Source organism: Clostridioides sp. ZZV14-6009, from assembly GCF_020658095.1.
Lineage (GTDB): Bacteria > Bacillota > Clostridia > Peptostreptococcales > Peptostreptococcaceae > Clostridioides.
In genome coordinates, this window is the sequence record NZ_JAGWDG010000020.1 from 1 (window position 1) to 51,893 (window position 51,893).

At 29.6% G+C, this 51,893-nt stretch carries 39 protein-coding genes; 7 read left to right on the forward strand and 32 right to left on the reverse strand.

Annotated features, from left to right (window positions below):
- Positions 1–533: 533 nt before the first annotated feature.
- Positions 534–1,484 (reverse strand): SDR family NAD(P)-dependent oxidoreductase, encoded by a 951-nt coding sequence (locus KGF36_RS17560; protein ID WP_227830011.1) that lies wholly within the window; start codon positions 1,482–1,484, stop codon positions 534–536.
- A gap of 1 nt (position 1,485) precedes the next feature.
- Positions 1,486–2,136, reverse strand: coding sequence for a PadR family transcriptional regulator (locus KGF36_RS17565; RefSeq protein ID WP_227830012.1), 651 nt, complete (start codon positions 2,134–2,136; stop codon positions 1,486–1,488).
- A 353-nt stretch (positions 2,137–2,489) separates the two neighbouring features.
- Here KGF36_RS17565 and KGF36_RS17570 point away from each other — a divergent pair, with 353 nt between their 5' ends.
- Together KGF36_RS17570 and KGF36_RS17575 are read left to right on the forward strand one after the other, a co-directional pair.
- On the forward strand, positions 2,490–3,098 hold the full coding sequence (locus KGF36_RS17570; RefSeq protein ID WP_227830013.1) for a TetR/AcrR family transcriptional regulator: 609 nt from the start codon (positions 2,490–2,492) through the stop codon (positions 3,096–3,098).
- A 26-nt stretch (positions 3,099–3,124) separates the two neighbouring features.
- The gene (locus KGF36_RS17575) at positions 3,125–4,258 is read left to right on the forward strand and encodes a macrolide family glycosyltransferase (protein ID WP_227830014.1); all 1,134 of its coding nucleotides are present in this window, start codon (positions 3,125–3,127) and stop codon (positions 4,256–4,258) included.
- A 160-nt stretch (positions 4,259–4,418) separates the two neighbouring features.
- On the opposite strand, the gene KGF36_RS17580 is transcribed toward KGF36_RS17575, so the two are convergent.
- The 5 genes from KGF36_RS17580 to KGF36_RS17600 form a co-directional block, all read right to left on the reverse strand.
- A complete protein-coding gene (locus tag KGF36_RS17580; protein ID WP_227830015.1) occupies positions 4,419–5,798 on the reverse strand; it encodes an MATE family efflux transporter in 1,380 nt (459 codons plus the stop codon).
- Positions 5,799–6,014: 216 nt separating this feature from the next.
- Complete coding sequence (locus KGF36_RS17585) at positions 6,015–6,581, reverse strand: CDP-alcohol phosphatidyltransferase family protein (protein ID WP_227830016.1); 567 nt, start codon at positions 6,579–6,581, stop codon at positions 6,015–6,017.
- A 28-nt stretch (positions 6,582–6,609) separates the two neighbouring features.
- A complete protein-coding gene (locus tag KGF36_RS17590) occupies positions 6,610–7,401 on the reverse strand; it encodes an ABC-2 family transporter protein (RefSeq protein ID WP_227842460.1) in 792 nt (263 codons plus the stop codon).
- On the reverse strand, positions 7,401–8,255 hold the full coding sequence (locus tag KGF36_RS17595) for an ABC-2 family transporter protein (protein ID WP_227830018.1): 855 nt from the start codon (positions 8,253–8,255) through the stop codon (positions 7,401–7,403). Before KGF36_RS17595 ends, KGF36_RS17590 begins: the two co-directional genes overlap by 1 nt.
- Entirely contained in the window at positions 8,242–9,237 is a 996-nt protein-coding gene (locus KGF36_RS17600) for an ATP-binding cassette domain-containing protein (protein ID WP_227854913.1), read from the reverse strand. The genes KGF36_RS17595 and KGF36_RS17600 overlap by 14 nt, the downstream gene beginning before the upstream one ends.
- Before the next feature lie 711 nt (positions 9,238–9,948).
- On the opposite strand from KGF36_RS17600, the gene KGF36_RS17605 reads away from it, so the two are divergent.
- The gene (locus KGF36_RS17605) at positions 9,949–10,905 is read left to right on the forward strand and encodes a diguanylate cyclase domain-containing protein (protein ID WP_227854914.1); all 957 of its coding nucleotides are present in this window, start codon (positions 9,949–9,951) and stop codon (positions 10,903–10,905) included.
- A 387-nt stretch (positions 10,906–11,292) separates the two neighbouring features.
- Here KGF36_RS17605 and rsgA read toward each other — a convergent pair whose 3' ends face one another.
- The 15 genes from rsgA to KGF36_RS17680 all read right to left on the reverse strand — a co-directional run bounded on the left by rsgA (position 11,293) and on the right by KGF36_RS17680 (position 29,545).
- Entirely contained in the window at positions 11,293–12,375 is a 1,083-nt protein-coding gene (gene rsgA / locus KGF36_RS17610; protein ID WP_227842464.1) for a ribosome small subunit-dependent GTPase A, read from the reverse strand.
- Positions 12,372–12,773 (reverse strand): RNHCP domain-containing protein, encoded by a 402-nt coding sequence (locus KGF36_RS17615; RefSeq protein ID WP_227830022.1) that lies wholly within the window; start codon positions 12,771–12,773, stop codon positions 12,372–12,374. The genes rsgA and KGF36_RS17615 overlap by 4 nt, the downstream gene beginning before the upstream one ends.
- Before the next feature lie 619 nt (positions 12,774–13,392).
- Positions 13,393–14,337 carry an alpha/beta fold hydrolase gene (locus tag KGF36_RS17620; RefSeq protein ID WP_227830023.1) on the reverse strand — a complete coding sequence of 315 codons (945 nt, stop codon included), beginning with the start codon at positions 14,335–14,337 and terminating at the stop codon, positions 13,393–13,395.
- A 56-nt stretch (positions 14,338–14,393) separates the two neighbouring features.
- Positions 14,394–14,972, reverse strand: a complete 579-nt coding sequence (locus KGF36_RS17625; protein ID WP_227830024.1) for a TetR/AcrR family transcriptional regulator — start codon at positions 14,970–14,972, stop codon at positions 14,394–14,396.
- Positions 14,973–15,144: 172 nt separating this feature from the next.
- Entirely contained in the window at positions 15,145–16,503 is a 1,359-nt protein-coding gene (rlmD, locus tag KGF36_RS17630) for a 23S rRNA (uracil(1939)-C(5))-methyltransferase RlmD (protein WP_227830025.1), read from the reverse strand.
- Between the two features lie 174 nt (positions 16,504–16,677).
- Positions 16,678–18,438 carry a pyruvate kinase gene (gene pyk, locus KGF36_RS17635; protein ID WP_227830026.1) on the reverse strand — a complete coding sequence of 587 codons (1,761 nt, stop codon included), beginning with the start codon at positions 18,436–18,438 and terminating at the stop codon, positions 16,678–16,680.
- Between the two features lie 51 nt (positions 18,439–18,489).
- A complete protein-coding gene (pfkA, locus tag KGF36_RS17640) occupies positions 18,490–19,449 on the reverse strand; it encodes a 6-phosphofructokinase (protein ID WP_227830027.1) in 960 nt (319 codons plus the stop codon).
- A gap of 208 nt (positions 19,450–19,657) precedes the next feature.
- Positions 19,658–23,227, reverse strand: coding sequence for a DNA polymerase III subunit alpha (locus KGF36_RS17645; protein ID WP_227830028.1), 3,570 nt, complete (start codon positions 23,225–23,227; stop codon positions 19,658–19,660).
- 153 nt (positions 23,228–23,380) lie between these two features.
- On the reverse strand, positions 23,381–24,331 hold the full coding sequence (gene whiA, locus KGF36_RS17650) for a DNA-binding protein WhiA (RefSeq protein ID WP_227840770.1): 951 nt from the start codon (positions 24,329–24,331) through the stop codon (positions 23,381–23,383).
- A 16-nt stretch (positions 24,332–24,347) separates the two neighbouring features.
- Entirely contained in the window at positions 24,348–24,773 is a 426-nt protein-coding gene (locus KGF36_RS17655; protein ID WP_003416968.1) for an NUDIX hydrolase, read from the reverse strand.
- 68 nt (positions 24,774–24,841) lie between these two features.
- Entirely contained in the window at positions 24,842–25,948 is a 1,107-nt protein-coding gene (locus tag KGF36_RS17660) for a gluconeogenesis factor YvcK family protein (RefSeq protein WP_227830030.1), read from the reverse strand.
- Between the two features lie 11 nt (positions 25,949–25,959).
- Positions 25,960–26,817, reverse strand: coding sequence for an RNase adapter RapZ (rapZ, locus tag KGF36_RS17665; protein ID WP_227830031.1), 858 nt, complete (start codon positions 26,815–26,817; stop codon positions 25,960–25,962).
- Positions 26,818–26,869: 52 nt separating this feature from the next.
- A complete protein-coding gene (locus KGF36_RS17670; protein ID WP_227830032.1) occupies positions 26,870–27,583 on the reverse strand; it encodes a PHP domain-containing protein in 714 nt (237 codons plus the stop codon).
- 3 nt (positions 27,584–27,586) lie between these two features.
- On the reverse strand, positions 27,587–28,501 hold the full coding sequence (murB, locus tag KGF36_RS17675; RefSeq protein ID WP_227830033.1) for a UDP-N-acetylmuramate dehydrogenase: 915 nt from the start codon (positions 28,499–28,501) through the stop codon (positions 27,587–27,589).
- Between the two features lie 273 nt (positions 28,502–28,774).
- The gene (locus tag KGF36_RS17680; protein ID WP_227830034.1) at positions 28,775–29,545 is read right to left on the reverse strand and encodes a formate/nitrite transporter family protein; all 771 of its coding nucleotides are present in this window, start codon (positions 29,543–29,545) and stop codon (positions 28,775–28,777) included.
- A 318-nt stretch (positions 29,546–29,863) separates the two neighbouring features.
- Here KGF36_RS17680 and cls point away from each other — a divergent pair, with 318 nt between their 5' ends.
- The 4 genes from cls (at position 29,864) to KGF36_RS17700 (ending at position 35,865) form a co-directional block, all read left to right on the forward strand.
- Positions 29,864–31,345, forward strand: coding sequence for a cardiolipin synthase (cls, locus tag KGF36_RS17685; protein ID WP_227830035.1), 1,482 nt, complete (start codon positions 29,864–29,866; stop codon positions 31,343–31,345).
- Positions 31,346–31,660: 315 nt separating this feature from the next.
- Entirely contained in the window at positions 31,661–32,158 is a 498-nt protein-coding gene (locus tag KGF36_RS17690; RefSeq protein ID WP_227435580.1) for a complex I 24 kDa subunit family protein, read from the forward strand.
- A gap of 16 nt (positions 32,159–32,174) precedes the next feature.
- Positions 32,175–34,061: an NADH-quinone oxidoreductase subunit NuoF gene (locus tag KGF36_RS17695; RefSeq protein ID WP_227830036.1), complete on the forward strand. Its 1,887-nt coding sequence runs from the start codon at positions 32,175–32,177 to the stop codon at positions 34,059–34,061.
- Positions 34,062–34,083: 22 nt separating this feature from the next.
- Positions 34,084–35,865 carry an NADH-dependent [FeFe] hydrogenase, group A6 gene (locus tag KGF36_RS17700; RefSeq protein WP_227842530.1) on the forward strand — a complete coding sequence of 594 codons (1,782 nt, stop codon included), beginning with the start codon at positions 34,084–34,086 and terminating at the stop codon, positions 35,863–35,865.
- Between the two features lie 124 nt (positions 35,866–35,989).
- On the opposite strand, the gene KGF36_RS17705 is transcribed toward KGF36_RS17700, so the two are convergent.
- From KGF36_RS17705 to KGF36_RS17750, 10 genes are all read right to left on the reverse strand, one after another.
- A complete protein-coding gene (locus KGF36_RS17705; RefSeq protein ID WP_227854915.1) occupies positions 35,990–37,786 on the reverse strand; it encodes a MutS-related protein in 1,797 nt (598 codons plus the stop codon).
- Positions 37,787–37,931: 145 nt separating this feature from the next.
- Complete coding sequence (hprK, locus tag KGF36_RS17710; protein ID WP_227435572.1) at positions 37,932–38,861, reverse strand: HPr(Ser) kinase/phosphatase; 930 nt, start codon at positions 38,859–38,861, stop codon at positions 37,932–37,934.
- Entirely contained in the window at positions 38,861–40,678 is a 1,818-nt protein-coding gene (uvrC, locus tag KGF36_RS17715) for an excinuclease ABC subunit UvrC (protein ID WP_227830039.1), read from the reverse strand. The genes hprK and uvrC overlap by 1 nt, the downstream gene beginning before the upstream one ends.
- Positions 40,679–40,906: 228 nt before the next feature.
- Positions 40,907–43,732, reverse strand: a complete 2,826-nt coding sequence (gene uvrA, locus KGF36_RS17720) for an excinuclease ABC subunit UvrA (RefSeq protein ID WP_227830040.1) — start codon at positions 43,730–43,732, stop codon at positions 40,907–40,909.
- An 18-nt stretch (positions 43,733–43,750) separates the two neighbouring features.
- The gene (gene uvrB / locus KGF36_RS17725) at positions 43,751–45,721 is read right to left on the reverse strand and encodes an excinuclease ABC subunit UvrB (RefSeq protein WP_227830041.1); all 1,971 of its coding nucleotides are present in this window, start codon (positions 45,719–45,721) and stop codon (positions 43,751–43,753) included.
- A gap of 187 nt (positions 45,722–45,908) precedes the next feature.
- Positions 45,909–47,171 (reverse strand): ectonucleotide pyrophosphatase/phosphodiesterase, encoded by a 1,263-nt coding sequence (locus KGF36_RS17730; protein ID WP_227842533.1) that lies wholly within the window; start codon positions 47,169–47,171, stop codon positions 45,909–45,911.
- Positions 47,172–47,274: 103 nt separating this feature from the next.
- Positions 47,275–48,579 (reverse strand): extracellular solute-binding protein, encoded by a 1,305-nt coding sequence (locus tag KGF36_RS17735; protein ID WP_227842534.1) that lies wholly within the window; start codon positions 48,577–48,579, stop codon positions 47,275–47,277.
- A 30-nt stretch (positions 48,580–48,609) separates the two neighbouring features.
- Positions 48,610–49,470, reverse strand: coding sequence for a carbohydrate ABC transporter permease (locus KGF36_RS17740; RefSeq protein ID WP_227840595.1), 861 nt, complete (start codon positions 49,468–49,470; stop codon positions 48,610–48,612).
- Between the two features lie 42 nt (positions 49,471–49,512).
- The gene (locus KGF36_RS17745) at positions 49,513–50,382 is read right to left on the reverse strand and encodes a carbohydrate ABC transporter permease (protein ID WP_227840596.1); all 870 of its coding nucleotides are present in this window, start codon (positions 50,380–50,382) and stop codon (positions 49,513–49,515) included.
- Positions 50,366–51,436, reverse strand: coding sequence for an ATP-binding cassette domain-containing protein (locus tag KGF36_RS17750; RefSeq protein ID WP_227842535.1), 1,071 nt, complete (start codon positions 51,434–51,436; stop codon positions 50,366–50,368). The genes KGF36_RS17745 and KGF36_RS17750 overlap by 17 nt, the downstream gene beginning before the upstream one ends.
- Between the last annotated feature and the right edge of the window lie 457 nt (positions 51,437–51,893).

The window sequence follows — 51,893 nt, forward strand, 5'->3', positions numbered from 1 at the left end:
TTTATACACATAACTAAGTGATAGTGTAACAAAAATACTGAATGATTATTACTATCTAATTTCATTGTAATTACTTCATTTCAGTTTTTGCTACTGTTTTTATAATACAATACATTTTTTGAAAATCAAGTAAAATAAATAACCTATCGGTTAGGCTTACATCCTCCACCTCCTATGGCGAGGAAGAGGAATTTCGCCATTATAGGTTAAATTTATTATATCTTTTTCATCATCAACAAGTAATATTTTCTTATTAAAGTATGTTTCCATAGTAAAATCACTCCTAATAAAGAGTTATTATCTTTTATTTATCAATTCTTTAACTCTGTGTATTCTGCTTAAAGTATATTCAAATAATTAAATAAAATCAAGTATATATCAATTATAAATTAAATTATAGTTAATTGTAATTTTTCTCATATTAATTCAAACAATAAAATAAAAACTGAACAGAATTAGCAAAAATACTATATCCTTTTAGCAATATCAATAAGATTATGTTGTTGATATAATAACCTCATGAATTATATGTGTTATGCTAGCAAATTATATTTAGCATTTTCAACATATTGTTTACATATAGCCCACACTTTCTCTATTGTCTCTTTGTTATTGACATAAGGTGGATAAACCTCTGTGCTTGTAATGCTTTTTATAAATGATATTGAGTTATTAGCCATTTTAACAATCTTTCCTTGGTGATTTATTAGTTTTCCAGTAATACCTGTATAAACATTAGAAGTGCAAATCGAAAAGTAAGTCTCTCCAATAATTTCTGATTTTGGTATAATAATGTTTTGTAAAAATGCAAGTACTTTCCAATACGAATTAAATTTCTTAATTGTTTCTTTACTCATTTTTGTTGCTGGAACCATAATTGCATTTACACTTATATTATAAGGCTTGTATTCTTGTTTCATCATACTTGTAACCATAAGTAAAGCTATTTTGGAATCTCCATAAATTTTATAGGAATTATATTCTTTATCTTCTACAGTTTCACCACTTAAAACTCCAAAATTAATTTTTCTTCTTTCATCAAAAAAATGCTTTATATTTGTACTACATACATTTAGAATTTTAGGATTTTTTGATTTAGCAAGTACATCCAATAATAAATCGGTCATAAGAACTGGCCCAAATAGATTGGTAGCAAATGTTAATTCTATACCATCAATACTTTGTTGAAAGTTTTTTTCTCCATGTTTAAAATGTCCAGCATTATGGATTAAGATATCCAATACACCGTATTTTTTCTTATATGTCTCACAAAAACTACAAATGGATTGCCTCGATGAAATATCCAGTTGAAGCAAATCCACATTAATATTTTTAGTTTTGGCTATGATTTCCTGACACACGGGTTCACTAATCTGAATATTACGACATGCCATTATAACTCTATAACCCTCTGATGCAAACTTAAATGCTGCTGCCTTTCCTATTCCTGAATTAGCTCCTGTTATTATTACAGTTCCTTTCATGTTAGCTACCCCCTTTTTCTTGATTCTGACTATTGTTTAGGTACTCATTAATTAGCTTCTTATTTAAATTTTCAAACCATGCTATTTCAAAATTTGTCCTATCAATTCCAAACTGCAAGGTCAATAACTCAAAATCAATTATATCTTTAATATCTCTTTGAATGTTGGAATGTTCAGTATCTTGTAAAAAGTGATTAAACTGTTCTTGATTTTCTTCTATATAGGCAATGTACTGTAATTTTGCAACATCGATGTCTTGTCTTTTGATATTCTCCAACTGCTCTCTTTCCTTTTTGAGGTCAACAATATAAGATTCAATTAGTGACAATCTTTTTTGTGTTGGAACAAAGCCCATAAAAAATAATTTGCTTAACTCCATATCCTTTACTTTCCCTGCTACCATAGAGGTCTGTACCCATTCTAAAAAACATGCTTTTCCTTTATCTGTTAGTACATAAAATTTCTTATTGACACTATTTTCAACAAACTCTTCATACACTATCATCTTCTTTTCAAGTAGCTTTTTTATTGCTGCTTGAATACTTCCCATACTGTTGCTACACATAGAAGCAAAATTCATTTCTATAACACTTCTCAGTTCATAAATTGTCAACTTCTTAAGTATAAGTAATCCCAAAATAATTTTATCCATTTTATTTACTCTCCTTTTATATTACTAATAGTAACATTCCTAATAGATAAAATCAAGCACTAGAAAACTAAAGTAACAGCTTCAAAATCACAGTAATAATATTTTGGGAACTTTAGAAGATTAATTTTATATAGACTTTATGATATTGATAAGAAAACAACTATAGTTTTAAAGATAAGGTGTGGAATATTTTAGGATAACTGATTAAATACTTGTATCATTCTGACATATGTACAAGTCTTAACATTTCATATTATAAGAACAATCTTCTGTTTATAATTGACTTTAATTAAAAAGTATTATAAGATATAAACAGAACAATATTCTGTTTGTTTAAATAAGGAGGTAAGTTTATGGCAAGAAAACCTGTTTTAGAAGGAGGAAAAAGAGAGGAAATACTAGATGCTGCTATTCGATTATTTTTAAAATATGGGTATGAAAGCACTTCTGTTCGCATGATATTAAATGAAGTTAATGGAGAAGTTGGAATGTTTTATCATTATTTTAGTTCTAAACAAGAACTATTTGATAAGTCCTTAGAGCATTTTATGAAGAAACAAAGTGAAAACTTTGCACAACTACTAATTCAAAATGAAGACACTTTATCATTTTATGAAATAATTAATAGAATACTAGATTACTACGAACAGAGCATTTCACAATTTCACAAATTAGTTGATAATAAAGTCCATTGGACTATATTGTATGCCTTACATGGTATCACCATAAAGACTATGCTACCTACAATAAAATCTTTTATTGAATTAGTATATTTAAAAACAGAAAATGATAATGTGCTGGATTTGGATTTTTTAACACAATATACCTTGAATGGAATAAGTGGCTTGTTACATAGTGAACGTTTCCCAAAATTAAATAAAAGTGAACAACATACAATTATTTCTGAATTTTTAGGTAGAACGTTAAAAGTTCCACCTCTTATATTTACAATGAATACATGATAAAAACACTTTAAGGAGGTTAGATTATGAAAATTTTATTTATAAATTTACCTTTCTCTGGACATGTATACCCTACCCTTGGGTTAGTGGAAAAATTAGTGCATAGAGGTAATTCTGTAACATACTTACTAACTGAAGAATGGAAAGATAAAGTCTTAGAAATGGGAGCTGATTTCATTTGTTATGAAGATAGCAAAAAATTTTCTATTCAAATGAAAAATGCCTATCAAATATCTATAAAAGTAGCACATGAATTTGACTTAATTATTTATGAACATCTTTTCTTTTTAGGAAAGCATATAGCAGAAAGATTTAATAAACCTGTTATTAGAGTTATTACGTCACCAGCTACTAATGAAATTCTGATGAAAGAATTTATTAACTCTGGTGGAACATTAAGAGTATTTCGTTTCAAATGGGTGTGTCGTAGATGGACTAAAAAAGTATCAAACGGAGTTAAGTTAAAGACTGATTCCTGGTTAAAAGAAATTACTGAAAATCCTCCAGAACTTAATCTTGTATATACTACAAAAAGATTTCAACCATGTGCAGAAGATTTTTCAGAAAAGAAGTTTAAATTTCTTGGTACTTCTATTTACCATCGCAATAAAAAGAATGAGTTTCTATTGCCAGAATTGAAAAATAATTTAGTTTATATTTCTCTAGGTACAATTGTAAATAAAGCAATGTCATTTTATAAAAAATGTATCACTGCGTTTAAAGATGAAAATGTAACTGTCATTATGTCTGTTGGTAATTCGATAAATATATCAGAATTAGGTGAGATACCAAAGAATTTTTATATTTACTCCTTTGTCCCACAACTTGAAATATTAGAAAAAGCAAATGTTTTTATCACTCATGGTGGCTTAAATAGTGTTATGGAATCTCTTTATTTTGGAGTTCCTATGGTGGTTATTCCGTTTATGGCAGATCAACCAACTAATGCCCAGCAAGTTGAACGCTTAAATTTAGGAAAAAAGATTTCGCACAAACACATTACAAGTGATATTCTTAAAAAGTCTACTCTAACTGTTCTTAATGATTCGACCATAACTCAAAGTATATTGCTTATGCAAAAAGAAATTAGAAATGCAGGCGGTAATGAATTTGGTGCTGATTTGATTATTCAGTATATGGATAACAAAATGATAAAATAAAGTTAAAATTGTACTGCTGTTAAGAAAAGATTTGTAAATGAAGGAATGAATCCAAAAGAAAAAAACAATAAAAGCCCATAAATAAATGAAAAAGCATTACTTATGGGCTAAATGATATACAGTCAAAAAAGATATATGTTAATTATATTTATTATTGTATTTATATATAGTTATACTTATTATTATATCTATATATAAAACTAACTGTTAAAAATAAGGTTAAAAACTCAGCAATTGGCACTGCTAACCATATTCCATCTATATTCAATACATTTGGTAATGTCAACAAACCTATAGTTATAAAACCAAATGTACGTAAAAAAGATAGTATTGCAGATATCTTTCCATTTGATAATGCTGTAAACATAGATGATGTAAAAATATTGTATCCACAAAAAAGGAAACTAAAAGAAAATATATAGAATCCAGACCTTGTAATCTCATAAACGTTGCTTCCTTTTTGAGAAAAAACCTCTACAATAGTTGGTGAACATACCATAGAAAACACAAATACCAGTAATGAAGCCACTGAGATAAATAATATACAAATTTTAAAAATGTATTTTAACTGGATATTATTTCTACTTCCATAATTATAGCTTATTATTGGAGCAACTCCCATTGAAAAACCAATATAAAGTGAGGTTAAAAGAAACTGAGAATAAATAATTATTGTAATAGCTGCAACTCCATCCTCACCAATCAATCTCATCATCATAATATTAAATAAAAAAGTAGTAACTGCTGTTGATAATTGACCCACCATCTCAGAAGAACCATTAAAACAAATCTCAAATAATACTTTTTTATCTAATTTAGGTATGCAAAATCTAAGTACCCCTTTATTTTTCGAAAAGAAAACTATACCTGCAATAGTTGGGATTAAATATCCTATACCAGTTGCAAGTGCCGCTCCACCAATACCCATTTGTAGTGGTACAATAAACACATAATCTAGAATTATATTAGTGCATCCCGCTCCAAGCACTAACCATAATCCAAATTGAGGTTTACCAGCTGTTACAAATAGACTTTGAAATAATACCTGTAATATATTAGCAGAAGCAAAAATCAAGATAATAAAAAGATACGAACGACAATATTGAATCAAAATATCACTTGCTCCTAGCCATATAATAATATTGTCCATAAATATAAGACCTATACTGGTAATTAATATTCCAATTATAGCTCCAGATAATATAGTCAAAGTAAAAATTTTCTTTGCTCCATCCGTATCATCATTCCCCATCTTGCAAGCTACAATAGCACTTCCTCCAGTAGCAAGCATAGTTCCAAGTCCAACAATAATATTAATAATAGGACAGACAATATTAATTGCGGATAAAGCATTTGTATCTACAAATCTAGATACAAATATAGTATCTACAATCGTATATAGTCCCATAAAAATCATCATGAATATAGTAGGAAATGCAAATTTTAATAAAGAAAATAAATTAAATCTCTGCGCAAGTAAATTATCCTTCACATAAATATTATCTTCTTTTTGATTTTTAGAATATAATATATCACTCATTAACATCATTATTCTGTATATTAATTCTATTTAAAATAATACTTAAATTATTATGCATTTACGAACCTCCTCTCTGCATAAAAATTATATCTAATTATTTAAATAGAGTTTTAATATATCTTGCTATTATGACGCCATATACGATAAGGATAATTTCTTAATCTTTAATCTAATTATTTTGAGTCTTTGAGTCAATACTGATGTAAATTTTAGTTTCTATCGTCTAGTATCATATGAAACAGATTTATGAATAAGTACTTCTATAATACTACTAATATCTATTTTCAACTCTTTAGATAATATATGTATTATTACTTCTTCAATGGCTGAGATACTTGCTACAACACAAACTATACTTCCAAGTAAATTTATATTCATAATGTTATAAAATAAAGGTAAACAAAATAACATAAACCCAGATAATTTATTTCCATATGTATGTAATATAGCAAATGTATTGTATTTACGAATCACCACAATTATTGATGTAATTCGAATAAGGACAATTATTAATATCCATAATACTATATACTTTGAAATATTTATTACTGGAAGCATAATAATAAACATTGATATTACTAAACATATATCAGCTATACTATCAAGCCTTGAACCAAACTTACTTCTCATATTCATTTTTCTAGCTATATATCCATCAAGAAAATCACTTACTCCACACATAATATAGACTGTAAAAAATAAAGAAGAAAACATATCTATTTTGAGCAAAGCTATTGATAAAATAATTCTAAGTATAGTAATAATATTTGCTATATTTTTCATTCCTTGTCACCTCAAAACTGATAACTTATTAACTACTTGCACTTTTATAATGTTTCATTCCTAGTTTCCAAAATCTCCACATAAATACTGTAAAAACAAATACAATACCAATTGAGTAGATTAACCCTTTTATTTTTAATGTCCCAGACAAAATTTGAGTTGGGATTGTTGACATAATTCCATATGGCAAAATCAAATAAAATAGTAGTTTAAAAATACCTTCATAAATTACACCTGGAATTTTCATATTCATTGGTAGTAAATTACCTTCTAATCTCATTATAGCAGAGGATGATATAACAAAAAATGAAATTGTTCGAAATATAATACACACATCATAAAAAAGCAATGTCATCAATAAAACCATACATATATATGCTATTATCATAATAAAAGTTATTTCTGAATTTAATTCAGATATTCCATATACAACTATAAATACACTTGCCAAAATTAAAGGTGATGAACCAATATTAATATTCTCAAATGTCAATCTAAACAATGGGTCTATTGGCTTTGTAATATAATAATCTAATTCTCCTTCTTGAATTTTGCGTGGAATATCATAAATTCCAAAACAGAAAATGGTCATATTTATAGCATTTATTAATGAAAAAGTTCCTATAAATATTAGCATATCTCCACGCTGCCAACCTCCTATTGAATCTACATGAGAATAAATACCATTGAACATTAACAATTGTAATATAAATAATGAACTATCTACAAAAAATTCTCCAAAAAAATCAAATCTAAACACCATCATTTTTGATAATTTCATTTTTAGTAACATAAATATTATTTTAAAATTTTTTTTCATTATATCCCCACCCCATCAAATAGTATTCTCATCCTTTTATAGACAATTTTATTTAATATAAAAAAGAATAAGACCCATAATGCTATAATAATCAGTCCTTGCACTGCCTCATTACTATTTCTACCTATTAATAACATAGATGGTAAATAGGTTGTGTAATAAAATGGAAAGAACTTCATAATAGTTACTACAACTTCTGGTAAAAGTACAAGTGGTATCATTGTTCCTGTAACAAATTCAGTTATATTATCGATTATCATTCTAAAAAAACCAATCTCTAGAAATTTAAATGATAAAATTCCAATAAAGAAATGAAGCTGAATCATAAAAACAAGCCCTAAGAAAATCATCAAAATTGAAATTAAAATTTGTATTGGATTTGATGTAAAAGCAAAATCTATTTTAAATATAAAAATCCATACAAAAGCAGAAATTAGATTAAATACTAAGTAAAAAAAAGTCATTCCTAAATTTTTAGCAAAAAAATAATTTTGTGTATCAATCGGAATAATCATGTATTTTGAAAATGTACCCAACTTTACACGATTGCATATCTCCTCACTTGTACTTCTTGACATATCAATACCTGATAAAAATGAACTTATTATATAATAAGACAACATTGAATTAAATGTAAAGCCAGAAACTATGTCATTTTCACCAAAAATTGCCTTCCACAAAATATAAACAAATAAAATTTTTATAATAGTAAACATCATGTTAACTACTACATCAAACCTCCAAATAAGTTGTACTTTGAAATTAATTTTAGCTATTTCATAGTACTTTCTTATATTTTGTTTAAATTTATAAAACCATGATTGTCTTGAATATGCTTCATTATAGTTGTTCATAATACTCTTCACATCCTTCTTTGTATATTCGTTCTACAACATTCCCTATATCTTCTTCTTCAATTGTTACATCCTCAACATCATACTTATCAAAAATCCATTTAACAGTTTCATTCCCCTTTTCTTTTGGCACAATTACTGATGTTTTATGTTTTGTTTGCTCAATAATCTTACAGTCTTTTGGAAATAAAATTTTGGTTTCATCAGTAAAGCTAACTGTTATTTTCTTATATTTTTGAAAATGATTAAATAATTCATCTGTAGAGCCATCATATATTTTATGACTATTTTCTATGACAATACTTCGACTACAAAGGCTCTTAATATCTTCCATATAATGAGATGTAAGCATTATTGTAGTACCTTTTTTCTCATTTACTTCTTTCAGAAAATACCTAATTTGTTTTTGTGCCACTGCATCTAGACCTATTGTTGGTTCATCTAAAAATAAAATTTTAGGATTATGAAGAAGTGCTACAATAAGCTCCATTTTCATTCTTTCTCCTAAAGAAAGTGTTCTAACTTGAACATTTAGATAATCAGATACTTCAAACAACTCTATAAAGTAATCCAAATTCTTTTTATACTCTTTATCAGATATATCATATAGTTCTTTAAACAATAGAAATGTATCTGCTGGTGTCAATTCAAAAAATAGCTGACTTTTTTGCCCCATAACAACAGCATATTGTTTTTTAAAATTATTTTCTAACTTATTTGGATAATAACCCATGATAGAAACTTTTCCAGATGATGGCGCAATAATTCCAGTCATCATCTTAACAAGAGTTGTTTTTCCAGCTCCATTTTGACCTATTAATCCGACAAATTCTCCTTCCTCTATTTTTAAATCAAGGGATGATATAGCTGTTTTTTCTGTATATTTTCTATTAAATAAAGATTTTATGCTTCCCATAAGTCCTGGCTCTTTCTCAAATCTTCTATAAGATTTAGTCAGTTCATTAAGTTCAATAATACTCATTTTTATTGCCTCCATATCTTGTATTTTCTACAAAAAAAGTCCACAGGTATTTATATCTGCCTTTTTATGTGGTATACATATTTACCTACACAAAAACAGAAAACTCCTGTGGACTAGAAAATTTAATCTTTTCTATTTCAACATAATTATATTCAAAATAACACTATGTAAAATTAATAAAGGTGTAGCAGATTAAAGCCCACTACACCACAATTTAACAAAGTAATATATAATAATATTATTATTTGTTGTCATATGTTAGTTATCTATAAAGGCAGAGCAAGACACAACAATTAAATGTATCAAAAATACACTTAAAAATTCTGATTAAACAGAATACATATGCGTCTCCAACTATTTATTTGTTGGTTACCATTATATATAACTCCGACATTAAGACACTCCTTTACTAATATTATTGTTGATATTCTATCATAAAACTTTTCTATGTTCAAGTATAATTTAAGATACTCATATATTTATCTTATTTATTTACAATTGAAATTTAATTTCATTAATTAGTTTAAGCAAAATTTAAAAATACAGTATTTATATTAGAAATAACACTCCTATACTCCCTTCTTCCAAAGTACACTATTATACAAATCAGATGCAATTTTTTTAATTTTATATTATAATATTGTCACAAGCTTCCAAACAAATAGTATTAACTAAAAGAATTATAAACTAAAAATCTTAAGGGGTTACTCTATGGAAAATAATACAGTACAAGAACAATTATGTGATTTATCAAAAAAAATCTGGCACATTTATACTTTAAATCCAGACGATGATGGCGTACAATTTATCATTTCTTTATTAGATGATAATTTTACATTGTTTGGAACAGGAAAGCATGAATTTTATACATCATTAGAAAACTTCATTATAAATCTTGAAAAAGACCAACAAGAATCAGAAGAAATAAATTTTAAAATTATAGATGAATGGTACTCATGTACTAAAGTTACAAATGAAACTTTTATAGTATATGGAACGCTATGGGTAATAGAAGAAGAGTACTTAGAAAAAGACATATATATAGAAATGGATACTAGATTTACTATGGTATACAAAGTTATAGATGGTAAAATCACACTGCTCCATGTACACCATTCTATTCCAAACTTTGAGCAAGCAAAAGATGAATACTATCCTAAAACAATAACTGAAAAAGCAAAGGAAGCTCTAGCTATGGCTCATGAGTTTAAGTTAAAATCAGAAAAAGACCTTATGACTGGATTATATAATCGTCATTTTTTTGAAGTACATATAAAAGAAATGCTAGAAACTACTTCATGTGGGTATTTTTATATTTTTGATTTAGATAATTTTAAGCAAATAAATGATATATTTGGCCATGTTAGAGGAGATGAAATATTAATACAATTTGCTAATATTTTGACTAAAGTGTTTGCCAATGATGCTATTATTGGAAGGCTTGGTGGAGATGAATTTGCTGTATTTGAATATATCAATCAGTCTAAGGAAGATGTTGAAAATAAGGCAAAAAAAGTTGTAAAGTTATGTTCTGATAGCAATTCTTGCTCTATAGGTATATCAAAACTAGAAAGTAATTTAGATACTTTTCAATCTTTATATAAACAATCTGATTATGCTCTATATTATACAAAACGAAACAACAAAGGAAATTTTAGTTGGTTTTAAGATTAAAGAATTTCAGATGTATAAAATAACCTCCTAACTGGTATGTTATTGCTTTATTCTATCTTTATTTAAACTGATACATCTATATAATTATACATCTATAGTAAGAATCCTATTGGTGATTACAACCACAAACGCCTTTTGTTAGATAAGTAAATGCAACAACTGCTTTTTAAGCATTATTTGATGTATTTGTAAATGGATACTAAAAGAACATAAAAAGTATCTAGACACAGAGCCGATAACTGCTACTACTCACAAGTTCATCGGCTCTGTGTCTGTTCCTCTAGCTCTCAGATAACTAAAACTTCAATAAATAAGTAGCTTTTCAATCCATCAACGAATGAATAAATAGGTAAAAATGACTACACTCAGGTTTGAATTATCTTATTTATTTTTTAAATATTTTTGAATTGTTTTATTTATTTTTGCAATGTTTTTGAATTTCTTTTCCTTTTCTGCCAAATAGTTGCCCTTATCTTCTGCAAAGACTGCTTCGGTTTTCAGCCTACGATAAGATTCCCACCTTTTAGGCGAAAGTTTACCCTGCTCAATGGCTGACCAAATAGCACAGCCTGGTTCTGAGGTATGGGTACAGTTGCGGAAACGACATTTTCCGAAATAAACTTCCACATCTGTAAAGCTTTTATCCAGTCCATTTGAAACATCCCACATTCCTAACTCTCGCATACCTGGTGTGTCAATAACTATACCCCCACCTGAGATTAGAAACAACTCCCTTCTAGTCGTGGCATGTCGCCCCTTATCATCATCTATGCGAATTTCCTTTGTATTCAGTCGTTCCTCACCCAACAGACAATTAATTAATGAAGACTTTCCAACTCCTGAGGAGCCAAGCAGAGCAACAGTACATCCAGGTTTGATATACTTGAAAATCTGTTGCCATCCATATGGCTCTATAGATGAGGTAACGACTACATCCACACCAAAAGCTACAGAATCAATTACCTGTAGCTTGCGAAGCAAGTTGTCACACAGGTCCGCTTTAGTGAGTATCACTACTGGAATAGCCCCACTTTCCCATGCTAGAGACAGATACCTCTCCAATCGATGAAGATTGAAATCCTTGTTCAATGACATGCACAGAAAAACAATGTCAATGTTAGCTGCAACCACCTGCTCCTCATTTGTCTTTCCAGAAGCCTTACGCACGAACAGGTTTTTTCTGCGGAGCACATGATGAATAATAGCATTACCATTTTTGTCAGTGCAACGATCCAACATAACGAAATCGCCAACAGCTGGAAAGTCAGATGGTATGGTAGCCTCAAAACGTAGTTTTCCTGAAACTTCTGCAAAAAGTTCACCATTTGCACAGATAGCCTGATATATACTCTTTTCCTGTGACACAATTCGTGCAAGGTACAAATCAGGATATTCGACAATCTGAGCAATAAAACTGTCGTTCAGACCATATTCTCTCAAATCAATCTGCTCTGTGCTCTTCATTTTTCTTCCTCCTTCTCCATGATTTCAGTGATTTTTTCCAAAGGGAAAGGTGGCTGTGCTAATGGCTTTAATGCAATCGACATTAATTTCATTGGATTGTCATCTGCTGCCACTCGGTTAGAACTAAGATGACCACAGCGTGTACAACGATGAATGATTGCCCACTCACCATTTTTTCTTACCCATACTCCAATGGGTTCCATATCACCATCACAATCTGCGACACGGTCACCAGGAATAATATCCACATGAAGACTGTGTAGGCAATGAGGACAGTGATTTCTATGCTGTGTCCCAGAGCCTTCTGGAACTACAAGGCAACCACACTTTTTGCAAATAAAATTATCTAGACAAGTGTTATCCTGATAATAAGCTCGCTTTCTATTTGTATAATTCATTTTTAAATCCTCCATATCTTGTATTTTCCACAAAAAAAATCCACAGGTATTTATATCTGCCTTTTTATGTGGTATACATATTTACCTACACAAAAACAGAAAACTCCTGTGGACTAGAAAATTTAATCTTTTCTATTTCAACATAATTATATTCAAAATAACACTATGTAAAATTAATAACGGTGTAGCAGATTAAAGCCCACTACACCATAATTTAACAAAGTAATATATAATAATATTATTATTTGTTGTCATATGTTAGTTATCTATAAAGGCAGAGTAAGACACAACAATTAAATGTATCAAAAATACACTTAAAAATTCTGATTAAACAGAATACATATGTGTCTCCAACTATTTATTTGTTGGTTACCATTATATATAACTCTGACATAAAGCAAGACACTCCTTTACTAATATTATTGCTGATATTTTACCACAAAATATTTTTATATTCAAGTATAATTTAATGTACTCATATATTTAGGTTTGTCTAATTTCTTTATTCTATAGCATTTAGGGGCTTTTTCAAATCTAATATTCACTCAATATTAATTTTTTATATTAAGTGTTTTTATATTTTTTCTTATGATAATAGATAGAGAGAATAAATATAATTCTATAAATTTGTTATTTTATAACAGTGTTCCAAAAATATAATACAAGTACTACTCATTTTATTCAATCCATTTTCTTCTATTGGAAAATGCCCTGCACCTTCAAGCATAGTAATCCTTTTATCGCCTGTTAATCGGTCAAAAAACAGTTTACTTAATGATATATCTGTCCAACAATCATTTTCAGGATGAACTAATAATACTGGACAATCATTAAAATTTTCTGGCTCTATACTAACAGAAGGGTTCAGCATCCCATATAAAAAAGAGATTGTTACCTTACTTCCAGAAGATTTTTTATCCTTGATAAGAATTTTAGCTAAGTTTTTATTATTTGCAATTTTTTTTATATTGCCAACTAGTTTAATTGGTATCTTGAAATTGGGAAATAATTTATTTGCTATAGGTAAGCATTTTTTGCTTACTTTTCCTATGAGTGGTGAAATAGCTGTTTGTTCAATTATTATTGGAATACGTTGGTCTAAAAAGCAAGAAGCCATTAATGCATATATATTTTTACAATTACAGGCCACTTGATATGCTAAAAATCCGCCTGCACTTAGTCCAAATAATGATATTTTTTTACCTTTATCTTGAAAGTAGTTAACCAAAAAAGTTCCACAATCAACCCATGTATCATAAGTAATTTCCAAAACACTTAATATTTCTGTATTCCCATAAAGTGGCAAATCAGGGCAAATCACTTCATATCCTGCTTCTACTAAAGGTAGAGAAAGACTTGAAAGCAATCGCCCATTCCCACCAACCCCATGAAATACAATAACAGTACCCTTGTGATTATCAACTTTATAGTGGTCAATATGAATGTTTATTCCTTCCCATTTTATAAAATATTCGTTAGGTAAATTTTTTTCTCTTAACTGATTATTTAAAGGTAAATATGGTTGAACTAATTTCCATTCTGTTTGATTGTAATAATATTGCATATTTTACTATGCTCCTCTCATTTTAATTAATGATATTTTATTTTTAGACAATATTGTTATATTTGTCCAATTAATCCCGTACAAAGTATGCGAAATATTTTAGAAAACTGCAAGTATGCTTCATATGAGTCCTCATACTCAATGAGTATGTATTTCATACAATCTATTAACATATTAATTATCATTTTAGAATAATGAAAATCTTCTATGTTTAAATGCCATTGTAAATGCTTACATAAATCATTAATAATTCTTTCTTTGTAAACTACTAAATTAGTGCTTTCTAACTTAAGAAGAATAATCATATTTTTATTTAGAAAATATTTAAATCCACTTTTTTCTAAAAAGTTGTTTAAATCCTCTAGATATAGTAAAGCTGATTCCTTTGTTAACACTTTATTTTCTTCTAAGCAAATGTGCTTTGATAGATTTTCCTCAACTACATTGATAGTTGGAATTATTATAAATTTCAAAAGTGCTTCCTTATTAGGATAGTAATTATACATATTTCCAATAGATGTATGAGCTTTTTTTGCTATAGTTCTCATAGAAGAATTTTCATAACCTTTTTTTAAAAATTCATTTGTTGCAACTTCTGCAATTTTCTTTTTTATTTCTTCTTTTTTTATCTGCATCTTTAGTAATCCTCCTAGAAATATCATACTTGCAGAGAATAATAATTACAATGTATGTTCATTATTAAAAAACAGAACTTTAATTTTGTTCATTATTGAATTATGAAATAGAAAAAAGGCTCCCTAAAGAGCCTTTCCTGTTTTTATTGTTTAAATCTTAATATAAACGTTACTATTGCTTGATTATCTTAGCTACAGTTTCCACATGTGTAGAATGAGGGAACATATCTACAGGCTGTGCCTCAATACATTTAAATCCATGCATATTTAGATAATCTAAATCCCTTGCTAAAGTAGAAGGATTACAAGAAACATAAACAATTCTCTCAGGATTCATTGAAACAATTGTCTCTAAAACCTTTTCGTCACAACCCTTTCTAGGTGGGTCTACAACTACAACATTAGCAGCCTTACCCTCACTATACATCTTAGGGACAACCTCTTCTGCCTTACCCACATAAAATTCAGCATTATGTATATTGTTTAACCTAGCATTTACTTTAGCATCTTTTATAGCATCTTCTATAATTTCTATTCCATAAACTTTTTTAGCCTTTTGTGCTAAAAATAAAGATATTGTACCTATACCACAATAAATATCAAAAACAGTATCAGTATCCTTTAAATCTGCATATCCAAGAGCTTTATCATATAATACCTTAGTTTGCATAGGATTTACTTGGAAAAATGATAATGGAGAAATCTCAAATACTAAATCTCCTATATAATCATTTATTTTACCATCTCCATACACAACTATATTCTCTTTTCCAAGAATGGCATTCGTATTTTTTTCATTTATATTTACAACTAAAGTCTTAAATCCAGGTATATTTTCCTCTAATACTGAAGCTAATTCTTTAAGATATGGAAGTCTATTTCCATGAGCAACTAATACAACCATTACTTCTTTAGTCGTAAATCCAATTTTTGTCACCAAATGTCTAATTACTCCAGTCTGAGCCTTTTCATCATATATGCTTACCTTATAAGCTCTTATATATGTTTTTATTATCTTAACAATTTTATCATTTAGTTCATGTTGTATTACGCATTTTTCTGTCGATATTACATCGTGAGTCTTCTTTTTATAAAAACCAATAATAGGAACTCCATTGTTCTTTTGTATTGGAAATTGAGCTTTATTTCTATATCTATATGGCTTCTCCATGCCTATAGTATCATGAACTATCACATCATCCAACTTACCTATTCTTGTAAGTACTTGTTTAACTTCATTTGTTTTCATTTCAAGTTGTTTATTATAGTCTAAATCTTGTATTTGGCACCCTCCACAATCCTTAAGATTGTCACTACACACTCTTTTTACTCTAAATGGAGACTTCTCTATTATTTCAACAATGTCTCCTACTGCATAATTTTTCTTGACCTTATTAATTTTAACTTTAACTTTATCTTGTATTAATCCGCCCTCTACAAAAACTGTAATACCATTGTACTTTCCAACGCCTACTCCACCTTGTCCAATGTCTACTATATCTACAATATACATCTCGTTTTTTGAAAGCATAAATCACCCTCCAATCACCATATTAAATTTAAACCCTTACAAATTTTTTTCTTTAAATTTATATTAAAATCGTGCTATTAACTAAACTATATTTTTTACTAAGCTACAATATTTTATTTTACCAAAAAAAAAGGAGCTTATAAAGCCCCTTGACAAAATAAATTTATTATTTTCTTATAAAACTCTAGTTGAACCTCTATATATTACACCTCTTGATGCATCTACTGTTACAACTTCTCCATCTGTTACTAGATTAGTTATATCATTTGCAGACACAACAACTGGTATATCTAAATTTATTCCTACAATAGCTGTATGCGATGTCATTCCACCATTTTCAGTTACTACAGCTCCTGCTTTTTCTATATAATTGTTCATTTCAGCATCAGTAGTTGTAGAAACTAATATATCTCCTTTATTGAAGTCTACACAAGTATCTCCATTTTTTATTATACGAACTTTACCTTCTACTGTTTGATTACCTACACCTATCCCTTGAACAATTTCTTCACTTATTACATGAACTTTTATTAAGTTAGTAGTTCCGCTCACTCCTACTGGTACTCCAGCAGTTATAACTACTAGTTCTCCATTATCTATATAATCCGCTTGTCTAGCTGCTTCTATTGCCTTTTCTATAACTTCATCTGTATTTCCTGCAACAGAAGATTTAACTGGATAAACTCCCCATGTAAGAGCTAGTTTATTCATAGTTTTTTCATTATTTGTAGTAGCTATTATTGGAGATTTTGGTCTAAATTTAGACACCATTCTAGCAGTATAACCTGAAGAAGTAGATGTTATTATAGCTGATGCATTTAAATCTACAGCTGTTGTACAAGTAGCATGACTTATTGCATCTGTTACTGTAACATTATTAGTACCATTTTCCTTTAACAATCTATCATAATCCAAAGTTTCTTCTGTTCTTTTTGCTATTGTAGCCATCATCTTTACAGCTTCTACAGGATATTTCCCAGCAGCAGTTTCTCCAGATAACATTATTGCATCTGTTCCATCATATATAGCATTAGCTACGTCTGTAACTTCTGCTCTTGTTGGTCTTGGATTTCTTATCATAGAATCAAGCATTTGTGTAGCAGTTACAACTGGTTTTGCTAATTCATTACATTTTTTTATCATCATTTTCTGAACTATTGGCATTTCTTCAGTAGGTATTTCAACACCTAAATCACCTCTAGCTACCATTATACCATCAGAGACTTTTAATATTTCATCTAAGTTTTCTACACCTTCTTGATTTTCTATCTTAGATATAATTTGTATATCAGTTGCATTGTTATTCTCTAAGATTTCTCTTATTGCTAGTACATCCGATGCTTTTCTTACAAATGAAGCAGCTATATAGTCTATACCTTGACTTATTCCAAATTCTATGTCGCTTATATCTTTAGGAGTTATTGCTGGTAAATTTATTTTTACACCAGGCACATTTACTCCTTTATGATTTTTTACTATTCCAGAATTTTCAACGATACATATTATATCTTCACCTTTTATTTCTTTTACCCTTAAACCAACTAAACCATCATCTATTAGTATAGAATCTCCTACTTTAACATCTTCAGCAAGACCTTTATAACTTACTGTACATATTTCTTTAGTTCCTACAACATCTTTCATAGTTATAGTAAATTTTTGTCCTTCTTCTAAAGATACCTCTGGGTCTGCAAAATTACCTGTTCTAATTTCTGGACCTTTAGTATCTAATAATATAGCAACTGGTTTATTTAGTTTTTCTCTAACTTTTTTTGCCATATCTATTCTTTCCTTGTGTTCTTCATGTGAACCATGGGAAAAGTTAAATCTGCACACATTAAGACCATTTTGCATAAGTTGAGTTAAAACTTCTTCACTTTGTGACGCTGGCCCTAGCGTACAAACAATTTTTGTTTTCTTTACATTATTTAACATATTTGCTCCTCCTGAAATATTATTTCACAGATTTATTTTAAATACTAAAATTTATATAGATAATATTTTTGCCATTTCATAAGCTTCTTTATCAAAAACTTTCTTTTGAGATAAAGCTTCACTTATTTCTAAGTCAATTATTTTGTTTTCTTTTATTCCGACAACTCTAGCCGACTTTCCATCTAGTAATAATTCTACAGCTCTTACACCAAGTCTGCTTGCTAGTATTCTATCAAATACAGTTGGGCTTCCTCCTCTTTGAACATGACCTAATACAGTTACTCTTAAGTCTGCTCCTGATTCCTTTTTAAGCTCCTTCTCTAAATCGCTAGCACTTCCAACTCCTTCTGCCAACACGATTATACTGTGTCTCTTACCTCTTTTTTGAGTAGTCTTTAATCTTAAAGCAACTTCATCTACTTTAATCTCTACTTCTGGTACTATTATAGTTTCAGCTCCCCCTGCAAGACCTGCATATAAAGCTAAATCTCCACAGTGTCTTCCCATAACTTCTACTATATTAACTCTTTCATGAGATGATGATGTATCTCTTATTTTACCTATAGCATCTATAATAGTATTCATTGCAGTGTCAAATCCTATAGTATAATCTGTATATGCTAAGTCATTATCTATAGTTCCTGGTATACCTATAGCTGGAAATCCTAAGTCACTAAGTTTTTGAGCTCCTGTAAATGAACCGTCTCCTCCAATTACAACTAAGCAGTCAATTTTATACTTTTTAAGAATTTTTACTGCCTTTAATCTACCTTCTTCTGTTTTGAATTCTTCACATCTAGAAGATTTTAATATAGTTCCTCCTCTGTGTATAATATCTCCAACAGAAGATAAGTTCATTTCAGTTAAATCTTCTTCTAATAATCCCTTATATCCTCTATTGATTCCATATACTTTGCATCCATAATATATTGCTGACCTTACAACCGCTCTAATTGCAGCATTCATTCCTGGAGCATCTCCTCCACTTGTTAGTAATCCTATAGTTTTCATTTTTTACCTCCTTGGATTTTATGTCAAATTTTTATTATAATCATTCTTATCATATCTTAATGGACTTTTTTCGTCCCTATATCATTTTTCAATCCCATCAAGACTAAAAAAATTAAATGTCCTTAAATGTCCATTTTGTGATATTATATCACAAAACGGACAATATTTTTCATATTATTATAATATATTTAGATTTTTATCCAAAAAATTAAGCTTTTATCTTTATGTTATCCTTAGGAAGTAATCTTTCTAAATTGTTTACAAATTCATCACATATAAAAGTCGATACTCCTGTCATTTTATATGCTTTGCGCTTACCATTTATATTTTCATCCATAGGATATAAGTATATACTGTCATTACCTGGATATTGTTTTGCTATTTCTATAATACTGTAAGTTGTATCTGTATCAGACATACTATCTATTTTTAAATACAGTTTTTTACCACTTTCTAATTTAACATTTTGTACATTTTTAGTTCTTACTGAATTATATTTTTTAGCTTCAAAATCAGTATTGTCTTTTATATCTTTTATTTCTCTAGCTATAAGTTTTGCATTTTCGCCTTCTTTTATACTTAATGTTCCTTTTACATAAATTATATTGTCTTCATTCAAAATAACATTATATTTTTGTAATAACTGAGGAAAAACTATTATTTCTATTGCACCATATAAATCTTCCAACTCAATAAATGCCATAATTTCATTTCTTTTTGTGGTTTTTATCGTTTTATTTACAATCATCCCACCCATTATTGCATCTGTTTCATTCATTTGTATATATGACTCTTCATCCTCTTTTAATGAATTTAACTTTCCATTATCTATAGATGTTTTTTCTTGTAATTCTTTTTCAAATTGCGATAAAGGATGCCCACTTACATACATTCCCAGAACTTCTTTTTCAAGATTAAGTCTCTCTCTTTCTTCATATTCTGGTCTTTTAGGTAGATTATATATTTGTTGAAAGTCGCTATCTTCTTCACTATCTCCAAAAGCATCAAATAATGAAATTTGACCTTGAACATTTTTCTTTCTGTCCATAGATACACTTTCTAGTAAAGTTTCATAACCAGCCATCAAACTAGCTCTATTTTCACTTATATTATCAAAAGCTCCACATTTTATTAAACTTTCTATTACTCTCTTATTTGTATCTTTTTGGTCTAATCTCTTAACTAAATCAACTAAGTCTATAAATAATCCATTAGACTCTCTTTCATCAATTATATTGTTTATTATATTCACACCAACATTTTTTACAGCAGCCAGGCCAAACCTTATGTTGTCACCTTCAACCGAGAATTTTGAAAAACTTTTATTTATGTCTGGTGGCAACACATCTATATCTAATGCTTTACATTCTCTTATATATTCAACTACCTTATCAGTATTTCCCATAACACTAGTTATTAAAGCTGCCATAAACTCAACAGGATAATATGTTTTTAAATAAGCTGTCTCATATGCTAAAACTCCATATGCAGCTGCATGTGATTTATTAAATGCATAACGAGCAAAATCTATCATATCATCAAATATTTTATTGGCTATTTCCTCTTCTACACCATTTCTAACACATCCTGCAATTTCTATGTTACCATCTTCATCAAATTTCCCATGAATAAAATATTGTCTTTCTTCTTCCATTACATCCATTTTTTTCTTACTCATGGCTCTTCTAACCAAGTCACTACGACCATAACTATATCCACCTAAATCTCTAACAACTTGCATAACTTGTTCTTGATATACCAAACATCCATATGTAACTTCCATTATTGGTTTTAATTTCTCATGTAAGTATGTTACATCTTTTGGATTACTTTTATTTTTTATATATGCTGGTATAGAGTCCATAGGACCTGGTCTAAATAGAGATATACCCGCTACAATATCTTCAAAATTATCTGGCTTCAGCTGTTTCATAAAACTTCTCATACCAGCACTTTCTAACTGGAATACTCCTAAAGTATTTCCAGATGAAAGCATTTCATATACTTTTGGATCATCATAGTCCATCTTTGAAAAATCTATATTTTCAGTATAATTTTTTATTGTTCTATTCTTTTCTATTAAATCAAGTGCATCTCTTATAACTGTAAGTGTTCTTAATCCAAGAAAGTCCATCTTTAAAAGACCAAGTTCTTCAAGTGTTGTCATAGTAAATTGAGTTGTGATTGCATCTTGATGCTTGTATAGAGGTACATACTCGTCTACAGGATTTTTGGATATAACAACTCCTGCTGCATGAGTGGAAGCATGTCTTAACATTCCCTCTATTTGCTTTGATATATTGATTATCTCTTTTGTTTCAGGGTCTTGGTCATATAAATCCTTAAGGTTTGGATTTGTATCTAATGCCTTATCTATCGTCATTCCTAAAGCAAATGGTATTTCTTTGGCTATCTTATCAACCTTATTGTAGCCTATATCTAATACTCTTCCGACATCTCTTATTGCAGCTTTTGCACCCATTGTTCCAAAAGTTATTATTTGTGCAACATGGTCATCACCATATTTTCGCTTTACATAGTCTATAACTTCTTCTCTTCTTTCATAGCAAAAATCTATATCTATATCTGGCATAGATATACGTTCTGGATTTAGAAAACGTTCAAATAGGAGAGAATATTTTATTGGGTCTATATCAGTTATCTTAAGTGTATATGCTACTATTGAACCTGCCGCACTACCTCTACCTGGTCCTACTATAATATTATTTTCTTTAGAAAAATTTATAAAGTCCCAAACTATTAAAAAGTATTCCACATAACCCATTTTTTCAATTACATCTAATTCATAATTTAATCTATCTAGTATCTCACTATCAGGATTATCATATCTCTCTTTTAATCCATTAAAACACAATTCTCTTAAATAAGTTTCTGGTGTATATCCATCTGGTACATCGTATTTAGGAAGATGTATAGTATTAAAATCAAACTCTACATTACACATATCAGCTATTTTTACAGTATTATCAATAGCCTCTAGTGCATATGGGAATAATTCTTCCATCTCTTCTCTTGATTTCAGATAAAACTCATCACTTCCAAATCTCATTCTATTTGGGTCATTTACTGTTTTACCCATTTGAATACACATAAGAACATCATGTATTTTTGAATCCTCTTTATTTACATAGTGGACATCATTAGTAGCAACTAATGGAATACCAAGTTCTTTGGATAATTTCACCAAACCAGAATTCACTTCTCTCTGTTCTGGTAAATTATGGTCTTGAATTTCTAAGAAGAAATTTTCTTCACCAAATATATCTCTGTAATCAATGGCAAACTTTTTTGCTTTTTCATAATTTCTATTCATCAAAGCACGTGCAACATCTCCTGCAAGACATGCAGAAAGTGCTATAATCCCTTCACAATGCTTTCTAAGTTCTTCCATATCGACTCTAGGCTTATAGTAAAAGCCTTCTACATATGAAGTCGAGACTATTTTTATCAAATTTTTATAGCCTTCCATATTCTTAGCTAATAAAACTAAATGTCCTTGATATTTATCATAATTAGGGTCTTTATCTCTTAATCCACGCGCAGCTGTATAAACTTCACACCCTATAATTGGTTTTATTCCTTCTTCTATAGCTGTTTTATAAAAATCTATAACACCAAACATACAGCCATGGTCAGTAATAGCAATTGAACTCATATTTAATTCTTTAGCTCTTTTTATAAGTTTTTTCACCCTCGAAAATCCATCAAGTAAACTATACTCAGTATGTACATGAAGATGAGCAAAATCTTTTTCCATTAAATCACCTCCTGTTTTATAAATTTAATTTTACCACAAATACACGTCTTAAAACAAAAACAGAGACTTTTATCTCAAAATAGGAATTAACTTCCACCTATAGCCCTATATGTTGAAATTAATTCTTATTTTGAGATTGTCCCCTCAAATTTATTATAATGATTTTTTTTTCAAGTCTGTTGCGATTTCTTCTATTTTTCTAAGTCTATGATTGACACCAGATTTTCCTATTGGCGGGTCTAACATCTCTCCAAGTTCCTTGAGAGTCATATCTTCATACTCAATTCTAATCTTGGCTATTTCTTGTAAATTTTCTGGTAAGCTACTAATCCCTATAGTTTCTTGTATTAGTCTAATATTTTCTACTTGTCTTACGGCTGCATTTACTGTTTTAGAAAGGTTAGCTGTCTCGCAATTTACTATTCTGTTTACATTGTTTCTCATTTCTTTTACTATTTTAGTATTTTGGAGACTTAAAAGAGCGTGGTGTCCTCCTATAATACTTAACAAATCTGATATTTGTTCACTCTCTTTAAGATAAACAACATAGTTATTTTTTCTAGCCACAATTTTACTATTAAAGCCTAAAGAATTTATAAGTTCTTTTAATGAATCTGCAAAATCCTCATTGTTAGTTACAAATTCCATATGATAGTTTTTTTCTGGGTCACTTATAGAACCTGCACCAAGAAAAGCTCCTCTTATAAAGGCTCTTTTACATCCATCATGTTTAACTAAACTTTCTGGAACTCTATTTATAGTAAAAAATCCCTCTTTTTCTTCCAATACACCTAACTTTTTTAATAACATTTCTGAACCCATTTCACTTGTTACCATTAACACATAACTATTATTTCTCTTTAACATTTGATTTTTATTTACAGAAATTGTAGTATTTATGCTGAAATTCTTTTTTAATAACTTAAAGACTTTACGGGCTATTGAGTTTAATTCTGTTGTTATTTTTAAATTTAGTTTTTTATATCCAACAATTTGTATACTTCCCCCTGATTTAACTAGAGCTGATAGTTCAGCTATATTACAACATTCATTCTCAGATACAATTCTCGCTAGTTCATTTTTGGTTTCAGTTGAAAAAGACATATATATCACCCATTAACTAATTTTTCTTTAACCTTTTTTTTATTTCTTGTAAGGCAACCTTTATTATCTCCTTTTCATCATCATACCTAGCTAGGTCTACCACTCTATCTAGATGGATAAATTTAGCATCAATAAAGCCTTCCTCTTTTTGTGGAATAGTATCCATATTTTTCGCTTGCATTAAGTACCAAAAAACTGTTTTATGAACTGCTCTATTTTCATCCCAGTTTTCTTTGAATGTATAATGTATTTCACCTAAATATTTCAATATATCTGCTTTTACTCCAGTTTCTTCACTTACTTCACGTAACGCTGCCTCTTGGTTATTTTCCCCTTCTTCTACTTTTCCTTTGGGTAGCACCCAATCTCCATTGAACTTCCTTAGTAAAAGAATTGTATTGCCAAACAGGACTACACCACCAGCACTAACCTCTTCTCTCATCGATGTTCACTCCTTAAAACTAACATAATGATAAGGATTTCTACACTTTTTTTTAAAATCCTTTTTTACTAACTTTTGTTGTAATTATGACTTAGGGCTAACTCAATAACTATGTTAGATATATATTTTGCATCATGTCTTATATAATTATTTTTTATTTCAATCAAATTTTTTTCTACAGTTTTTATACCCATCTCTTTTAACTTATCTTTTTGTTTTTTATCTAGTAAAACCTGTTCTGCTCCATCTTGTTTATATAAATCAAGCATTCCTTCTGGCAATATTTCGTTATTTGCTATCACATAATCTATCAAATTATTGTCAGTATGCTTTATTATCGCATTAACATGTTCTAATACATTATATCCTTCTGTTTCCCCTGGCTGAGTCATTATATTTGATATATACACTTTTGGTGCTAAAGAGGCTTTAATGGCGTCTACAACACCATCTACAAGTAGATTTGGTATTATACTCGTATATAAACTTCCAGGACCCATAATTATAATATCAGCATCATAAATAGATGCAATAACATCTCCTAATGGTTTAACATCTTTAGGATTTAAGAAAATTTCATCAATAGAACTTTTTTGATTCTTTGATTCTTCAGGTATACTAGATTCACCATTTACTATTTCACCATTTTTTAATTTAGCAACTAAGTTTACATCTTCTAGTGTTACTGGCAAAACCCTACCTGTTATAGCAAAAATCTCACTTAATTTATACACAGCTTTTTCAAAGTTTCCATATAATCCATTCATAGCAGCTAAAAATAGATTTCCAAAACTTTGACCTTTTAAAAGTCCTTCTGTAAACCTATATTGCATAACTTCATTCATAGTTGGTTCTATATTTGCAAGTGCTAATAGGCAATTTCTTATATCTCCTGGTGGAAGCATTCCTAAGTCTTCTCTTAATACTCCTGAACCTCCACCATCATCAGCAACAGTAACAATCGCAGTTATATTCTGTGTAGAGTGTTTAAGCCCCCTCAGAAACACTGATTGACCAGTTCCTCCACCTATTACTACTACATTGGGGTCTCTGTTTTCGATAACAGACCTCTGAAATAACCTTACTTTTTCATTTTTTGCTTTCTTATATATAAATAACGATACAATTAATGCAATCCAACCTAAAATTCCTACAATAATAAGTAATTTAGCCATGTTTGCCTCCATTATCGTAACATAGAGTCTCTGTGTTTTTTTACAACTCTATATCCTTTATTAGATAAATCCTCCGCTATAAGATTTGTTATAGTAACTGACCTATGTCTTCCACCTGTACATCCAACACCAATTACTAGATGTTGTTTTCCTTCTTCTATATATTGAGGTACTAAGAAATGAATCATATCTAAAAGCTTCACATAAAATTCTTCACTAATTTTAGAATTCATGACATAATCTCTGACTTCTTTATCGTCACCAGTTTTAGATCTCAATTCTTCAATATAATATGGATTAGGAAGAAATCTTACATCGAATACTAAATCTGCGTCAGCAAGTATACCATGTTTAAATCCAAAAGATACTACAGATATAGTTAGATTAGGATTCTCTTCACCAGAAGAGTATATTTTCTTTATTTCTTCCTTAAGGTCTTTCGGTTTCATATTAGTTGTGTCAATTATGCATGTAGAAAATCCCTTTAAAGGCTCCATTATTTTTCTTTCCATTTTTATACCTTCTGGAATTTGCATGTCTTTCGCCAATGGGTGATTTCTCCTTGTCATTTTATATCTCTTTAACAATACATCATCATTACAATCTAAATACACCATTTCATATTCATAATTTTCTTTTTCCAAGTAGTTTAAACTCTCATGAAGAGCTTCAAAAAACTTTCTTCCTCTTATATCTATACCTAAAGCAACTTTATCAATACTTGAGTTTGGTTGATAACATAATTCTGCAAATTTAGTTATCAAAGCAGGAGGTAGATTATCTACACAATAAAATCCCATATCCTCTAAAGCTCTCATTGTTTCACTTTTTCCAGACCCTGAAAGACCTGTAACTATAACAAATTTCATTGCTAACTCCTCCTTTTTATCTTCAGTCTATTACACTTTTATCTTTTGTTTATTACACTATAATATTTTCTACTAATGATATATCCATATTTGAATCATATACAGCTTTCATAGCTCGTTTAAAATCACCCACTCTTTCTGGGCAATGTGCATCTGACCCTATTATAAATTTATTTCCTATTTCTTTTATTTCGTTTATTTGTTTTACATTTAAAAAAGAATGGCTACTATTTATTTCAAGCCTCGTATCTGTCTTTTTTGCTACCTTTGCTACTTCTTCTATATATACATCACCTTTATCACCAGGATGTGTAATTACAAAAATATCATTATTATTCATAGCATTTATTACAGCTTTTGTATTATACTCTTTTGCTTTTTCAGTTTTAAAAATATAATTATTACAATGATTTAATAAACTTCCAAATGATGTAGGAGTAGAACCAAAATGGTATCCAGCCATGATATAGTCAAGTTCTTTTATAAATTTGTCATCCATGTCTATATTACCTTTATCATCTAATATGTTACACTCCATACCCAAAAGTATATTTATATCACTATATTTATCATTCAAAGAATTTACGTCTTCTCTCATTTTATGAATATCTTTCGTCTTTACACCATATGCAATATGCTTATAACTATGGTCTGATATTCCTATTGTCTTTATCCCTTTAGCAATGGCCACCTTTACATTATCTTCAATAGTTCCCTTACCATGACTATATAATGTATGTGTATGATAATCAGCCAATATCTTCATTTGTTAATCCTCTCCAAGTATTTTGACTTCTTCTTCCAACATAACCCCAAACTTGGCATATACAGAACTTTTTATAACATATATTAAATCTAAAATATCTTTAGCACTTGCTTCTCCTAAATTAACCACAAATCCACAATGCTTCTCAGATACTTGAGCACCTCTCAAAGTAAGTCCTCTTAATCCAGTTTCTTCTATTAACTTACCTGCAAAATATCCTGTTGGTCTTTTAAATGTACTTCCTGCACTAGCAAAATTTAATGGTTGCTTAGTTGTTCTTCTTGTTGTTAAATCATCCATTAAACTTTTTATTTCATCATAATTTCCTTTTTGCAAATCTATTTCTGCTGATAAAGCTATATATCCATTTTTCGCTATTATACTTTTTCTATACCCAAATTCCATCTGTTCATTTGACAGTTCAAAGATATTGCCTTCCATATCTATTAATCTTACTGATTTTACTATATCTTTCATTTCACCACCATATGCTCCTGCATTCATGGCTAATGCTCCACCTAATGTTCCAGGTATACCTGAGGCAAACTCAAATCCTTTTAGTTCTTGTTTTTGTAGAGCTTTACCTAAAACAGATAATAAAGCTCCTGACTGAGCAATTATTTTAGTACCCTTTATCTCATAAGAATTAAAGTTGTCTGCAAGTTCTATTACTATGCCTCTTATTCCACCATCTTTAATTAGAATATTCGAACCATTTCCAATTATTAAATATGGCATAGATTCTTTTTTCACTAACTGAAGTACATTTTTTAGCTGTTCTTCAGTTCTAGGTCTAACCAATATATCTGCTGGACCTCCAACTCTAAATGAGATATGTTTTTTCATAGGTTCATCTATTTTTATATCATCTTTGCTTAATATATTTAATAAATTTTCATATATATCTTGATTATTCATTGTATTTCCTCCCAAATTATACTAAACTTCAGTTGTCAGTATTGTCTAAATTATATTAATGTATAGTATTAACTATATTCAATAATATATGATTTTGCTTATCATACAGATTTCATATTTTTAAGTTTTTTAATTCCAAACTATATTCAATAAATATATAATAAAGTAAAAAAAAAAAAATAACAACATATAAAAGAACATAAATAATTTAAAAAAAGCATCAATATCGCTGATATCAATGCTTTAAAAGGCTATTTAATTCGTATTATTTATCTAACTATTTTTCACATAGCAAAGATAATAAATTCCTCCAACTATTATAGAACCTCCAACTACATTTCCAAGCGTTACAAATACCAAATTAGTTATTAATTGAACCATAGTAATATCTGCTCCTAATGCCATTCCCATTGGTATAAAAAACATATTTGCAACACTATGTTGGAATCCACATAAAACAAATAACATTATTACTGTCCAACATGAAGCTAACTTAGATACTATATCTTGAGATGCTGTAGCCATCCATACAGCTAAAACTACTAAAATGTTACAAAGTATTGCTTTTAAAAACATTGAAACTATCGTTGAATTAACTTTAGCTTCTGCTACAGCTATGGCTTTTGTAGCTGCATCCCCTGTTAATGTAGAAGAATAGTATACAAGTGCCACTAAAAGTAGTGAACCTACTAGATTGGCAAAATAAACTAGTCCCCAGTTTCTTAGCATTTTTCCCAATGTTATTTTTTTGTCCATAAGCGGAATAAGCATTAAAGTATTTCCAGTGAATAACTCTGCTCCTGCTACCACTACAAGCATAAGACCTACTGGAAAGACCATAGCACTTAAAAAACTAGCTATTCCTGCGTCTATCTTACCAAAAGTCTGGCTAACTATTATACTCCCCAATCCCCCAAAACCTATAAATGCTCCTCCAAATAAACCTAATAAAATTGCATTTTGTGTTGAAATATTCGCTTTTTTAATACCTGCACTTATAGTTGCTTGTGCAGTTTCCCCAGGTGTCAAGAATCCTTTACTCATAAATCCTTCCCCCTTAAAAATTATACTTTTCCTTGTCTTTTTATGGCAATAATTATATAATAACAATATGATATATAATAAATTTTATTAATATAAAAAATTTTCTATATGCTTATATATACTTATGTCTATATAATTATATTATTTATTATATACTAACTTTGTTAATTTCGAAATAATTATATTTAAATTGAAAAATTTACCTTTTGATTATTTATTTTACTTTTTTATTATTGAGGTATTATATATAATAGATATATGTTCGAGTTATTATATATAATTACTGATTTTACTAAATACCCAAAAGGAGGAAATTTTATGTTTAATATATCATTTTTCGAAATGTCAATATATGAAATAACAGTTACTACAATATATGTAATTAATTTCATGGTTATACTAAATCTCATTTTTAGAGAAAAGAGAAATATAAACACAACTCTAACATGGCTTCTTATATTAGTATTAATACCAGCTCTTGGATTTATACTTTATATGGCTTTTGGTAGAAATATTTCAAAAAACAATATGTTTAGAGTAAAAGAAAAGGACGATAAGATAATCAAAAGCAATATACTAGATACTCAAGTTAAATTACAATCTACATCTGAAATTGATTCAGAAATACATCAACATAAGGATATGATTTATGCATTAGCTAATTCAAATAATGCTCATTATACCAATAATAATGATGTGTGGATTTACGCTGAGTCTAGTCAATTTTTTAACACTCTTCTTGAAGAACTTAAGAAAGCAAAGAAATATATAAATATACAGTTTTACATTTTCAAAGATGACAAAATTGGAACTGAAATAATTGACATTCTAGTAGATAAGGCCAAAGAAGGTGTAGAAGTAAGACTTTTATTTGACGCCGTTGGTGGTAGAACACTAAAAAATAGTACACTTTCTAGATTAAAAGAAAGTGGTGTTAAAGTTGGAAGTTTCTTTCCATCATTCTTAAAAATTGTAAACTTTAACTTAAACTACAGAAACCACCGAAAAATTGTTGTCATTGATGGAAAAGTAGGATTTGTAGGTGGATACAATGTTGGAGACGAATATCTAGGTAGAAATCCAAAATTTGGTCTATGGAGAGATACACATACTAAACTTACTGGTGATTGTGTAATTGACCTAAATATGAGATTTATCCTTGATTGGAGATATACAACTAAAGAAGATTTAGATTTAGAAAAGTACTTCGCAGAAAGTGAAACACCTTCTGATTGTCCTTCTGAAAATATTGGGATTCAAATAGTATCAAGTGGTCCAGATATATCAGAGCTCGATGAAATTAAATATGGTTACCTTAAAATGATTCAGAAAGCTAGAAAGTATATATATATACAGAGTCCTTATTTAATACTTGACTCAACATTTATAGATACTTTAAAAATAGCTTGTTTATCTGGTGTTGATGTAAGAATTATGATTCCTTCTAAACCTGACCATCCTTTTGTATACTGGGCATCATATTCATATGCTGGAGAACTTTTAAAATTTGGAGCTAAAATCTACACTTATGGTGAAAATGCATTTTTACATGCTAAGACAATAGTTATAGATGACTCTATATGTTCTATAGGAACAGCTAATATGGATATAAGAAGCTTTGAGCTTAATTTTGAAGTAAATGCCTTTATGTACTCTTCAAAAAAAGCACTAGAGCAAAGAGTTATATTTGAAAATGATATTTTAGATTCAAAAGAAATAACATTAGATGTATATAATTCTAGGTCTACTTATATAAAAATCAAGGAATCAATTTCTCGACTATTATCATCAGTTTTATAAATCTTTTATTTTATAAAAATTTTACCTTTTGGTTTATTTTTTAAAGTTTTTTATATATATTATTTTTTTTTTATTGAATTCAGTCCATTTTTTTTATTTTTTTTAACTATTCTGAATTATTTTATATTATAATAGACTAGTATAGTTTTTTTTTAATAGGTAACTTTTTTGCATTGTTTTTATGAATAAAGAAATTGTTGTATATTATTCTTTCTTTATTGTTTTGGTTTTGTTCACCAACATAATATTGGTGTCAACGCATGGTTAATTATTTTATGAAAAATAATAACTTTAAAAAGAAAAGGGGGATTTGTTATGTGCGATTTTATTTCACACAACAAGCAGTTATTTGACGAATTAGATATATTTATTGACTCTCTTGCAACAAAAGAAGGTGCTTTGATACAAGTTCTACATGAAGCTCAAGGTATATTTGGATATCTTCCAAAAGAAGTACAACTTCATGTTGCTAAAAGACTTGGAGTAGCTCCTGCAAAGGTATATGGGGTTGTTACATTCTATTCTTATTTCACTACAGAACCTGTAGGTAAGTATAAAATAAGTGTCTGTCTAGGTACTGTATGTTTTGTAAAAGGTGCTGATAAGATATTAAGTGCTTTTGAAAAACAGCTTGGTATAAAAGTTGGAGAAACTACTAGTGATTTTAAATTTTCTTTAGAAGGTTTAAGATGTTTGGGGGCATGTGGTTTAGCTCCAGTTGTTACTGTAAATGGTAAAGTTTATGGTAAAGTAAAACCAGATCAAGTAAGCGAAATATTAGATACTTATAGAGAATTAGAATTGAATTGTTAAGAGGGGTGAATAAATAATGCGTAAAGTAAATTCATTTGATGAATTAAAAGTTTTAGCTGATGAGCTAAAACCTAGTCTTAGCCTAAGAAAAAATTATTCTAAGGAAAATGTATTAAGAAGAGAATTACTTGTTTGTTGTGATACTGGATGTACATCTTCAAACAGTATGGAAATAGTTAGTGAATTAGAAAATGAAATAAAAAAATCAGGAATACAAGACAAAGTTGATGTTCGCTTAACAGGTTGTTTTGGTTTCTGTGCTCAAGGTCCTATCGTAAAAGTTTATCCTGATAACGTTTTCTATGTGAAAGTTGAACCATCTGATGCTGAAAAGATAGTTCAAAATCACTTAATTAGAAATACAGTTGTTGAGGAATTATTATATGAAGAAGAATCTTTAAATAAAAAAGTAGAAGCACAAGAAGAAATGTCTTTCTACAAAAAACAATTACGTATAGCTCTAAAGAATTGTGGGCTTATAGACCCAGATAGTTTAGAGGATTATATTGCTAATGATGGTTATTTAGCTCTAGGTAAATGTTTAACATCTCTTACTCCTCAAGAAGTTATTGCAGAAGTAAAGACTTCTGGTCTTCGTGGTAGAGGAGGAGCTGGATTCCCTACAGGTTCTAAATGGGAAGCTGCTTCAAAGAATCCTGCTGGCCCAACTGATAAAAAATTCGTTGTCTGTAATGCTGATGAAGGAGACCCTGGTGCATTCATGGATAGATCTGTACTTGAAGGAGACCCTCATAGCGTACTAGAAGCTATGGCAATATGTGGATATGCTATAGGTTCTGATACAGGATACATATATATAAGAGCTGAATATCCAAAATCTATAGAAAGACTAAAAGTAGCTATAGCTCAAGCTGAAGCACATGGCTTACTTGGTGAAAATATTTTAGGTACTGGATTTAACTTCAAATTAGAATTAAAATATGGTGCAGGAGCTTTCGTTTGTGGTGAAGGTACAGCTTTAATGCATTCAATTGAAGGTAGACGTGGTGAACCTAGAATGAAGACTTATAGTTCTTCTAAGAGTGGATTATGGAAATCTCCTACTTGCTTAAACAATGTTGAAACTTTTGCTAATATTCCAGCAATCATACTTAAGGGTGGAGACTGGTTTGCTAACTTAGGTACTGATGATTCTAGTGGTACTAAAGTTTTTGCTCTTGGTGGAAAAGTAGAAAATGTAGGTCTTGTTGAGGTTGCAATGGGTACTACTTTAAGAGATATTGTATTTGAAATTGGTGGAGGAATTCCTGAAGGTAAGAACTTCAAGGCAGTTCAAACAGGTGGACCATCTGGTGGATGTATACCAACTGAACATTTAGATATACCTATAGACTTTGGTTCATTAAGCTCTATAGGCTCAATGATGGGCTCTGGTGGTATGCTTGTTCTTGATGAATCTGACTGTATGGTAGATATAGCCAAATTCTTCCTTGAGTTTACTGTTGAAGAATCTTGTGGTAAATGTACACCTTGTCGTATAGGTACTACAAGATTATTAGAAATATTAACTAAAATTACAGAAGGTAATGGTACTCTACAAGATTTAGACGACCTAGAAAACCTTGCTGAAACTATACAAACTGCTTCATTATGTGGTCTTGGTAAAGCTGCTCCAAACCCTGTTTTAAGTACTCTTCAATATTTTAAAGATGAGTATATAGCTCATGTTGTCGATAAGAAATGTCCTGCTGGCAAATGTCAAAACTTACTTTCTTACTTCATAACAGATGCTTGTAAGGGTTGTACAAAATGTTCTAGAGTGTGTCCTGCTGGTTGTATAACAGGTTCTGTTAAAGAACAACATGCAATAGATACTTCTAAGTGTCTAAAATGTGGTGCTTGTATAGATAATTGTACATTTAATGCTATAATCAAGAAATAACTTATTTGGAGGAGGAATAACAATGAGTTTAGTTAATTTAACTATCAATGGCAAACATGTTTCAGCACCTAGTGGAACTTCTATCTTAGATGCTGCAAAACTAATAAATATAAAAATACATAACCTTTGTCATTTACATATGAATGAAATAGATAAGCTTGACACTTGCGCTTCTTGTCGTGTTTGTATGGTTGAGACAGAGAGAGGTTTAGTTCCAGCTTGTGGAACAGTTATAAAGGAAGGTATGAGAGTTCAAACTAATAGTGCTAGAGCATTAAATGCTCGTAGAACTATTGTTGAATTACTATTATCAGACCATCCACAAGATTGTTTTATATGTGAAAAAAATGGAGACTGTGAATTACAAACTATAGCTGCTGATTTAGGAGTAAGAAAGATAAGATATCAAGGTTCTAAGTCTTTTGCAGGTAAAGATACCTCTACTAAATCTTTAGTTAAAGACCATTCTAAATGTATATTATGCAGAAGATGTGAAACTGTATGTAATGATATCCAAACAGTAGGAGCATTATCTGGAGTTAATCGTGGATTTAATACTTTAGTTAGTACATTTTTCAATGCTGATATGGTTGAAACAGAGTGTACATTCTGTGGCCAATGTATATCTGTCTGTCCAACTGGAGCATTAACAGAAGTAGATAATGTGCCTAAACTATGGGATGTTTTAAATAAAAAAGAAAAAACTATAGTAGTGCAAGTTGCTCCTGCTGTAAGAGTTGCTATTGGTGAAGAGTTTGGATTAGAGCCAGGTTCAATATCTACAGGAAAAATGGTTGCTGCTTTAAAATCACTTGGGTTTGAGCATGTATTTGATACAAACTTCGGTGCAGACTTCACTATAATGGAAGAAGCTACTGAATTTATAGAAAGAATTCAAAAAGGTGAAAATCTACCTATATTAACAAGTTGTTGCCCTGCATGGGTAAACTTCTTAGAACACAATTATCCAGACCAATTAAATCTAGCATCTAGCTGTAAATCTCCTCAAGGTATGTTTGGTTCTATAGCTAAGAACTACTATGCACCTAAAATACTAGGAATTAATCCAGATGACCTTTATGTTGTATCTGTAATGCCTTGTGTAGCTAAGAAGTATGAAGCTTCAAGAGAAGAATTAAGTGAATCTGGAATATTAGATGTTGACCTTTCTATAACTACTAGAGAGCTAGCTAAGATGATAAAAGAAGCTGCTATCGATTTACCTAATCTTCAAGACCAGGATTTTGATAATCCATTAGGAAAATCTACTGGTGCTGCTTCTATATTTGGAGCAAGTGGTGGAGTTTTAGAAGCTGCTCTACGTACTTCATATGAAAAGATAACTAACAAAACTTTAGATAATGTAAACTTTACTAATGTTAGAGGGCTTAAAGGAATCAGAGAAGCAAGTATAGATGTTGATGGAACTACAGTTAATGTATGTATTGTAAATACACTTAAAAATGCTAGAAAGATGATGGATAAGGTTAGAAGTGGAGAGTGTAAGTACCATATCATAGAAGTTATGGCATGTCCTGGTGGATGTGTTGGAGGAGCTGGTCAACCTTACCATCATGGTAATACTGAAATAATTGATAGACGTGCAAATGCATTATATGAAATAGATAGAAACAAGGCTATTCGTAAGTCTCATGAAAATCCTGACTTACAAGCTATTTATAAAGACTTCTTTGGAGATCCAAATAGCGATGTAGCTCACAAATACCTTCATACTCATTACTTTGATAAGAGTTGTATTTATGAAGAATGTCCAAAAGAATGTGCTTGTGAAGAAGCTAAATAAATTTTAATAAATTGAGAAACTAAAATATTCTCAAATAAAAGGATTGTATAAAGTGCTTTTAAGTACTTTATACAATCCTTTCTAATTTAATCATAGATAACCTACTTTTCTACACTTATCTTGGTTAAAGTATTCCTGCCATTTTCATAAGCTGTTTTGCATTTGTAGTCTTACATCTTCCATCTTTTATGGTATAGTCAAAATAGATTTTATCATCAACATAGTACTCTGAAAAATGGTAGTTTACAATCTCTACATCTCCACCACTTGAAAGGTCACATAACTCAAAATCATGTGTTGTAACCATACTTATGACCCATGGCTTTGATAGTTTCTTTACTGCCTCACTTGCTCCAATAATTCTATCAGCAGAGTTAGTTCCTTTAAAAATCTCATCAACTAAAACCAACATAGGTAATTCTTTTATGCTATATTGAATCATTGATTTTATTCTGAGAATTTCAGCATAAAAAGTTGATATACCTTGACTTACATCATCTTGTATTCTCATAGATGTAAATATAGCCATACATGTTGCATCAAAACTTTTAGCACATACAGGAGCACCTGCATACGCCAATACTAGGTTTACACCAATACTTCTTAAAAAGGTCGTCTTCCCTGACATATTTGAACCTGTAATGATACAGGTTTGAGAATTTAATTTTATCGAGTTTGCTACAACACTTTTCTCTGCTATTAATGGATGATATACTTCTTCAACGTCTAACCTTGGAATACTTTCATTTTTTATTATTGGAAAGCAGATATTTTCCTTTACTTGACCAATAATAGTTAAACTTATTAAAGCTTCAAACTCTCCAATAGATTCAAGCCATCCTCTAATTTGATTTCCATATACACCTTTCCATCTTTCTAGAGATTCTGCACAGTGATAATTCCACATAAGAACACCACAAGCAACTATATACACTATTTGATTATATCTTAGGTTTACGGCATTACCTATTGAGTTCAATTGTTTAATACCTTTTGAAACACCATTACCTTTAGAAAGTTTTGCTTGTAATTCTTTTAAATATGGGCTTTCGAATGTCTCTTTCTCTAAAACTTCAAACATTTTTTCATATACTTGTATACTTCTACTAAACGAGAATAATGGAGATAAGGTCTGCATAAGCTTTGTATGTCCAAAACCTCCAAATCCTAACTGAAGTACAAAAAGTAAAAAAACAGGTAACACAGGCAAAAAACCTAATATAAAAAATATAAAAGATAATATTGTTGCAGTAGGTAAACCCCAAGTAAAAATATGCATCCACTTAGGTATATATACATTTTTATCTTCTCCATACTCTATAAATGACTCTATACTTCTATCAGAGTTGGTTTTTTGCTCTTTACCAATTATATTACTTAATGTCTGAATATGAATAGAAAAATCCTGTTTTGATAAGAGCTCTTTTACTGCTGTTTGTCTTTCTAAGATTATCTTATCATCTGGATTTTCATTCCATAAAGACTTAGCTAAAGACTGCTTTCCATAGGATGTATTAGCCACACAAATATACTGATATAGTGATGCTCTTCCAAATAGGTCTAAATCTTTTGCTTGTGAATTTTCTTCTTGTATATACTCTTTGCCATCTATTTTGAACTCGTTCCACTCATCACCAAATCTTTTAACATACTTATCTAGCACTTCACCCTTACTCTTAAAATACGATTCTTCATCTTTTATTTTATTATGAATAACTAAAAGTGAAATAAATAGAATCAATGCCACAATTCCAACAAAAATACCTATTGTATTTTTATTGTAAAATCCAATAGCAAATCCTGCTATCAATATTAAAAAAGATATTAACCTAGCTGTACTTACATTATTTGATTTTTTATTTAAGAGCAATTCTTTTTCAGTAGTACTTTCTAAAAGCTTACTAAAATAGTTTATTCCCATAAAGACTCCAACTTCCTTATCATATAATAAATTTAAATATAGTATTAAATTTAATCTAATAACTTTAAACGTTAATTTAAACTCGGTTTATATAATATATATTTTATAAATATTCTATACAATTTTATTTTATATACATTTTCTATTATTTAGTATCAATCAGTTTTGATAGTTTCTTAGTAAATTCTTGGGCTGCATCATACCCCATTCCTCTTTGTCTAAAATTCATTGCTGCTACTTCTAGTATCATAGCAGTATTTCTTCCAGGCTTGACAGGAACAACTAACTTCTCTACATTAACACCAAGTATTTCTTCATATTCTTTATCTAATCCAAGTCTATCATAGTACTTATTTTCATCCCAAGCTTCTAAATGTACTACTAAATCTATCATTTTAGAATTTTTGATAGCTCCTACACCGTATAGGCTTCTGACATCTATTATACCTATTCCTCTTATCTCTAGGAAATGTCTTATTAATTCAGGAGACTGACCCATCAACATACTTTCATCTAGTTTTCTTATTTCTACAGCATCATCTGCAACTAATCTATTACCTCTCTGAATTAATTCTAATGCTGTTTCTGACTTTCCTATACTACTCTCTCCCTTTATCAAAACACCTATACCATAAATATCAACTAAAACTCCATGAATCGTTGTATGTGGTGCTAACTTATTATCTAAATAATTTGATAATCTATTTATAAGTCTAGTTGTATTTCTGTTTGTACTTAAGAGTATTCTCTTATACTTTTTAGCCTTTTCTATTACATCTGGCTTTATTTCTAAATCTCTAGAAATTATTAAAGCTGGTATTTCATATGAAAAAAATCTATTTAGTACCTCTTCTCTAATTTCATTATCCATCAATCCAAAGAAATTATATTCTGTCTTTCCAACTATTTGTATTCTCTCATATGCAAAGTAATCAAAATACCCTGCAAATTGTAAACCTGGTCTATTTATATCTTGAGAGTAGACATAATAATCTACATCATCAGGCATGTATACTACTTTAAGTTTTAAATCTTTTATTATTTCTCTTATTGATACTTTATTGCTAGTTTCCATTAATTTTCTTCCTTCCTAAAAAAATTATAAACATTCTCTGCAATGCTTTTATTCATTCCTTCCACTTCTAAAAGTTCTTCAAAGGTAGCTTCTTTTATAGCTTCTACATCTTTAAAATGACTCAGTAGTGCTTTTTTCCTTTTTTCACCTATCCCTTGTATATCATCTAAGATAGATTTTGTCAAAGCTTTATTTCTTAGACTTCTATGATATGTTATTGCATAATTATGAACTTCTTCTTGTATACTAGCAATAAATCTATATAAACTAGTTGTTTTATCCAACTCGATTTCTTTTTCTTTACATATTAACCCTTTAGTTCTATGCTTATCGTCTTTGTACATTCCCCAAAGTGGTATGTCTACATCATTAAGTTCTAATACTTTTTTTACAGCACTAACCTGTCCCTTTCCTCCATCCAACAATATAAGGTCAGGTAAATTTCCATGTTTCAATCTTCTATCTACAATTTCAGCCATAGAATCATAATCATTGGGTCCAATAACCGTTTTTATTTTATATCTTCTATACTCTTTTTTATCTTTTTTAGCATTTGTATAGACTACCATAGAACCAATTGAATCTACTCCTTGTATATTTGATATATCAAAAGACTCTATTCTTATCGGCAATTTTTCTAAGTTTAACAATCGTTTTAATTCTTCTAATGCTCCAATACTTTTTTCATATTTTCTTTTGTTCATATCAGAAAATTTTTCAAGGTACTCTACTGCATTTTTTCTAACCATTTCAACTAGACTTTTTTTCTCTCCTTTTTGTGGTACTCTTATTGTTACTTTTTGTCCTTTTTTAGACGATAGCCATTCTTCTAATATACAACTGTCTTCTATCTCATCTTCTATAATTAGTTCTTTAGGTATATACTCTTGTTCATTGTAAAATTGTTTTACAAATGAACTTAATATAGAAGCTCTTGGACTATCCATTACCCCTTCTAGGATAAAGTGTTCTCTCCCAACAATCTTACCATTTCTAATAAAAAATACTTGTACACAGGCTTCATTATGAGCTCTTGCCATGGCAACTACATCCTGATTTAAATCGGTTACAGTAGCATCTATTTTTTGTTTTTGTATCATTTCTTCAAGACCCTTTATTTTATCTCTATATATAGCTGCTTCTTCAAATCTAAAATTCATAGAACTCTCATTCATCTTTTCTTTTAAGAGCTCCATCAACTTTTCTTCTTTCCCAGATAGACACATTATAATTTCTTCTATCATCTTTCCATATTCTTCTTTAGATACTTTTCCTGTACAAGGCCCTAAGCATTTATTTATGTGTAAGTTTAAACAAGGTCTTGTTTTATTTTTTATTGCTTTTTCTATATCTATTTTACAACTTCTTATTGGATAGGTACTATTTATAAGGTCTAAAGTATCATTTACCGCAGTTATATTGGTATATGGTCCAAAATACTTTGCTTTATCTTTAAGCACTCTTCTAACCTTTAAAATTCTTGGATAATCTTCATTTGTAGTTACTTTAATATATGGGTAAGTTTTATCATCCCTAAGTAGCACATTATACTTTGGTCTATATCTTTTTATTAAATTACATTCAAGTATTAATGCTTCCAACTCTGAATCCGTTATAATATATTCAAATTTATATATATTTTTAACCATAGATTTGACTTTAGATGTATGGTTTTTTGAAGATTGAAAATACTGCCTTACTCTATTTTTTAGAGATATAGCTTTTCCCACATATATTATGTGGTCGTATTTATCCTTCATTAAATATACGCCAGGCTCAGAAGGTAATTTTTTTAAGTGGTCTTGTATATCAAACATCTCGCCCTCCAAAACATTAAATTTTATATTAAAATTATACCCTAAAATATGAAAATTAAAAAGTTATTCAATTTCCAGCATTGTACACAAGTTAAAGTCCATATCATCTTCTATAATTGATTTAAAAGCAATCTCAAATACGAAGAACAATATGGACTTTATGTTTGGTAATTATCTACAATTTATTTTTATATATTTACAGTTAAAATTTTACACAGTTTGTACAACCTAAGAGAAATATTTCTTTAAAAATTGACCTGTATAAGAACCTTCAACTTTAGATACTTCTTCTGGTGTTCCAGTTGCAACTATAGTTCCACCTTTATCTCCACCCTCTGGCCCTAAGTCTATTACATAATCACAAGTCTTTATAACATCTAGATTATGTTCTATGACTATAATTGTATTTCCTGTATCTGCTAATCTTTGTAATACGTGAATTAACTTATCTACATCTGCCATATGAAGTCCTGTAGTAGGTTCATCTAATATATATAAAGTCTTTCCTGTTGGTCTTTTACTAAGTTCTGATGCTAATTTTATACGTTGTGCTTCTCCTCCAGACAATTGAGTTGAAGGCTGTCCCAATTTAATATATGAAAGACCTACATCCATTAATGTATCTAGTTTTCTTTTTATGTTTGGTATATTTTCAAAAAACTCAACAGCTTCTTCTACATTCATATCTAGTATATCAGATATAGTTTTATCTTTGTATTTTACTTGTAATGTTTCCCTATTGTATCTTTCACCCTTACAAACTTCACAAGGAACATATACATCTGGTAAAAAGTGCATCTCTATTTTTATTATTCCATCACCTTTACAAGCTTCACATCTACCACCTTTTACATTAAAACTAAATCTTCCTTTTTTATAGCCTCTTGCTTTCGCTTCATTAGTAGCTGCAAAGATATCCCTTATAAAGTCAAATACCCCTGTATAAGTGGCTGGATTTGAACGAGGTGTTCTTCCAATTGGACTTTGGTCAATATTTATAACCTTATCTATATTTTCAATTCCTTTTATTTCTTTGTGCTTACCAGCTCTTTGTTTAAGTCTATTTACTTTACTTGCAACACCTTTATAAAGTATGTCATTTATTAGTGTACTTTTCCCAGAACCTGAAACACCTGTTATGCATGTAAACTTACCTAATGGCAATTTTACATCAATATTTTTTAGGTTATTTTCTGATGCTTTGACTACTTCTATAAAACTTCCATTTCCTTCTCTAGTAGTCTCAGGAACTAATATTTGTTTTTTTCCACTTAAATACTGACCTGTTATTGAGTTTTCATTTTCTATTATTTCATCTAAAGTCCCTTGTGCAACTATCTCACCACCATGTATACCTGCACCAGGACCAATATCTATGACATAATCAGCTTCTCTCATTGTATCTTCATCATGTTCTACGACAATTAAAGTATTTCCTAAATCTGTTAGATGTCTAAGAGTGCCTATGAGTCTGTCATTATCTCTTTGATGAAGACCTATACTTGGCTCATCAAGCACATATAACACTCCAACTAATGCTGAACCTATTTGAGTTGCTAACCTTATACGTTGTGCTTCTCCTCCTGAAAGTGTTCCAGCTTTTCTTGATAAATTCAAATAATCAAGACCAACATCTCTTAAAAACTTAGCTCTTCCCTTTATCTCTTTTATAATCTCATGAGCTATAAATCTTTGCTTTTCTGTAAGAGTTATATTTTCCATAAAATCTATCAATTCATTAACAGATAAGTTTGTTACTTCCATTATATTTTTTCCATCAACTAAAACAGATAAAACCTCTTTTTTAAGTCTCAATCCCTTACATTTTGGACAAGGTCTTTCTGCCATATACTCTTCAATTTTATCTCTCATATACTCTGAGTTAGTTTCTTTGTATCTTCTCTCTAAGTTTACTACTACACCTTCAAAATATGATTTATAATTTCTAGTTCCTCCAAATTTTGATTCATAAACAAACTCTACCATTATATTATCCTTACCATAAAGTAACTCTTGAACAAAATCTTCTGGTAAATCTTTAAATGGAGTTGTCAAAGATACATTAAAATGCTCTGCTAAACTTTTTATCATTTTGCTATAATAAGTATCGTCGTTGACACCTGTTGAGCCCCATGCAGCCACTGCACCTTGTTTTATTGATAAATCTTTATTTGGTACAACTAGTTCTGGGTCAACTTCTTTACTTTCTCCAAGACCATTACAAACATCACAAGCACCAAAAGGAGCATTAAATGAAAACATTCTTGGAGATAATTCTTCTATCCCAATTCCATGTTCTGGACATGCAAATTTAGTTGAGAAAAGAATCTCTTCTCCATCTATTATCTGAGCTATTACAAGACCATCAGATAGTTTAACCGCAGTTTCAATTGAATCTGCAAGTCTAGATTCTATTCCATCTTTAACTACTATTCTATCTACTACTACTTCTATACTGTGTTTTTGGTTTTTAGTTAAAACAATATCATCACTTACTTCATAGTTTTCGCCATCAACTCTAACTCTTACAAATCCTTCTTTTTTAATATTATCTAAGACCTTTTTATGTGTACCTTTTTGACCTCTAACAATTGGTGAAAGTATTTGCAGCTTCGTTCTATCTGGAAAATCTAGCATTTTATCAACTATTTCTTGAATAGTCATTTGACTTATTTTTTCACCACAAGTAGGACAATACACATCACCTACTCTTGCAAATAATAATCTCAAATAATCATATATTTCTGTTACTGTTCCAACTGTAGAACGTGGATTCTTTGAAGTAGTCTTCTGGTCTATTGAAATAGCTGGTGATAAACCTTCAATATACTCTACATTTGGCTTTTCCATTTGCCCTAAAAACTGTCTAGCATAAGCAGACAAACTCTCTACATATCTTCTTTGGCCTTCTGCATATATCGTATCAAACGCCAAAGATGACTTTCCAGAACCAGACAATCCTGTAAAAACTATAAACTTATCTCTTGGTAAATCTAAATCTACATTTTTTAAATTATGCTCTTTTGCTCCTCTTATTATAATTTTATCTTCCATAACCTTGTTTTTACCTTTCTATTTTTCCAATTTTTCTTCCAACTGTTTTACCTTATCTCTTAATTCGGCCGCTCTCTCAAATTGTAAGTTTTGAGCAGCTTCCATCATCTCTGATTTTAATTTTTCTATATTATCTTTTATCTCTTCTTTATCATCTGTATCAGTTATTCCATATACAACTTCTTCCTCTGCTACCTTAGTTGCCTCTATACTATCTCTTACACTTTTTTGTATAGTCTTAGGAGTTATGTTGTGTTCTTCATTATATAAATTCTGTATAGCTCTTCTTCTTTTTGTCTCATCAATAGCATTTTGCATTGAATCAGTTATCCTATCAGCATACATAATAACTCTTCCATTTTCATTTCTAGCTGCACGTCCAATAGTTTGTATTAACGCTGTTTCGGAACGTAAGAAACCTTCTTTATCTGCATCTAAAATCGCTATAAGTGAAACCTCTGGTATATCTAGACCTTCTCTAAGTAAATTTATTCCTACAAGTACATCAAATTTTCCTAGTCTTAAGTCTCTTATTATCTCTGTTCTTTCTAATGTAACTATATCTGAATGTAGATATTTAACTTTTATTCCTATTTCTTTAAGGTAATTAGTTAAGTCTTCACTCATTTTTTTAGTCAAAGTGGTTATAAGCACTCTTTCATTTTTTTCTATTATTTTAGTTATTTCTCCTACCAAATTGTCTATCTGATTATTTATAGGTCTTACTTCTATAATTGGATCTAAAAGACCTGTTGGTCTTATTATTTGTTCTGCTATAGTTTCGGAATGTTGAATTTCATAAGGACCTGGTGTAGCACTTACAAACAACATTTGATTTATATTTCCTTCAAATTCTTGAAAATTTAGTGGTCTGTTATCAAGTGCAGAAGGTAATCTGAATCCATTTTCTATAAGAGAAGTTTTTCTTGACCTATCTCCTGCATACATTCCTCTTACCTGTGGAATAGTAACATGTGCTTCATCCACAATTATCAAATAATCATCTGGAAAGAAATCCATTAGTGTATATGGTCTTTCTCCTTCTTCTCTTCCAGTAATATGTCTTGAATAGTTTTCTATTCCCTGACAAAATCCTATTTCCTTTAACATTTCTATATCATACTTTGTTCTTTGCTCAATTCTTTGAGCTTCTAAAAGTCTATCATTTTCTTTAAAATTCTCGATTTGTTGTTGAAGTTCATCTTCAATTTGAACAATTGCGTTTTCAATTCTTTCTGGTGTTGTTACATAGTGAGATGCGGGGAAGATAACAACATGATTTCTTGTCCCAACAATCTTTCCTGTTACATAATCAATTTCTGTTATTCTATCTATCTCATCACCAAAAAACTCTATTCTTATTGCTTTTTCATCATTACTAGCTGGAAATATTTCTAATATATCCCCTCTAACCCTAAAAGTCCCTCTTGTAAAATTTATATCATTTCTTTCATATTGTATCTCTATTAACTTTTTTATTACATCATCTCTATCTCTTTGCATACCAGGTCTTATAGATAACATAAGTTCTTTATAATCTTTTGGGTCTCCCAAACCATATATACAAGATACTGAAGATATTATTATTGTATCTCTTCTCTCTAAAATAGATGCTGTAGCAGAATGTCGAAGTTTGTCTATTTCGTCATTTATACTTGCATCTTTTTCTATATAAGTGTCACTGTGAGCTACATATGCCTCTGGTTGATAGTAATCATAGTAACTTACAAAATATTCAACTGCATTGTCTGGGAAAAATTCTTTAAACTCACTATAAAGTTGTGCTGCTAGTGTTTTATTATGAGCCATTATTAGGGTAGGTTTTTTAACTTGTTGTATTATATTTGCCATTGTGAATGTTTTTCCTGAACCCGTTACACCTAACAATGTCGAAAATTTTTCATTTCTATTTATAGAATCCACTATTGATTTAATAGCTTCTGGTTGGTCACCTGTTGGTTTGAAGTCTGACTTTAGTTTAAAATCCATAGTATCACTCCTTCTTTTCGAACATTAGTTCCTAACATGTATTATTATATCATACCTTTCTAGAATTGTTTCAGTTATTTTAAATATTTTACCCATTTAAATTTTACTTAAATCTAAAATATAAAAAAAGACTTCTATCTTTATAATAGAAGTCTATAAGTAATGGAAAATAAATACTTTATCAAGTTTATATAATGAAGTCAAATGCTTCTTTTTCAACTCCGTCTAGTTTCAAATTGAATAGTTTTAATATAGTTGCTGCATGAGCTCTTAAGTCGCCTTCTTCCTCTACTACACCTGTTTTTATTTTAGGTCCAAAAGCTATAAATGGAGGTCTATTACCCTTAGTAGGTAAATGACCATGTGTAGCCACAGCAAACTTGTAATCTTTTATATCGGAATCCTTTATAATATTTCCTTCTAAATCATTTCCAAATGAAATTCCTTCAATTCCTTCAATTACCAGTTCAAAATCGCCTTCAAGTCCAAGATTGGATGCTTCTTCTCTGGTAAATATATTCTCTATAAATAATTCTTCTTTAAACTCTTCAAGCAATGCTCTTAACTCTTCTAGTCTATTTGAGTTATTTACTATTATCTGTGCTGATATGCCTGATGAATTTACATAGGCATCAAAATTCTTAACCTCATCATTTTCTACTGTTATAAATCCATGTGATTTAAGTAAAACATTTGGATTTACGACTTTATCAACTCTAAGATGGCCATGGTCTCCAAGTATTATAAAATTGGTATCTTCATATGTACCCGCATCCTTTGTAGCCTGAATTATATCTCCTAACCATTTATCATTCATTTTCAGGGCTTCATTTACTTCTTCATTAAACAAACCATGATTATGTCGTGTATGGTCCAAAGTTGCTAGATGTATTAACATTAAATCTGGATTATATTCTTTTATTACATCTACCGCACAATTTACTCCAAATAAATCCATATTAGGCTCTAATTTCCAATCAATATAATGGCAATGTCTATCATAAATACTATCCATTATAACCTTACTTGAACTTTTTTCAAAGGTTTCTCTTGGGTCATCTTCTCTATTAGGAGCCCATATCTCTGCAATGTTATAATCTATATTTAGATTTGCACCCATTACAGGCCATAAGATACTAGAAGTGGTCAAATTATTTTCCTTTGCTACATCTATAATTGTCTTTACTTTTATATCTTTTGAATACCAATACCAATCTTTATTTTCTTTATTTGGGTCAAATTTTTCATTATGATATATTCCATGTTTTTTAGGATATACCCCTGTGACCATACTTGTATGACAAGGATATGTTAAAGTTGGATATACACAATTTATATTTTTCACCATAGAACAATTTTCTAAGATAGATTTAAAATTTGGTAGATTCTTTACAAATTCTAAATCTTTTTCAAATAAAGAATCTACTGATAATACTATAACTTTTGTCATTTACATTACCTCTTCATTCATATATTATTGAATACTTTCAATCAAGCTATAATCTATATATGTTACAAATAATATTTTATCAACATTTTATACATCTCTATAATTATTTATTAGTCTTGTCTATTACTGCTTGCATTGCAGAAGTTCCTTTATTTACTGCATCTTTTGGCGCCACATTTAAATCAGTAAGACCTTTTTTAATCTCATCCATTAACTTGTCAGTTGCTTCTTTATATCCATTTAGCATTGGAAGGGCAACAGCATATTGTAATTGGTCAGTTGCAACTTTATATTGTGGCTTTTCTTTATACAATGTTTGTAATTTTTCTGATTTAGTTGCATCTTCAGTTGTTGGTAGATATCCTGTTGATGAACTAAATTGAACTATTTTATCTGTTTGAGTCATCCATTCTATAAATTCTGCACTTGTATCTTTCTCTTTATCTGTTCCACCTTCAAGCATAACTAAGTTTGCTCCACCTGTAGGAGTTGCATATTTTTGATTTTTTGGTAAAAATGCTGTTGATATTTCAAACTTACCATCTGTTTGTTGCATAAGACCTGCTAAATCTGCTGTCGATGTAAATATCATACCAACTTTACCATTTACAAAATCTTGCTTTGCTACATCCCAAGCATTATAATCTTCACCAGGTGGCATTTTCATTACTCCAGATTTCATCATATCTTGCCAGAATTTAACTGGTGCTTGACCTGCTTCATTATTAAATGCTACTTTTTTTCCATCAGTTATTTCTCCTCCACTTTGCATTACCATCGCTTCATAGAACCAAATATCTATTGGAGTTTCAAATCCATAAGTATCTTCTGATTTATTTGTCATTTTACTAGCATATGTTTTAAGTTCTTCCCATGACTTTGGCCCTGAAGGGTCAAGACCTGCTTTAACTGCCATGTCTTTATTTATGTATAATATCGGTGTGCTTCTATTAAATGGCATCCCAACAAATTTATTTTCATAATATGAATTTGTTAGAAGACCAGAAAAGAATCTTTCTTGGTATGCCTTATCAAAGTATTTACTCATATCTACTAAAGCTCCTGCTGATGCAAATGTACCTGTTTGAGTTATTTCTAATAATGTTACATCTGGTTGGTCTTTAGAAGTTAATGCAGCTTGTAATTTTGTTGCATTTTCATAATAATCTTTTTGTTTTAGCATATTCACTTGTATATCTTTATGCTCACTATTAAACTGGTCAACCATTTTTTGTGCAGTTTCACCATTAGTTCCACCCAAAGGTGCCCAGAAATCTATCTTTGTAATATTGCTATCTGTCTTTTCTCCTTTAGATGTATTTGAGTCATTAGAATTTGAACACCCAACTAAAGAACCTACTAATAATGTTATTGCTAATCCTGTTGCTAATTTTCTTTTAAGCTTCATTTCCATCCTCCAAATTTAGTTTTTGACTTTTTATTTTATTCCTGAATACATAAAAGCTTCTTTTACTTTTTTATTTGCAAATATATAAACAAGAATTATTGGTAAAATTAAAATTATATTTCCTGCCATTATTACATTCCATGCAGTAATTCCTTCTGAAGATTTAAGAAGAGCTACTCCGATTGGTAAAGTTCTTATTGCATCTGTATTTGTCATTACTAAAGGCCAGAAATAGTTATTCCAGTGATATATAAAATTAAATAATATAAATGTTATTACTGCTGGTTTTGCCATAGGAACCATTATTTTAAACATTATTTTTAAGTCCGAAGTATTGTCTAATTTAGCTGCTTCAATAATCTCATCTGATATCTGCATAAAATTTTGTCTAAGCAAAAATATACCAAATGAAGATGTCATAAATGGAATTATAAGTGGCACATATGTATTTATAAATCCAAATTTACTCATCATCATATATACAGGTAAAAAAGTTACTTGTGGAGGAATCATAAGTCCTATGAGTAATAGTCCAAACAATACCTTTTCACCTCTAAATTTAATCTTAGAAAATGCATAAGCTGCAGGAACCATCACTAAAAACTGTATGATTAAAATACTACCTGTCACAAAGATACTATTTAATAAATATCTAAAAAATGGCCCTGAATTCCATGCTGTAGTATAATTTCCTAGTACTATATCATTTGGTATTATTGTAGGTGGTAGTTGCATCATTTCTTGTGGGTTTTTAAAAGATGTCGACAACATCCATATAAAAGGGAATATAAATATTGCAGATAAAAGTACTAGAATTAATACTTCTATTGATTTTGATACTATTTTCTTTATATCAGCTTTATCTTTTTTAATAGGTCTTATAATATCCATTTTGTCCTCCTTTTTAATACGCCTCATAATATATATTTTTCTTTATTGATAATGAACTTTTTTTGATAATAGTCTGAAATTAGCATATGTAGCAATCATAACTATAGCTAATAAAAACATACTTGCTGCACTTGCTTGCCCTATATCGTAATATATAAATCCAGACTCATATATATAATAAGATAACATGTTGGTTGAACCTAATGGACCACCTTGTGTCATTATGCTTATTTCATCAAATACTTGAAATGATGCTGTTGTTGTTGTTATCATGAGAAAAAATATTGTTGGCGATAATAGTGGTAATGTTACCTTAAAGAAATTAGTTACCTTGTTTGCATTGTCTAGCTTAGATGCCTCATATATATAATTTGGTATCGATTTAAGACCTGATAAAACTATTAAAATATTATATCCCAGAGTTTTCCATATGCCTATTAAAATCAATGACATCAATGCTGAACTTTCACTTGAAAGCCATTTTGATGTTGGTAAGTGTAATACTGACAGTACCCAGTTTAAAAAACCATACTGAGGTTCCATAATCCAAAGCCATAATACGGCCACAGATACAAGTGAAATTACATGTGGTGTAAAGATTATACTTTGTGTTAAATTGTGTATTATAGAGTTTTTGTTTAACCAAGTAGCAAGTACTATAGCTAGTGATATAGATATAATTACCATAAAAAAAGTATAAATTGCTGTATTTGTTATAGTTTGTATAAACTCTGGATTTTTTAAAAGCTCTGTGTAATTGTTTAATCCTACATTTTCGAAAGTTGAACTAAGAAGACTTCCTGATTTGAAACTCAGCGATATTGTCTTAATTATTGGATATACTATAAACAGTAAAGTTCCTATAATTGCAGGTGTTATGTACAAATATGCTTTATTAAATTGCTTTTTCATAAATATCTCCTTTGATTTTAGAATACATATTCTTACATTCTTTTATATCATCTATTCTTTGCCCATCTTTATCAAAATAATATAAATCCTTTTCTAATACATTTACTTTCAAAGTTTTCCCTATATCAAATATATCGTTTTCTGTTTTAACCCTTACTTCACTGTCAAGAACAGATAAACAGTATATAGTTTCGTTTCCTAATACTTCTTTAGTTATAACCTTTCCAAGCAAATTAAAAGCATCATCATTTTTTATATCTATATTTATACTTTCTAATACAGCTTTTTCAGGCCTAAATCCAAGTTTGATATTATCCTTCATATTTAATATGTTCATACAAGGATTTCCGATAAATTGTGCCACAAACAAATTTTTAGGGTCTTGATATATTTTTTTTGGAGAACCTATTTGCATTATCTCTCCTTTGTTCATTATAACTATTTTATCCGCCATTGACATTGCTTCGACTTGGTCATGAGTTACATAAACAAATGTAGATTTTAACTTTTGATGTAACTGTATTAATTCTGTTCTCATCTGATTTCTTAGTTTTGCATCCAAATTTGATAATGGTTCATCCATTAAAAATACCTTTGGATTTTTAACCATCGCTCTAGCCAATGCTACTCTCTGTCTTTGTCCTCCAGACAAATTTCCTGGCTTTACATTTAAATATTCTTGTAATCCAACTATATCAATAACCTCTGTTATAAGTTCTTCTCTCTTTTCTTTTGGAACTTTTTTATTCTTTAGACCAAATTCTATATTTTCTCTAACAGTCATATGCGGATATAATGCATAATTCTGAAATACCATAGCTATATCTCTCTTACTTGCATCAGTTCTTGTTACATCATTTTCTTCAATTTTCAAATTGCCTGAAGTTATATCTTCAAGCCCAGCAATCATTCTTAGTGTAGTAGATTTTCCACAACCACTTGGGCCTACCAATACCGTAAAAGAACCATCTTCTATAGTAAGGTTCAAGTTTTCTATAACAGTGTTCTTTTTATCATAAGATTTTGTGACATTTTCTAGTCTTATATCTGCCATTTTTTATCCTCCTCAAAATACTTTGTTTAGTTATACGATTTACTTATAAATTAATAATACTCTTTATTTGTAAAGGATATATTAAGTCAAAGTGAACATATAGTAAATTTATTAAAATAAATGTTAAATCACATATATTTTCTGTTAAATTATACTAAACTTAAATAAATATACTGACTATAAGATAGAATGAAAATAAATAAAATAACGGATATAGAAAATTAGACATAATAAAAAAGACCTCTATGGGGGATAGAGGCCTTTAAGTGGGGGAGATTGAGTAATTTATTTTTGCTATTAAGTTTTACAATTATATTATGTCCCAAATTTGCCATGTCTAAACACAAAAAATAAAACTTTTTTATTTTTTATAAATTTACACAAAAAAAGATTACGTGGCTACGTCCTACTCTCCCAGGCAGTTTCCCACCAAGTACCATCAGCGCTAGAGAGCTTA

Excerpts from the sequence above, each read along its gene's own strand:
- uvrC (WP_227830039.1), bottom strand. The coding sequence starts at position 40,678 with ATGTTTGATATACAAGACCACTTAAAAAAATTACCTTCTGAGCCTGGC.
- KGF36_RS17625 (WP_227830024.1), bottom strand. The coding sequence starts at position 14,972 with ATGCAGATAAAAAAAGAAGAAATAAAAAAGAAAATTGCAGAAGTTGCA.
- rsgA (WP_227842464.1), bottom strand. The coding sequence starts at position 12,375 with ATGAAGAGCACAGAGCAGATTGATTTGAGAGAATATGGTCTGAACGAC.
- KGF36_RS17730 (WP_227842533.1), bottom strand. The coding sequence starts at position 47,171 with ATGACAAAAGTTATAGTATTATCAGTAGATTCTTTATTTGAAAAAGAT.
- pyk (WP_227830026.1), bottom strand. The coding sequence starts at position 18,438 with ATGTTAAATAATGTAAAGAAAACAAAAATTGTTTGTACGCTAGGGCCA.
- KGF36_RS17660 (WP_227830030.1), bottom strand. The coding sequence starts at position 25,948 with ATGGCTAAATTACTTATTATTGTAGGAATTTTAGGTTGGATTGCATTA.
- KGF36_RS17570 (WP_227830013.1), top strand. The coding sequence starts at position 2,490 with ATGGCAAGAAAACCTGTTTTAGAAGGAGGAAAAAGAGAGGAAATACTA.
- KGF36_RS17735 (WP_227842534.1), bottom strand. The coding sequence starts at position 48,579 with ATGAAGCTTAAAAGAAAATTAGCAACAGGATTAGCAATAACATTATTA.
- KGF36_RS17680 (WP_227830034.1), bottom strand. The coding sequence starts at position 29,545 with ATGAGTAAAGGATTCTTGACACCTGGGGAAACTGCACAAGCAACTATA.
- KGF36_RS17560 (WP_227830011.1), bottom strand. The coding sequence starts at position 1,484 with ATGAAAGGAACTGTAATAATAACAGGAGCTAATTCAGGAATAGGAAAG.
- KGF36_RS17705 (WP_227854915.1), bottom strand. The coding sequence starts at position 37,786 with ATGGGAATAAACTATTTTAGTAAGCTTTTAGAAAGTACTACTGAAAAA.
- KGF36_RS17585 (WP_227830016.1), bottom strand. The coding sequence starts at position 6,581 with ATGAAAAATATAGCAAATATTATTACTATACTTAGAATTATTTTATCA.
- KGF36_RS17655 (WP_003416968.1), bottom strand. The coding sequence starts at position 24,773 with ATGAGAGAAGAGGTTAGTGCTGGTGGTGTAGTCCTGTTTGGCAATACA.
- KGF36_RS17645 (WP_227830028.1), bottom strand. The coding sequence starts at position 23,227 with ATGGAAAAAGATTTTGCTCATCTTCATGTACATACTGAGTATAGTTTA.
- uvrB (WP_227830041.1), bottom strand. The coding sequence starts at position 45,721 with ATGGATTTTAAACTAAAGTCAGACTTCAAACCAACAGGTGACCAACCA.
- KGF36_RS17690 (WP_227435580.1), top strand. The coding sequence starts at position 31,661 with ATGTGCGATTTTATTTCACACAACAAGCAGTTATTTGACGAATTAGAT.
- KGF36_RS17590 (WP_227842460.1), bottom strand. The coding sequence starts at position 7,401 with ATGAAAAAAAATTTTAAAATAATATTTATGTTACTAAAAATGAAATTA.
- KGF36_RS17605 (WP_227854914.1), top strand. The coding sequence starts at position 9,949 with ATGGAAAATAATACAGTACAAGAACAATTATGTGATTTATCAAAAAAA.
- KGF36_RS17670 (WP_227830032.1), bottom strand. The coding sequence starts at position 27,583 with ATGAAGATATTGGCTGATTATCATACACATACATTATATAGTCATGGT.
- KGF36_RS17695 (WP_227830036.1), top strand. The coding sequence starts at position 32,175 with ATGCGTAAAGTAAATTCATTTGATGAATTAAAAGTTTTAGCTGATGAG.
- rapZ (WP_227830031.1), bottom strand. The coding sequence starts at position 26,817 with ATGAAATTTGTTATAGTTACAGGTCTTTCAGGGTCTGGAAAAAGTGAA.
- pfkA (WP_227830027.1), bottom strand. The coding sequence starts at position 19,449 with ATGAAAACTATAGGATTACTAACAAGTGGAGGAGATGCTCCAGGAATG.
- cls (WP_227830035.1), top strand. The coding sequence starts at position 29,864 with ATGTTTAATATATCATTTTTCGAAATGTCAATATATGAAATAACAGTT.
- KGF36_RS17745 (WP_227840596.1), bottom strand. The coding sequence starts at position 50,382 with ATGAAAAAGCAATTTAATAAAGCATATTTGTACATAACACCTGCAATT.
- KGF36_RS17580 (WP_227830015.1), bottom strand. The coding sequence starts at position 5,798 with ATGAGTGATATATTATATTCTAAAAATCAAAAAGAAGATAATATTTAT.
- KGF36_RS17595 (WP_227830018.1), bottom strand. The coding sequence starts at position 8,255 with ATGAACAACTATAATGAAGCATATTCAAGACAATCATGGTTTTATAAA.
- murB (WP_227830033.1), bottom strand. The coding sequence starts at position 28,501 with ATGAATAATCAAGATATATATGAAAATTTATTAAATATATTAAGCAAA.
- KGF36_RS17615 (WP_227830022.1), bottom strand. The coding sequence starts at position 12,773 with ATGAATTATACAAATAGAAAGCGAGCTTATTATCAGGATAACACTTGT.
- KGF36_RS17565 (WP_227830012.1), bottom strand. The coding sequence starts at position 2,136 with ATGGATAAAATTATTTTGGGATTACTTATACTTAAGAAGTTGACAATT.
- KGF36_RS17600 (WP_227854913.1), bottom strand. The coding sequence starts at position 9,237 with ATGAGTATTATTGAACTTAATGAACTGACTAAATCTTATAGAAGATTT.
- KGF36_RS17575 (WP_227830014.1), top strand. The coding sequence starts at position 3,125 with ATGAAAATTTTATTTATAAATTTACCTTTCTCTGGACATGTATACCCT.
- KGF36_RS17750 (WP_227842535.1), bottom strand. The coding sequence starts at position 51,436 with ATGGCAGATATAAGACTAGAAAATGTCACAAAATCTTATGATAAAAAG.
- KGF36_RS17740 (WP_227840595.1), bottom strand. The coding sequence starts at position 49,470 with ATGGATATTATAAGACCTATTAAAAAAGATAAAGCTGATATAAAGAAA.
- KGF36_RS17700 (WP_227842530.1), top strand. The coding sequence starts at position 34,084 with ATGAGTTTAGTTAATTTAACTATCAATGGCAAACATGTTTCAGCACCT.
- rlmD (WP_227830025.1), bottom strand. The coding sequence starts at position 16,503 with ATGCTTTCAAAAAACGAGATGTATATTGTAGATATAGTAGACATTGGA.
- KGF36_RS17620 (WP_227830023.1), bottom strand. The coding sequence starts at position 14,337 with ATGCAATATTATTACAATCAAACAGAATGGAAATTAGTTCAACCATAT.
- hprK (WP_227435572.1), bottom strand. The coding sequence starts at position 38,861 with ATGGAAACTAGCAATAAAGTATCAATAAGAGAAATAATAAAAGATTTA.
- whiA (WP_227840770.1), bottom strand. The coding sequence starts at position 24,331 with ATGTCTTTTTCAACTGAAACCAAAAATGAACTAGCGAGAATTGTATCT.
- uvrA (WP_227830040.1), bottom strand. The coding sequence starts at position 43,732 with ATGGAAGATAAAATTATAATAAGAGGAGCAAAAGAGCATAATTTAAAA.